The following is a 56,714-nucleotide window of genomic DNA, read 5'->3' as shown; positions in this document are numbered from 1 at the left end:
TGATCGCCATGTTGACCGCCTGCCGCACCTTCACATTGTCGAAGGGCGCCATGGTGGTATTCATGGTGATATAGCCGGTGTGCAACTGGCCGCCCTCGACGACACGGGCCTTCTGCTCGGGATCGGCCATCACCTCCTGGAATTTCGCTGGCGGAATGCCGTCGCCGGGAACGTCGATCTCGCCTTTCTGCAGCCGCAGCAGCGCCACTATCGGCTCCTGGCCGATCTCAAAGGTGATCTTGTCGAGATGCGGCAGGCCCTTGTGCCAGTAATCCGGGTTGCGCTCGAAAACTACGCGCTGGCCGAGCCTCCATTCGGCGAGCTTGAAGGCGCCGGTGCCGACCGGATGTTTGCCGAAGTCCGCGCCGTATTTTTCGACCTCTTCCTTCGGCACGACATGCGAGAAGTTGATCGCCATGACATGCAGGAAGGTGGCGTCGGCCGGGTCAGCTCGAACTTGATCGTGTAGGGATCGACGACGGTTATGCCCGCCAGGCTTTCCGCCTTGCCGGCAGCGACGTCGTCATAGCCTTTGATCGAGCCGAAGAAGCCGGCACCCGGGCTCTGTGTCTTTGGATTGGTGACCCGGTCGAGCGAATATTTCACATCGTCGGCGGTCATCTCGCGGCCATTGTGGAACTTCACTCCGTGGCGCAGCTTGAAGGTGAAGGTCTTGCCGTCGGGCGCAATCTCGTAGCTCTCGGCAAGGTCGGGCCGCAGGTTGGTGGTGCCCGGCTCGTAGTCCATCAGCCCGTCGAACAGGCTCTTGATCATCGACCAGTTCTGCCAGTCATAGCCGATGGCCGGATCGAGCGTGGCGACGTCGTCCTTATAGGTGATGGTGATCGCGCCGCCCTGCTTGGCATTCGGATCGACGGCGCCTTCGGCGCGTACGCTTGTCATGCCAAGCACCAGCGCAAGCGCCGATGCCGCCACGGTCGATATCAGATATTTTCCCATGTCATGTTCCCTTTCTCTGGTTTTCTTTGTTTTCATCTGAGCTTGATGCGTGGATCGATGAACGGTGCGACCGTGTCGGCCAGGAGATTGCCGAGCACGATGGCAAAGGCCGAAACCAGGGTGACCCCCATGATGATCGGAATATCGATGCGCTGAATGGCCTGCCAGGCTAGCTGGCCGATGCCTGGCCAGCCGAACACGCTTTCGACAACCACGATGCCGCCCATGAAGATGCCGATGTCGATGCCGATCATGGCGATGACCGGCAGGATGGCGTTGGGCAGCGCGTGACGGAAGATAATGGCGCTGCGTGCAAGACCCTTGGCACGCGCGGTACGCACGTAATCCTGGCGCAGCACGTCGATCATCGACGTGCGCATCATGCGGGCGTACCAGCCGGCGCCGAGAATTCCCATGGTCAGCGATGGCAGCACCAGATGACGCCAGGTGCCATAACCGCCGATCGGGAACCAGCCGAGCCGCACCGCGAACACGTAAAGCAGCAGCAGGCCGACGACGAATTGCGGCGCCGAGACGCCGACGAAGGAGGCGACCATCAGCGACTGGTCGGTTGCGGTGCCACGCTTGACGGCGGCGATGAGGCCCATCGTCAGCCCGATCACGACTTCGCAAGCAATGGCGCCGACCATCAGCAGCAGGCTTGCCGGCAGCCGCGAGACGATCAGCTCCGTGACCTCCGAGCGCTGAATGTAGGAGCGACCCAGATCGCCGCTGAGCAGGCTGGTCAGGTAGTGCCAGTACTGGACGACAAAGGGCTGGTCGAGGCCGAGCTGCCGGCGGATGTTCTCGACTGTCTCGGGCGTGGCGCTGCGGCCGGCGATCTGGCGGACAGGATCGGCGGGCAGCAGATAGAGCAACGCAAAGGTGATCAGAGAGACGCCGAGCAAGATGAGCACGGACTGGACAACGCGACGGCCGAGATAGGCGATCATGCCCGCCCCCTTTGCGTCGGATCGAGAATGTCGCGCAACGCATCGCCGACCAGGTTAAAGGCTAGCGCCAGCGCCAGGATCGCCGCACCCGGAAAGAAAACCAGCCAGGGCGCTGCCTGGAAATAGGTTTGGTTTTCGAAGATGATGTTGCCCCAGGAAGCAGTCGGCGGTTGCACGCCGATACCGAGATAGCTGAGCGTCGCTTCCAGAAGCACAGTGGTCGAGATGCCGAGCGTGCCCCAGACGATGATCGTCGGCAAAAGGTGCGGCAGGATATGACGAAACAGGATGCGTGGGGCGCTTGCGCCGATAGTGCGCTCGGCATCGATGAACTCGCGCTCGGCGAGCGAACTTGTCTCGGTGTAGATGACGCGGGCGGTCTGCACCCAGTTCACCAATGCGATCACCATGGCGACGATCCACAGGCTCGGCTGGAGCACCGCCGCCAGGCAGATGGCGAGCAGCAGCGCCGGGAAGGCCATCATCAAATCGGTGAAGCGCATAAGCGCGCTGCCGATCCAGCCGCGGAAATAGCCGGCGGTGATGCCGACCAGCGTGCCGATTAGAAGCGCCACGCCATTGGCGACGATGCCGATGATCAGCGACGTGCGCGCACCGAAGAGGAGACGGGTCAGCAGGTCGCGGCCAAGCAGGTCGGTGCCCAGCCAGAACTGGGCTCCCGGCGGCAGTGGCGCGCCTTCAAGCGTGAGCCCGTCGAACATCTGCTCGTTCGGATCGTAGCCTGTCAGCCACGGTGCAAGAATGGCGCCGGCCAAGACAAGGGCAATAATCCCGAGGCCGAGCAAAGCGAGAGGCCGTTTTAGCAGACGTCGCCAGACGCCGGCGCGAGGCTTGGCTGGCATGCGCCCGGCGGCTGAGAGCTCAGGCGCGATCGGATTGGTCATCGTCGCCTTCTTTTTGTGTCATCGCCACGATCCTGCGCGCGGCGTCCTCGACGCTGATTTGCCAGCTCATCGCCAGCGAGCGGAGCTGCGCATAGGCGCGGCCGTCCTCGGCGCCCTTCGACAAGACCTCCACGGCGCGTACGATGGTCTGGCGCTCCGCGACGCGCTGACGAAGCGAGGCGATCTCGCTGGCCAGAAGCTTGCGCGCCTCGAAACTCTGCCTTGCGATCAAAAGCGCGCTATAGACGCCGGCATTGCCGACCGGTTTCAGCAATTGGGCATCGGCCTTGTGCGACAGTGCCCATTCGACACGCCCCGGCGCCTCGGAGCCGATCAGCGCTATCAGCGGCATCGGTGCCTCGCCCGGCTTCCACGGAAATTGCTCGTCAAAGCCGAGGTCGACGTCGAAGAAAACGAAGTCCGCCGCCAAGGCTTCGGCCGGCAGTTCCGGCCAGAAGCCAATCGCCTCAAGGCCGATGGCCGACAATTGCCTTGTGATCGCCTGCACGGTCGGATGTGGACGATGCAGGACAAAAGCCCTGGCGCCTCCAAGGTTCGGGATACGCGCCATCTTGCTCACGACACCACCCGCAGGCGTGGCCGCCCGAACGTCTCCGTCCGGTCATAGCGGGAAAGGTAGGGATCGGGTGCCACGCCCTTCGTCAGCGTGACCGTTTTGAACGATGTTCCATCGATACGTCCGATCTGCACCGGCAAGGTAGCGTGCTGCGTTTGCGGGTCGATGGCGATGTCGCCCAGCGGTGTTCGAAATGATGTTCCGGCAAAGACCTTGGGAAGGTCCGTCCATTGCGCACCGGGGTTGCGGGTGAGGATCTCGGCGAGCGTGCGCACCGAGGCATAAGCCGCCGCCTCGAAGGATGAGGCAGGCATGACGGAAGACACTGAAGCCGCTCCGCGATCCGCCCCCGAGGTGTCGTGAAAATAGGGCCCAACGGAAAGATGACCATCGCCTGCCCCGTCGAGCGCCGGCAATTCGCATTCCGTGAGATTGCAGGACAGGATCGGGCAACGCTCCGGCCTGAAATGCGGGTCGCTCCGGCCAAGCTCGGCATAGGCGGCGATAAACGCATAGGAAGACGGGCCGATGAGATTGTTCAGAATGAAATCAGGTCTCGTCGCCTGTATCTCCGCGATCAGCCGCGCAACATCGACCTCGCCGAGCGGCAGATAGCGTTCGCCCAGCACCTTGCCGCCAGCGTCCGCAATCAGGTCGCGCGCCACGCGGTTGGTCTCCCAACCCCAGATGTAGTTGGAACCGAGCAGGAAGCCGTCGGCGCCGAAACGAGGCACGACATAGGCAAGCAGCGGTACGAGATGCTGATTGGGGCAGGCGTGCGTGTAGACGACATGCTCGTTGGCTTCGAAGCCCTCGTACGGGCAGGCGTACCACAGCGTGCCGCCTGCCCTTTCCAGGATTGGAATGACCTCCTTGCGGCTCCACGAGGTGACGCAGCCAATGATGTGACGCGCGCCGCTGTTGGCGAGAATGTCCGCGCAGCCGCTTGCATACCGATCGATGTTGCCCTGCGGGTCGCGCTCGACCGGGATAAATTCGAATGGGATAGCGGGATCGGCGTTGACGTCGGCGATGGCGTTCACCGCACCCGCACGGCAGGATTCGGACACCAGCCGGTAGTTGCCGGACCGCGAATAGAGAATGCCGATCTCGATATGCCGTTTCAAGCAAAGCCTCAAAATGACAATGCCCCGCAGCCACCGCCGCAAGGCGAGGCATACGAGGCATTCTTGCCGCCCGGCGGCCAGAGCCGGTATTTGTCCTCACCGTATTACGCCCGCGCCCCCAGTCAAGAGCCGCCACACGAAACTTTGGCCAGCCGAAACGGTTCGACGTGGAGCACGCAACTCATGCCGCTGGTCGTGTAGAGTCCGCCCGGAACCAAAATTGCTGATGTCCAGGTGTGAGGCCGGACAACCTGGTTCGCTACCATTCAAAGCAACGACTTTAATATCGGTTTACCTGAATCTGCTAGCAGCAATGACGCCGGTTTTCGACGGTCAAGCAAAGGGTCCACCTTGCCGCAGCAATTCAGCACTCCGTTCAGTCACCGGGGCGATCGCAACTGGTCGAGGTTGCACGGCTTCATGGGCGTCGAGTTGGAACTCGCGTCCGATGTTCTCGTGCCTCGCGTCGCCTTGGCCCGGAAGCTCGGTGGACGGGACTTTGGTGGCGGGAGCCGGGTTTGAGCGTCATTCGCGCCTTGCAAGGCGCCGACCTCCCGGCAGTCGCGAACATGTTTCAGCGCGTGCTGTTGAAGGAAAGGACCGAAGCGCCGGCCTCTCTCGTGGAATACATGAAACGGTTTTATCTGGATGCGCCCGGTTGCGGAGACGACCTCCGGTCGCTTGTCCACGTCAACAACGCCGGTCGCGTCTCCGGATTTGTTGGTGTCCACGTGCTGCCGATGACGTTCAACGGCCGACAACTACGCGCCGCCATCTGTAGCTCGCTCATGGTCGAAGACCATGAGCACGATCCGCTGGCCGGCGCCCGCTTGCTGAAAGCTTACCTGGATGGTCCGCAGGACATCTCCTTCAGCGAGACGGCCAACGATATCTCCGTGAAATTGTGGACGCGGCTGCGCGGCGTGGTCCTGCCGCAATACAGCCTTGACTGGGTCCGCGTGATGCGCCCCGCGGCCTTCATGCTCAGCCTTTCCGCCAATCGCATGGCGCTTGCCCGAATGCTCAATCCGTTGGCGCGTGCAGTCGACCGATTTTATTGCAGGAGGATGACGTCCAGCGAACGACGCTGGTCGGGTGTGGCGGTGGATGGGGCAGGCCACGGAGCATTTCGTACATCCGAAATCGACGGCCACGCATTCGCCAAGCTCATCGAGCCGTTTACCGCTCAATTCGCCCTGCGGCCGGACTGGACGGAAGACCAACTCGACCACATCCTGACCGATGCGGCACAAAAGCCGGATCTGGGCGAGCTTGTCTACGTTTGTGTGACGTCGCCAGTCGGCACCAATGTCGGCGCTTTCGCCTATTACGCACGGAAGTATGAAATCGGTCGCGTGCTGCAGATCCTCGCCCTCCCCGGCCAGGCGGGCTCCGTGATAGATTGCCTGATCGATCATGCCGCCGCGCGCGGCGTCAGCGGCCTGCGCGGACGCATTCAACCTGCACTTCTGGAGGCGATGCTTGGACGACGCATCGCTTTCCTGACCGTTGCCTCAACGGTGGTGCATTCACGCGATCCAGAGCTTTTGGACGCCATGAAGAACTCGCACGTCTTCCTGAATGGGCTTGCGGGCGAGCAGTGGAGCCGGCTGATCGGCAGCCGTTTCAGCTAAAACGGGACGCGTTCAAATCGGACCGTGCCACACCGCCCTACCTGTTTGTCAGGTGCCGATTTCCTCGACGTCATCAACGAGTTGCGGACGCTGGTGCAGATAACGCGTCGCCTTGCGTTTGGCGATGATATCGGCCCAGACGCGTTCCACTTGTGTGGCGGCCAACCCCGCCGCCTGCCCCACCACCTCAGCCGCCACGCCGTTGTTGAGACCGTAAAGGCAAAGATCCATACGGTCATAAGGAAGCGAGAAGTAGAACTCCTCCTGGGTCTGCGCCAGCGAGTAGGTATCGGTTGTCGGAGGCCGGTTCAGGATTTCCTCCGGAACGCCGAGATGGGCCGCCAGCGCATAGACCTGCGTTTTGTAGAGGTGGGCAATCGGCTTGACGTCCGCGGCGCCGTCACCGTTCTTCACGAAGAAACCCTGATCGTATTCCAGCCGGTTCGGCGTTCCAAGAACGGCGAAGTTCAAGCGATCGGCATGATAGTATTCAATCTGCTTGCGGGTGCGCTGTTTCATATTGGTAGCGGCGACGACGCCGAGATAGACAGGCAGCGGCATTCTCAGTTTCGTCTGCTTGCCTTCCGGATCCTGCACCACCAGGGATGAGATATTGTAATCCCCGCCCTCAAGGACGTTCGCGATCACGATCTTCGAGGCCCAGCCTTCGCCGTATTCCGGGACCAATTCGCGGATGAAGGCGTCGCGACGCTTGTAGCACCCCATTGCGCGCAGGATCGGCCCGATATCCTCCGTCACAGCCTCGACACCAAAAGTTTCGGCGACGAGGCGGCCGAGCCGCAGACTTTCAGGATCGGAATCGCTTTCCGGCATGAACAGGCAAAGCACATTCTTGGGGCCGACGGCTCGTGCCGCCAACGCGACCGAGACGCTCGAATCGATCCCGCCCGAAAGACCGAGCACAAGGCCCCGCTTGCGAAGCCCGCGCAACTGCTGGCGCAAGGCCGTTACGATACGGTCCGTTTCGGTGGCCAGGTCGATCGCCAGAGCCTGCGCCAGAAAGGTCCGCGCATCCTCGGTCGGGCGAACATTCATTGCGCGGCCTCCATTGTTTCTGCCGCAAGCCGACGGCTGACCTTGCCGGTATCGGTCTTCGGCAGCTCGCGGCGGAACTCGATGACCTTGGGGACCATGAAGTCCTCAAGGTGGCGTGCGCAGTGACGTATGATATCCTTTTCGCTCAGCGCCGGGTCGGACCGTACGATAACTGCGCCGATCGCATGCCCGAGCACGGGATCCGGCACACCGACAACCACCGCTTCCGCGATGCCCGGATGAGCATGAAGCACGGCTTCCACTTCCTTGGGCGCCACCTTCTCTCCCCGCGACTTTATGATGTCGTCCTTGCGGCCGACGAAATAAAGAAAGCCTTCTTCATCGGCCCTGAATAGATCGCCGGTGTAGAGAACCTTCTCCCAAGGGTTCGGACCCGGGCGCAGGGCTCGTGCCGTCGCAGTTTCGTTTCGCCAATAACCCTGCATGACGTGCGGCCCGCGAATGACCAACTCACCTGCTACGCCCGACGGCACCCGTTGCCCGTGGTCGTCGACGACAAAGGCTTCGGTGTTCGGAATGGCTATTCCGACCGAACCCGGCCGGCGGTCGAGCTCCTCGGGCGGCAGATAGGTGCAGCGCTTGCATTCCGTCAGGCCATACATCGAATAGAGCCTGACACCGGGGAAAAGGAACCGAAGGCGTTCTATGTGAGGCGGCGGCAAGGCAGCCGCCGTGTTGGAAATATAGCGAAGGCTGGGCAGGAAGCCCGGCGCCAGGTCCCTCATCTGCAGGATCATCGCTGCCATCGTGGGCACGAGCGGAAGCCCGGTGACGCCTTCCTGGCGGATGCGTTCAAATATCGCTTGGGGAAAAGCGAAGGACTTCTCGAGCACGAGCGTGGCGCCGAGCCTGACAGCCATCAGCAGCTGATAGAGGCCGTAGTCGAAGGCGAGGGGCAGAACATTCAAGATGATGTCGTCTGGCGAGTTGCGCAGATAAGTGGTGATGGAGTTGGCCGCCGCGTCGCAATTGCGGTGCGTCATCATCACGCCCTTGGGCCGGCCGGTCGAGCCCGAGGTGTAGATCAACATCGCAAGATCGACGTCAATGCCGCGATGGTCAATCTCCCTGGCTTGGAACGTCAAGCAATCCGCCAGCGATGTGGCACCTGCCGGGCATTGATTATCGGCAGCAACGGTGGAAGCCACGAAGATGCCGGTCTTGCCGGAGGACGTCTTGCCGGAGGATCCAGACGCCTCGGCGACCACGGGCATCAGTTTTGCTTGCGTGAGGATCGCGGCCGCATCGCAATCGGCGATGATGTAGGCCAGCTTTTCGGCCTTGGTGGATGCGTTGATCGGACTGAACGTCGCGCCTGCTTTAAGAACCGCGAAAATCGAAACCGCAGCCTCCCAGCAATTGTCCATGAAGATCAGCACCCGGTCGTCGCGCCTGACGCCATTCATGAAAAGGGCGGCGGCCAGGCGGCTCGAGAGATCGTCCAGCTCTTCGTAGCACAGCCTTTTGTGCTCGGTGATCAATGCCGTTTTGGCTGGATGGGCAGCGGCCTTCGCCGTCAGAAAATGTTCGATCCGCACGGACGCTCCTCGCCGATGGCGCCTACGCTGCCAACGCTTCTGCTTTTGCCTCGATGAAGGCTGAGATGCGGTCAATCGAATCCAGATTGGCCGGTACGATGTCGGCATCGACCATCGCGATGCCGAAATCATCCTCTATGAATGCCACGAGCTCCAACACGGCCGTCGAGTCGATGATGCCGTTCTCGATCAGTGATGCGGTGTCTGCAAGCTCGTAGGACGTGTCGCCGAACAGGAAGTTGTCGACGATAAAGGTTTTGACCTTGTCCTTGATTGTTACCATGATGTTTCCTTCCCTCGATTTCTCAGGCCGCTCGTGCTGCACCGACCTTTTGGCCGGTGAAAATCTTCTGCCACAGTTGCGTCGATAAGATGCCGACGAAGGCCGCATTGTCGCGGAATCCGGACGCTGGCTGCAAGCGGCATTTCTCGTGCAGGTTCGCCACCGCCTTGGCGTTGAATAGTCCTCCGGCGGCGATGCTCGCCTCGCTGAGCGAGTCGCGCACGTAGTCCAGTTCTCCGGCTCCAACGAAGGAGCGGGCTTCCGGCGCTCGGTAAGGCTGTTTGGTGCGCTCCCGGATGGCCGTCGGAAGCAGGTGCTTGGCAACTTTGCGCAGTATGTGTTTTTCCACCAATCCCTTCAGCTTCATTTCCGGCGGAAGTCTCGCCGCAAACTCCACCAAGCGATGGTCAAGGAAGGGGAAACGCCCTTCGATACCGTGCGCCATGGCCATGCGATCGCCCTGGCTGGAGAGGATGTAGCCCGGCAGGAGAAAGCGGGTTTCGAGATATTGCGCCTGATGCAGCGGATGCCACCGGGAAAACGCCTCAGGCAACCGGCTGGCCAGGTCCTCGGCCGCGTCATACCCCCTCAATGTCGCGCGCAGGTCACCGGAAAAGAACATCTTCGCCGCTGATGTGGTCTTGAAACGCGGCCGATGGGAGAACAGCGGATCGTCCAGGGCAGCGCTGCCGGTGCCGAAAAACGCGGCCAGGTACTCTACGGACTGCTGTTGCAGACCCGGCAGATAGGGATAAAGCTTGCGGAAAAGCTGTGGCCTTATGCGCGATGCTGGCTGTCGTGCGCAGAAACGGCGAACCCGCGCTTCCTTGAAGACATCATAGCCGGCAAAGACCTCGTCGGCGCCTTCGCCTGTCAGCACTACTTTCAAACCGGCCTGGCGAACGAGGCCGGACAATTGATAAAGGGGCGCCGGGGCGGTGCGGATGATCGGCCGCTCGGTAAAGCGGATGACTTCGGGAAACACACCGGCGATATCGCCGGCACGGCAGGCTATGGTTCGATGGCGCGTGCCAAGTGCTGACGCCATTTCGGTCTGGAAGGCGCTTTCGTCATGCTCAGCACTGTCGAACGTCACGGAAAATGTCTGCAGCTTAAGAGGAGTCATGCCGGCCGCGAGTGCCGAAACGAGGGATGAATCGAGCCCGCCCGAAAGGTAAGAACCGACCGGCACGTCGGCGCGCATGCGAAGCCTCACCGCGTCGGTCAAAAGGGCCTGCAGTTCTTCGGCCGCGTCATCCTCATTGGTGATCTTCGATGGCGCATCTCGATGAGGATAGTCCAGATGCCAGTATGGTTTGACCGTCACTTGCCCCTGTGTCGCGATCATCACGCTTGCCGGCTCCAGCTCGTGGATATTGCGGAAAGCCGTGCGTGGAGCGATCGGCGCCCACAGCGTAAAGATCTGGTCGAGTGCAATCGGATCGATTTCGGCCGAGATGCCGGGTACCTTCAGCAGGGCTTTTATCTCCGACGCAAAGTAGAGCACTCCGTCGCTGCTGGTGTAGAACAGCGGCCTAACACCCATGCGGTCTCTTGCAAGCACCATCCGCCGCCGCCGGTTATCCCAAATCGCGAAGGCGAAATCACCCTTCAGGAGAGACAGGCAGTCTTCGCCCATCTCGTCATACAGCTGCAGGAGAACTTCTGTATCGCTCGACGTGCGGAAGCGTCGGCCCTTGGCCAGCAGCCCTTCGCGCAATTCCACGTAGTTGAAGATCTCGCCGTTGAACGCAATCGTCAAATTGCCGGTTTCGTCGGACATCGGCTGCTGGCCATCACCAATTCCAATCACCGACAGCCGCGCATGCCCAAGTCCTGCCTCGGGCGCTACGAATTTCCCTTGTTCATCCGGCCCGCGATGGGCGATCGCGGACGTCATGCGCGCAAGCAAAGCTTCCGCATCCCGGACTGAACCGAAATAGCCCCCGAATCCGCACATCTACACAGCTCATACTGAACAGCAAGCCACGAAACATAGCGGTCATAAGCGCCTCAAAGGTTAATCGGATACTTTTCAGCGAGCATGTGGTTAACAGGGTGTTAGGACAAAATGATGCTTTTGCGGACCGACTTGTGCCCCACTCCAGATGTCACGCTTGATGGCGAGCTACTGTTGCACGAGCACCATGGGCCAGGTTCTTCAAAGCTTCGCGCCGGATCAGTTGCGGATTTAGGCCGAATGCCAGTGACATCGGTTCGCATCGAGATGGAAGACGTCACGGCGAGCGGTGCAAATTACTGTTTCGAGTACGGCCGGTACCAATCGACAAACTTCTTCAGCCCGTCCTCTATCGAAACGCTAGGCCTGAAGCCGAAATCCCGCTCCAGCGCGGTCATGTCGGCGTAAGTCTTCTCGACGTCGCTCGTCTGCATCGGCTCGTTGTGGCGGATTGCCTTGACCTCGAGCAGCCTTTCCAGAATGTCGATGAAGTCGCCCAGGCGCACCGGCCGGTTGTTGCCGACATTGTAAAGCCTGTTCGGCGGAACGTCAGCCGCCGGCGGCTTGTCGAGCACGGCGACAACCGCCTTCACAACATCGTCTATGTAGGTGAAATCGCGCCACATTTCGCCATTGTTGAAGACCCGGATCGGCTTGCCCTCGAGCATCGCCCGGGTGAACATCCAATAGGCCATGTCGGGACGGCCCCAGGGGCCGTAGACCGTGAAAAACCGCAGGCCGGTCTGCGGTATGCCGAACAGATGGGCGTAGGTGTGGCTCATCAACTCATCGGTTTTCTTGGTGGCAGCGTAAAGCGAAACGGGCTTGTCGACCTGGTCGGCTTCGCTGAACGGCACGCTGCGGTTGCCGCCATACACCGAGCTCGACGAGGCATAGACCAGATGCTCGAATGCCGGTTCTGTGCGACAGAATTCGAGCACTTCAAGGTGGCCCGACATTGGAGCGGATATAGAGCCGCGGATTGTCGAGTGAGTGGCGCACGCCCGCCTGCGCGGCGAGATGGACGATCCTGACGATGCCTTGCCCGGCCAAAGCGGCCGCAAGCGCGCCCTGTTCGGCAATATCGATCTGGTGGAACGAAAAATCCTTATGGGGCAGAAGCCCGGCAAGCCGCCCCTTTTTGAGCGCCAGGTCGTAATAGTCGTTCATGTTGTCGACGCCGACGACCGCTTCTCCCCGGTCGAGCAGATGGTGGCAAACGTGACTGCCAATGAACCCCGCGGCTCCGGTGACAAGTACAGGCAACAAGCTTCTCCACGCGCATAGCCGGACCGGTATCTGGAGCGGCAGATCCGGCCATTTCGTCGTGCTATAGTCGAAAGCCGAGGTGGAGACCACCATTAACCTGATGCGTCAGCTTGCCTCGCGCATGGCTTCGGCCGCCTGCAGGTCGACCGACACCAGCTGGCTGACGCCTTGCTCGGCCATGGTCACCCCGAACAGCCGGTCCATGCGCGCCATGGTGATCGGGTTGTGGGTGATGATGACGAAGCGTGTCTCGGTGGTTGCGGCCATTTCGTCCATCAAATTGCAGAAACGCTCGACGTTGTGATCGTCGAGCGGCGCGTCGACTTCGTCGAGCACGCAGATCGGCGCCGGGTTGGTCAGGAACACGGCGAAAATCAGCGACATCGCCGTCAACGCCTGCTCGCCGCCGGACAGCAGCGTCATCGTCTGCGGCTTCTTGCCGGGCGGTCGCGCCAGGATCTCGAGCCCGGCTTCGAGCGGATCGTCGGACTCGATCAGTTGCAGCTCGGCGGTGCCGCCGCCGAACAGATGCGAAAACAGCCGTTGAAAATGGCCGTTGACCACCTCGAAGGCGGCGAGCAGCCGCTCGCGGCCTTCGCGGTTCAGGCTGTGGATCGCCTGCCGCAGCTTGCGGATCGCCTCGATGATGTCGTCGCGCTCGGAAACGATGGTCTCCAGCCGGTCCGACAGTTCCTTCTGCTCTTCCTCGGCGCGCAAATTGACGGCGCCCAGCCGTTCGCGTTCGACCTTCAGCCGGTCGAGCTGACGCTCGATCTCGGCCATTTCGGGCATCGGGCTGTCGGGTTCGAGGCCGGTGTGGCGGATCACAAGATGCGGCGGCGTGTTCAGCGTTTCCTGGATGCGCGCTTCGACTTCCAGCCGCCGCTCGTCGGCGGCGGTCAGCCGCTCTTCGGCGCGAACACGCGTTTCGCGAGCTTCGGCGAGCGACTGGATGGCAGCGGTCGCAGCCTTGTCCATCTCGGACTGCCGGTTCTCCGCTTCCTGCAAGCGGTCGCCCGCAGCTTTTCGCAGGCTTTCGGCCTCGGCGAGCTGCGACAGCAAGGCGCGCCGCTTGGCGTCGATCTCGTCGGGTGCGTCGGCCAGTTGCTCGCGCTCGGCCTCCGCCTCGGCCTTACGTTCGCCGAGTGCCGCAATCTGCGTCGAGGCGTTTTCGGCGCGCTCTACCCAGTTGCGCCGTTCAGAGCCGATGGCATCGAGCCGGCGCGCACGTGCCTCGGCTTCCCGCCTCAGGCCCTCGTGAACGGCACGCGCATCGGCAAGGGCGGCGCGATCGCGGGCGACGTTGGCGGCCGACTGCTCGAGCTGCAACTGCAGATCGCCGAGATCGGGCGCGTCTTGCAGCAGCATTTCCGCCTCGATGAATGCCGCCGCCGTTTCCTCATGGCTGTCGACAATGCGTGCGCGCGCCTCGTCAAGTGCGGCACGCCGGCTCGACAGTTCGCCGCCGGCTTTTTCGGCCTCGGCCAGCGTGTTGCGGGCAGCGTCGAGCCCGTGCTGGGCGTCGCGCCCGGCCTGTCGGGCATTGCGTTCGGCCTCGCTCGCCTGGGCAAGCGCCTGTTCGGCCTGCGCAAGGGCCTGTTCAGCTTCGCGCAGGGTGCGCGTCGCTTGGACTGCTTCGGCATCGAGTTCGGCCAGCCGGTTTTTTTGCGCCAGCCGCTGCGCGGCGGCGGTCGGCGCATCGGCGCTCGCGGTGAAGCCGTCCCAACGCCACAGCGCGCCTTCGCGGCTGACCAGCCGTTGACCGGGAGCAAGCAGCGTCTGCAGCCTTCTTCCGGCGGCGGCCTCGACAATGCCGATCTGGGCCAGCCGGCGGGCCAGCTGCGCCGGCGCGCGCACAACGCTGGCGAGGCTCCTTATGCCTTCGGGCAATGCGGCGTCGGCGGGCTGGATTTCGCTCTGGCCCCAATGCACCGGCGCACTGCGGTCGAGCGGCACGTCGAGATCTTCGCCAAGCGCGGCACCCAGCGCCGTTTCGTAGCCGCGCTCGACGCTGATCTGCTCCAGCACCGAGGGAAATAGATCGCCGCTGGCGGCGTTGAGGATCTTGGCCAACGTGCGGGCCTCGGTTTCGATCCGCGCCAGCTCGGCCTTTGCGTCCTGAACCGGTGGGCGGGCAGCACTTTCGCCCGCGCGTGTCTCGGCGACCGCCTGTTCGGCGGTAATGGCGGCTGCCTCGGCCTCTTCGAGCAGCGCCAGCGCCTGATCGACCAGCAGCCGCTTCTCGGCGGGATCGGGCAGGCCGGCGACCCTGGAGACGATCTCCGACAATTCGCGGTCGACATCGGCAAGCTGGCGGGCAAAGCGGTCGCGGCGCTCAGCGGTGTCGCGCAGCGTCCGTTCGATCTGGTTGCGCGAGGCGGCGGCCTCCGCCCGTTCGGCGGTCAGCGCGGCGAGCCTGGCCTCGCTCAAGGCAAGCGTCGATGCCGCCTGCTCGAAGGCCGCGCGGGTGCTGGCCTCGCGCTCGGCGGCGCCGGCGTTTTCGGCGTTGAGCGCGGCTTCTTCGGCGGCGAGACGTTCGAGGATATCCGCATTGTCGCGGACCATGCGCTCCTCGCGGGCAAGGTCGCCATCAAGCTGTTGCAGTCGGCGGTCGAGCTCAGCCTGGCGGGCGCGGATGCGGCCTGCCTCTTCCTCGATCTGCGCCTTGGCGATCGACAGACGTTGGAAGGCTGCGGCGGCGGCGGCTTCCGCATCGCGCAGGTCCGGCAGCCGGTGGGCGTTGATACCTTGTTCCCTGGCGGCAGCCATCTGGGCGGCGGCACGGTCGCCGACCAGCGCGGTGGCAATCGCCAGCGCCGAACGCGCTTCGCCTTCCTGCGTCTTGGCCAGCGTCCAGCGCAGATGCAGCAGCGTCGCTTCGGCCTTGCGGATGTCGGCCGACAGGTTCTTGAAGCGCGAGGCCTGGCGGGCCTGGCGTTTCAGGCTTTCGATCTGGCTTTCCAGCTCGCCGACGACGTCGTCCAGCCGTTCGAGGTTCTGTTCGGCTGCCTTCAGCCGCAGCTCGGCTTCATGGCGCCGTGTGTGCAAGCCGGAAATGCCGGCGGCCTCTTCCAGCAGTGCGCGGCGCGCCTGCGGCTTTGCCTGGATCAGCTCGCCGATGCGGCCCTGGCCGACCATCGAGGGCGAGCGGGCGCCGGTCGACTGATCGGCGAACAGCAGCTGAACGTCCTTGGCGCGAGCCTCCTTGCCGTTGATGCGGTAGAGCGAGCCCGCCTCACGCTCGATGCGACGCGAGACCTGCAACTCATCGGCGTCGTTGAAGGCGGACGGCGCGGTGCGGTCGCTATTGTCGAGGAACAGCGTGACTTCGGCGGTGTTGCGGGCCGGACGCGTTCCCGAGCCGGAAAAGATGACGTCGTCCATGCCGGACGCACGCATGTTCTTGTAGGAGCTTTCGCCCATAACCCAGCGCAGCGCCTCGACCAGGTTCGACTTGCCGCAGCCATTCGGCCCGACGATGCCGGTCAGGCCGCGTTCGATGACGAACTCGCCGGGTTCTACGAAGGATTTGAAGCCGAGCAGGCGAAGGCGCGAGAACTTCATTCGCGCCTGCCCATCGCCAAGTTTCGCAAAACTGTTCCGCGGTTTTGCGAGGAGAACCCGCGGCAAGACAAAGAAGTGCGCACGCCGAAGCGACGCCGCTTCGGCGCTGCCGAAACGTCAGAGCAGAGGGTCGATGATGGCCGACATTTCCGCAATCGACATCGCCCCTTTGTAGGTCTTTCCGTTGATGAAAAAGGTCGGTGTGGAATCGACCTTGAATTCGTCGGCGCCGCGCTTCTGGACGGATCTCACATCGTCCAGAAGTTTCTGGTCCGTCAAGCAGGCCTCGAAGGACTCCTGTGTAAAACCGGCAAGCTTGGCGATTTGCAGCAGTGCGTCCTTGGTATTGTTCACACCAACCCAGTTTGCCTGCTGCCTGAACAGCACGTCGACCATCGGGAAATAATTGTCCTTTGAGCAGCGCGCCAGCATGAAACCGGCCTCGGCGCTGGGATCGAACGGAAATTCGCGCAGGATATAGCGGGCCTTGCCGGTATCGATATATTTCGTCTTCAGCTCCGGGAATGTGGTTTCGGCGAAATGCGCGCAGTGCGGGCAGGTCATCGAAGCATATTCGACGATGGTGACCTTTGCGTCGTCCTTGCCGAGTTGCATGTCGGGCAGCGCGCCGGGCTTCAACAAGGCTGCCATATCCACCGTGCCCTGAGCTTCAGGCGCTTTGGCGGCGGCCGGAGCGGCCGGCTTCGGAGGTTCCGCCGGAGCCGCAGGCTTCACATCCTGCGCCTCGGCTTTCTCGCCCGAGTCGCTGCAGGCGGCAAGCAGCGCCGCTGCTGGTATTGCGGCCAGCGAAGTCAAAAGGTTTCTGCGGGACAAGGAACGGATCATACGAATCACCTGGCAATAGTTGGATTTTGCAATGCAAAGGCTACAAAAAGCGAGAGTTGGCGCGAATTAAGGCATTACCGCGCCTATTCCAATCGCCAAATCCGGGCATGCCATCACGATAGCGCGAGATCACGGCTTCTTTTGCCCGAGAATGGTGGCGCCAAGCCGCTCCAACGAGGCGCGCAGCCCGCCGTCCTCGATCAAACCGACGGTGCCGGACAGCTTCGCTTTCTCGGCCGCAGTCAATGGCCGCAAACTGGGTTTCGGCTTGTCCTTGCCCGCCATTACAGGCTTCTGCACGATCCTGATCCGGCCGATCGCATTGAAACCGAGGAAGGCATTGACCCGGTTGATGATCTCGCCGGTCTCGTGCTGCAGATGCAGTGCCGCGACACCCTCGCAGGCAATCACCAGCACCGCCGGTTCGAACGGATCGTCCTCGTGCATGCGGCGCGGCCACTGGATCTTTTCCGGGCGCGAGCGGCCCGCAAGCCGCGGCCCGGCAATTTCTTCCCATGACTGGACCAGCCCGATCGACATGCCGGCCCGCTTGCGCAGCACCGGGTCGAGGATCTCGGTTGCGAGATCGCTCACCGGAACGGGATTGCCGAAGGGCCTTTTCCCTGCCATGTGCGTTCTCCAGTCACCAGCTTCAGCACCAATGGATTAGGGCCGACCCTCGATCAATGGCACTGCACGACCAGACCCGCAAGGCCGTATCCGGAGACAATGGCGAGATCGCATCCCGGCTGCTTGGCTGGTACGACGCGCATCACCGCGACCTGCCCTGGCGCGTTCCGCCGCGCGCGCTGGCGGGCGGGGCGCGGCCCGATCCCTATCTGGTCTGGCTTTCCGAGGTCATGCTGCAGCAAACCACGGTCGAGGCGGTAAAATCCTATTTTCGGGCTTTCGTGCAGAAATGGCCAACTGTCCAGGCACTGGCGGCGGCACCGACCGAAGACGTCATGAAGGCCTGGGCCGGGCTCGGCTATTATTCCCGCGCCCGTAACCTCAAAGCCTGTGCCGATCTCGTGGCGCGGCAAGGCGGTCGCTTTCCGGACAGCGAGTCCGGCTTGAGGGAACTGCCCGGCATCGGCGCCTATACGGCGGCGGCGATCGCAGCGATCGCTTTCGACCGACCAGCCGCGGTCGTCGACGGCAATGTCGAACGGGTGGTCTCACGGCTGTTTTCGATCGCCACGCCGCTGGGCGAAGCCAAGGGCGAGATACGCGGCCAGGTCGAACGCATGGTTCCCCGGACAAGGCCCGGCGACTTCGCGCAGGCGATGATGGACCTGGGCGCGACGATCTGCACGCCGCGCCGGCCCCGCTGCATGCTCTGCCCTGTTCGCGAGGATTGCAGCGCCACAATCTCGGGCGACCCCGAACGCTTTCCGGTCCGCCTACCGAAGGGCGAGAAACCATTGCGGCGCGGCGCCGCCTTCGTCGCGGTCAGGGCTGACGGCGCCATTCTTTTGCGAAAGCGTTCGGAAAAGGGCCTGCTCGGCGGCATGACCGAGGTGCCGACGACCGGCTGGACGGCGCGCATCGACGGCGCCACCACGGAAGCGGCAGCCCCGTTCCCCGGCAATTGGCGGCAGGCCGGACGAATCGGCCATGTCTTTACCCATTTTGCGCTTGAACTCGACGTGTTCAAGGCGGAGACCGACAGTGCCGCCCCGGCCGGGCATTTCTGGTCGCTGGTCCATGAAATTTCCGGGGAAGCGCTGCCGACTGTCATGAAAAAGGTAATCGAAGCGGCGATACCGGGCGCGACGAAGAAGCAGCACCCGCATTGAACGAGAGAAGAATGACTGAAATCCGCCACATCGTTTTCGACATCGGCAAAGTGCTGATCCACTATGATCCGGACCTGCCCTTCAGCCGCTTGATCCCCGATCCCGACGAACGGAAATGGTTCTTCGACAATGTCTGCACGCATGATTGGAACATCGAACAGGACCGCGGCCGCAGCTGGGAAGAGGCCGAAGCACTGGCGATCGCGCAATATCCCGAGCACGCCGAAAACATCCGTAATTTCCGCCGGCACTGGCACGAGATGGTGCCTCATGCCTATGAGGACAGCGTTGCCATCATGATCGGCCTGATCGAGAGCGGCCACGACGTGACGATGCTGACCAATTTCGCCGCGGATACGCTTGCCGAGGCCCGCGAGCGCTTCGATTTCCTCAATCGGCCGCGCGGCGTGACCGTGTCCGGCGACATCCGCCAGATCAAGCCGGATCGCGCCATCTATGATCACCACGTCGCCGCATTCGGCCTCGAACCGTCAGCCACGCTGTTCATCGACGACAGCCAGAAGAACGTCGACGGCGCCAAGGCGGCCGGCTGGCAGTCGGTGCTGTTCACCGATGCACAGACGCTCAGGGCGGACCTTGAGCGTCTTGGGATCAAAGTGTGACTTGAATCGCTTCCAGAGGTTGGTTGAGCCTTCGCATTTACCGATCTGTGGCAACTCGGAAGCCGTCAGGCCCCTGCCCGTTCGATGCCCAGGCGTGCAATGCGGCGAAGCTCGTCGATCGGGGTCAGGCCGCCGCTGCGCTCATAATGCCAGAAGGTCCAGCCGTTGCAGGCGTCCAGCCCCTGCACTTGTGCGCCGATCTTGTGGATCGACCCGGCGCTGTCGCCGATTGCCAGCGTGCCGTCGGCACGCACCTTTGCCGCCCAGCGCTTCTTGGCATCGTAGAGCGTGGCGCCGGGCGCCACCAGGCCATTGTCGAGAAGCGTGACGAAGGCGACGCGCGGCTCAGCCCGCTTGCCGGTTAGTACCGTCAAATTGGCGCCTTCCAGCGGCCGGACCGCATCGATACGTTCCATGGCGGCATCGATATAGGCCTGCTCACGCTCGATGCCGACGAAGTGACGGCCAAGCCGCTTGGCCACCGCACCGGTGGTACCTGAACCGAAGAAGGGGTCGAGCACGATGTCGCCCGGCCTGGTCGATGCCGTCACGACGCGGGCAAGCAACGCTTCCGGCTTCTGCGTCGGATGCAGTTTGTCACCATTGTCGTTCTTCAGGCGCTCGCCGCCGGTGCAGATCGGAAATAGCCAGTCTGAACGCATCTGAATATCATCATTAGACGCCTTCAGCGCCTCGTAGTTGAATGTGTAACCCTTACCCTTTTGGTCGCGCGATGCCCAGATCATCGTCTCATGCGCGTTCTGGAAACGGCGGCCACGGAAATTGGGCATTGGATTGGTCTTGCGCCAGACGACGTCGTTGAGGATCCAGAAGCCCAGGTCCTGCATCTTGGCGCCGACCCTGAAAATATTGTGGTAGGAGCCGATGACCCAGATCGTGCCGTTGGGCTTCAACACGCGGCGTGCCGCCAGCAGCCAGGCGCGGGTGAAGGCGTCGTAGGCCTCAAAACTGTCGAACTGGTCCCAATGGTCGTCGACGGCATCGACCTTGGATTGGTCGGGCCGGTGCAGATCGCCATCGAGCTGCAGATTGTAGGGCGGATCGGCGAAGATCACGTCGATCGACTTTTCCGGCAGCCGTTCGAGCGCGGCGACGCAGTCGCCCTTCAGGATCGTATCCAGCCACTCGGATTGCTGGGGAGCATCGGAAAGCTCGTCGAGAAGACGCACGGCAGACATTGTGACACCCAAGGCACGCGTTACTGTTTACTGTCCGTTATGGTTACCGATCAGCGTAAATATTCAGTGAAGCAGACTGCCGAATTTGCGAAGCCCGGCCTGTTGGTGTATGCCGCGCCGCCTGAGCCGTTCGGACCAAAGGGCCCTCGGCATTCCCTTCATCCCGCTTTCCGGACCACCATGCCCCAGCCAGATCTTGTCATCTTCGATTGCGACGGCGTGCTCGTCGATTCCGAAATCATCGCCGCGCGTATCGATGCCGAGCTTTTGACCTCGGCCGGCTACGAGATATCGGCCGAGGAGATTTCCGAGGTCTATGCCGGGCTGACTTTCAAGGACATCATGATGCGGGTCGAGGAAAAGTCCCGGATCCCGTTCCAGGCCTCCCTGATCGACAAGGAGGAACAGCTCGTCGATCGCCGGCTGCGCAGCGACGTGCGTGCTATCGACGGGGCGCACGAGGCTGTCGCCGCGGTAGCAGTGGCGCGCTGCGTCTGTTCGAATTCGCGTTCGGAGCGGATCGAATTCATGCTGGAGAAGGTGCAGCTTTTGCCGTTCTTTGCCGACCGTATCTTTTCCTCGCTGGAAACACCGACCGGGAAAACCAAGCCGGCGCCGGACGTGTTTCGGTTCGCCGCGGAAAAGCTCAAGGCGAACCCCGCGAACACCTTCGTCATCGAGGATTCCGTGCATGGCGTCACCGGCGCTAAGACGGCGGGAATGCGCGTCATCGGCTTCACCGGCGCGGCGCACAGCTATCCCGGCCACGCCGATGCGCTGACCGAGGCCGGTGCGGAAACGGTCATCCGCCGCTGGGCGGAACTGAAAAGCGTGATCGCCGCGCTGTCGGAATGGTCGGCGGACGCCTGAGAGGCCGCCTCCAACCGCCGTGGCGCGAATGCACAGGCTCAGTTGGTCGCGGCGGCTTTCTTCTTCTTCGGCTTGTCTGTCGCTACTTTCGGAGCGCCCTCGTCATACCCGGCATATGCCTGGTAGTCCCGCGCCGTCGGCTCCGGAACGACGACGTTGGAATCGGTGTAGACGAACTGCGTGGCACTCGAAGGATCGGTGACCTGGACTTGATAGGAGTGAAGCTGCGAATAGAGAACTTCGGTGCCGTGCATCACCGCGATGCGGATCGGCATGGTGATGGTCCCGGGGGTGAACATCGGGCCAGGCACGACCTTGCCGGCGACGGCTATCTTCATCGACAAGGAGCCGTTGGCGCGGCTGCAGTCGCGGGTCACATCGGTGATCGAAGCCTGATAGATGATCTTGGCGGAATCGTCCGGCTGATCGACGCCTGCCGCGTCCGCTGCCGGCTGGGCGGCTTCCTCGGCGGCAACATCGGTTTTTTTCTTCGGCTTCGGACCGCTCTTGGCGTAGGTATTGAAGAAGGCGGTGCCGTCACGCAACGTCACTTTCGGGCAATAGGCCTGCAGCTGGCTGGAAAGCACCTTGGGATCGGGTGGCGGTGGCGGCGTCGTATCCTTCTTGCCGAAGCCGAGAATGCCATTGTCGCTCGATTGGCAGCCTGCGGCGGCAAGCATAAAGCCGGTGAGCGCCAGACCCGCGACAAAACGACCGTTGAATGAATGAAACGCCATGAACTGCACTTCCCTCTCGCAAAGCCGGTGACGTATATCAACCGCGCGGCAAAAATGCGACTGAGCCTGCGCAGAAATCCACCACCTCGCGGCGGGCGAAAATTCCCGGCAACAATGGAAACGTGACGATGCAATATGTGAGTACCCGCGGGGAAGCGCCCGCGCTTGGATTTTCCGACGCGGTGCTGGCCGGGCTGGCGCGCGACGGCGGGCTCTATCTGCCGAGCGCCTGGCCGCATTTTTCCGCAGCCGAGATCCGCGCCATGCGCGGTCTTGCCTATCCCGATCTTGCCATCCGCGTGCTGTCGCCGTTCCTCGGTGGCGAGATCGCGGCGCCGGTGTTCGAACGGCTGGTGCGCGAAGCCTATGCGACCTTCCGCCATGAGGCCGTCTGCCCGCTGGTGCAGACCGGGCCCAACAGCTTCGTGCTGGAGCTCTTCCACGGCCCGACGCTCGCGTTCAAGGACGTGGCGATGCAGCTTCTTGCACGGCTGATGGACCATGTGCTGGCCGAGCGTGACCAGCGCGCCACCATTGTCGGCGCCACCTCCGGCGACACCGGGGGGGCCGCCATCGATGCCTTTGCGGGGCGCAACCGCACCGACATCTTCGTGCTTTTCCCGCACGGCCGCGTCTCGCCCGTACAGCAGCGGCAGATGACGACCTCGATCGCGGCAAACGTCCATGCCTTGGCGATCGAAGGCAATTTCGACGACTGCCAGGGCCTGGTGAAGGACATGTTCAACGACCACGGTTTTCGCGACCGGGTATCGCTGTCCGGCGTCAACTCGATCAACTGGGCCCGCATCATGGCCCAGATCGTCTATTATTTCTCCTCCGCGCTGTCGCTCGGCGCGCCCGACAGGCCGGTTTCCTTCACCGTGCCGACCGGCAATTTCGGCGACATCTTCGCCGGCTATGCCGCCAAGAAGATGGGGCTGCCGATCGAACGGCTGATCATCGCCACCAACGACAACGATATTCTGGCGCGCACGCTGGCGACCGGCGAATACCGCATGAAGGGGGTCTTTTCGACCACGTCGCCCTCGATGGACATCCAGGTGTCTTCGAACTTCGAACGCTTGCTGTTCGAGGCAGCCGGCCGCGATGCCTCGACCGTGCGGCGCTACATGGACGGGCTCAAGCAGTCCGGCGCCTTCACCGTCGAGGCCGGCGAAATCGCCAGGATCCGCTCCGAATTCGACGCCGGCCGCGCCACCATGGACGAGGTCGCCGCCACCATCCGCACCACACTTGCGGCGAGCGGCTATCTGCTCGACCCGCATACGGCCGCAGCCGTGCATGTGGCCGCCGGCAAGGCTGCGGGTGAGGTGCCGATGGTGGTGCTGGGCACTGCGCACCCGGCAAAGTTTCCCGCCGCCGTCGAAGCCGCCAGCGGCGTGTCGCCTGCCCTGCCTGCATGGCTAGGCGGGTTGATGAGCGCCGAGGAAAAATACACGGTACTTCCATCCGACCTGAAAATGGTGGAAGATTATCTCGGCCGCCACACGCGGGCGGCGCGTTAGGGAGTAATTGCCATATGGGTGTTGAGGTAAGCCGTCTGTCGAACGGCCTGACAGTCGCCACCGAAACCCTTCCAAGCCTCGAATCTGTTGCCCTTGGCGCCTGGGTCAAGTCGGGCGCACGCAACGAGCGTGACGAAGAGCACGGAATGGCGCACTTGCTCGAGCACATGGCTTTCAAGGGCACCAGGCGGCGAAGCGCCTTCGAGATCGCCTCGGAGATCGAGGACGTCGGCGGCGAGATCAATGCCGCCACCAGCGTCGAGACGACCTCCTATTATGCAAGGGTTCTGAGCGACGACGTGCCGCTGGCGGTCGATATCCTTTCCGACATCCTGCAGGAATCCGAATTCGATCCGCAGGAGCTGGAGCGAGAGCAGCATGTGATTCTGCAGGAGATCGGCGCCGCGCACGATACGCCCGACGATGTCGTTTTCGATCACTTTACCGAGACCGCCTTTCGCCACCAGACTATCGGTCGCTCGATTCTCGGCACGCCGGAAACCGTCAAATCCTTCACTTCGAAGCAGTTGCACGACTTCATCGAACGGCAGTACGGCGCCGAGAACATGGTGATGGTGGCGGCCGGCGATATCAAGCACGATGATTTCGTGCGCGAGGTCGAAAAACGTCTCGGCGGCTTCCGCGGCAAGGCCGACGGCACCATTCCGCAATATGCGCAATATGTCGGCGGCGATTTTCGCGAAGACCGCGACCTGATGGACGCGCAGATCGTGCTGGGTTTCGAGGGCCGCGCCTATCACGTCCGCGATTTCTATGCCTCTCAGGTCCTGTCGATGATCCTTGGCGGCGGCATGTCGTCGCGACTTTTCCAGGAAGTCCGTGAAAAACGCGGCCTGTGCTATTCGGTCTATGCCTTCCATTGGGGTTTTTCCGACACCGGCGTCTTCGGGGTCCATGCGGCGACCGGACAAAGCGATATTGCCGAGCTGGTGCCTGTGATTATCGATGAGTTGCAAAAGGCCGGTGAAAACATCCTGCAGGAGGAGCTCGACCGGGCGCGTGCCCAATACCGCGCCGGGCTGATCATGTCGGCCGAGAGCCCGGCCAGCCGCGCCTCGCAGATCGCCAGGCAGTTACTTCTGTTCGGCAGGCCGATCGCCAAGGAAGAGCTGATGGAGCGGCTGTCGGCGTTGACTGTCGAGCGGCTGACGGATCTGTCGTCTCGGCTTTTTTCGACCAAGCCGACGCTTACAGCCGTCGGGCCGGTGGGTACGCTCGCGCCCTATGAAGCGATCCTCGATTCGCTTTCGGGCACGCAGATCACTGCCCGCAAGCTCGCCGTCTAAGCCTATTCGAGCGTCGTGTTCGCGCTCCCTTTCTTTCGCCGCGACCTGCCGGCGCTGAAGGGCGACCTTGTCACGCTGCGCGTACCGCTGACCAACGACTATCGCGAGTGGTCGGTGCTGCGCGGCGAAAGCCGCGCCTTTCTTGAGCCGTGGGAACCGCGATGGACCCCTGACGAGCTCGACCGCACGGCGTGGCGGCATCGTATCGGCCGCTACCGCGAGGACTACGCGCAGGGGACGGCGATCGCTTTCTTCATCTTCGAGAAAAGCAGCGGCAAGCTGGCCGGCGGTATCACCCTCGGCAATATCCGCCACGGGGTCGCCCAAAGCGGCCATATCGGCTACTGGATCGGCGAGCGCTTCAGCGGACGCGGCCTGATGACCGATTCCGTCAAGGTGGTGACGCGTTTCGCCTTCGAAACGCTGCGGTTGCACCGGATCGAAGCTGCCTGTATCCCCGATAACGCCCGGTCGATCCGCGTGCTTGAAAAAGCCGGATTCCGGCGCGAAGGACTGCTACGATCCTATCTGAGGATCAACGGCATCTGGCAGGACCATTACCTATACGCCCGAATCGCGGACGATCCGCCGGGCGTTGGAACAAAGGACTGATTTTTGACGAATTTTCTGCGCAACGGGTCGCTGCTTGCCTTTATGCTGGCGGCAATCGTCACGCTCTGCGCGGCATCCTCGGCGTTTGCGGTCGAACCGATCAAGATTGCCCGCGACGACGTGGCGCTCGACCTTTCGGGCGCCGTCGAAATCTACCGCAACCAGGGCGAGAATTTCCAGGTCTCGACGGCACCCGGCCCAGACGGCATCGTACGGCGCATCGAGGTCGAGGCCAATGACGCGCGCTCGACCGGCGACTGGGCGGTGTTCGCGCTCGCTAACACCACCGACCAGCAGCTCGACAGGCTGATTGTCGCACCGCATTTCCGGCTGGTGAATTCCGGCCTGTTCTGGCCGGACCTCGGCTCGACCCGTATCGCCGCGATCACGCCCAGCGAAGGCTTTGCGCTCGACCGCCAGACCAGCCCCGACGCCGACGTGTTCCGGGTGACGCTCAACCCCGGAACGGTGATTACCTTCATCGCCGAACTCGCCTCGCCCAAGCTGCCGCAGGTCTATCTGTGGGACCCTGAATCCTACAAGGACTCGGTCAATTCCTACACGCTGTTTCGTGGCATCGTCATCGGCATCGCCGGCCTGCTGGCGCTGTTCCTGACCATTCTTTTCGTCGTCAAGGGGACCTCGATGTTCCCGGCAACGGCGGCCCTGGCCTGGGCGGTGCTTGCCTATATCTGCGTCGATTTCGGCTTTCTCAACAAGATTATAGAAATCTCGCCGGGCAATGAGCAGATGTGGCGCGCCGGAACGGAGGTGGCGCTTGCGGCGACCTTCGTGGTGTTCCTGTTTGCCTATCTCAACCTCAACCGGTGGCACGGCCATTTCAGCTACGGCGCACTGGTCTGGATTCTCGGGCTGGTGCTGATCGCCGGCGTCGCCATCATCGATCCGGCGGTTGCCGCCGGCATTGCCAGGCTGTCCTTCGCCGCCACCGCGCTGACCGGGCTCGGCCTGATCATCTTCCTCGGCATCCGCGGTTACGACCGCGCCATCATGCTGGTGCCCAGTTGGGTGATGGTTCTGCTATGGCTATGCGGATCGTGGATGGCGATCACAGGCATGCTCGACAACGATATCGCCCAGCCGGCGCTGGGCGGTGGGCTGATCCTCATCATCCTGCTAATCGGCTTCACCGTGATGCAGCACGCTTTTGCCGGCGGCGCCCTGCATCAGGGCCTGTTCTCCGATCTCGAGCGCCAGGCGCTGGCGGTTGCCGGATCGGGCGATACTGTGTGGGACTGGGACGTGCTGCGCGACCGCGTCGTCACTCGTCCCGACGTAAGCATCCAGCTCGGCCTTGCGCCCAACAGCCTCGGCGGCCCAGCCCGCAACTGGCTGCCGGTGCTGCATGCCGACGACCGCGACACGTTTCGTACGACGCTCGACGTCGTGCTCGAGCACCGGCGCGGCCGGGTGTCGCAAAACTTCCGCCTGCGCGGCGCCGACGGGCATTATCACTGGTTTGCGCTGCGCGCCCGGCCGGTGATCGGCTCGGACGGCGAGGTCATCCGCTGCGTCGGCACCATGGTCGACGTGACGGAGCAGAAGAAGTCCGAGGAACGGCTGCTGCATGACGCCGTACATGACAATCTGACCGGCCTGCCTAACCGCGAGCTGTTCATGAACCGGCTGGAGGCGATCATTTCGATCGCCCGCACCGAAGAGAAGGTGCGCCCGACCGTCTTCGTCATCGACATCGACCGCTTCAAGCAGGTCAATGACGGGCTCGGCATCTCGGCCGGCGACACCATCCTTTTGACCATCGCGCGGCGGCTGCACCGGCTGCTCAAGCCGAAGGATTCGCTGTCGCGCTTTGCCGGCGACCAGTTCGCGCTGATGCTTTTGTCGGAGCAGGATCCGGCTCGCATCGCGGCCATTGCCGATGCCATCAAGCACGCCATCAACAACCCGATCACCTTCGCCAAGCGCGAGATCGTGCTGACCGCCTCGATCGGGCTGATCACCTGGACCTCAACCCAGACTTCGGCCGAGGACATGGTCAAGGATGCTGAGCTCGCCATGCATCAAGCCAAGCGCTTCGGCGGCGACAGGATCGAGCCTTTCCGGCCTGCCTTCCGCACGGTCGGCACCGACCGGCTGCAGTTCGAGTCCGACCTGCGGCGCGCCATCGAGCGACGCGAATTCACGCTTGCCTATCAGCCGATCGTACGGCTGGAGGACGGCAGCGTTGCCGGCTTTGAAGCCTTGCTGCGCTGGGACCATCCGCGACGCGGCATGATCCCGCCGGCGGATTTCATCCCGGTCGCCGAAAACTGCGGCCTGATCGTGCAGCTTGGGCTATTCGCCATGCAGCAGGCTGCCGAAGACCTGGCGGGATGGCAAAAGCAGATCGGCGATGCGCCGCTGTCGGTCTCGGTCAATCTGTCCAGCCGTCAGCTCATCCGCCGCGACCTGGTCAGCGACGTCCGCTCGGTGATCGCGCGGGCCAATCTGAAACCGCGCTGCTTCCGGCTCGAACTCACGGAATCGCTGGTGATGGACAATCCCGAGCAGACCGCTCATGTGCTGACCAAGCTAAAGCAGCTTGGCATCGGCCTGTCGCTGGACGATTTCGGCACCGGCTATTCATCGCTGGCCTATCTGACGCGCTTTCCGTTCGACACCATCAAGATCGACAAGAGCTTCGTCGACGACGCGACGCCGAAACGCGCGGTGCTGCTCAAATCCATGGTCAACATGGCGCATGAACTCGGCCTGTCGGTTGTCGCCGAAGGCATTTCGGACGAGAGCGATGCGCTGGAGTTGCGGCAGATGGGCTGCGAATACGTGCAGAGCTTCATGTTCGGCGCGCCGATGCCGGGCGACCAGGTGCTGAAGACGCTGAAGGAACAGTACCCGCTCACTCAAGCGTGACAAGTTTCGGGACGTGATGAGGCTCAGGCGTGACCGGCAGCCAGGCTGAGATGCGCGAGATCGATGCCGATCGAGGCAAGGATCCGGTCGTATTTGCGGTCGATGTCGGCGTCGAACAGAAGCTCGGCACTTGCCGGGCAAGTCAGCCAGCCATTCTCGACGATCTCGTTTTCAAGCTGGCCCGCACCCCAGCCGGCATAACCGAGCGCCATCAGCGCCCGCCGGGGTCCGCGGCCGGAGGAGATGGCGCGCAATATGTCGACGGTCGCGGTCAGGCAGACGTCGTCGGACACGGCGAGCGAGGATTCCACCCGGTAGTCGCCCGAATGCAGGACGAAGCCGCGGCTGCGATCCACCGGTCCGCCATTGCGCACGACGAAGTCGCGCGCCGGCGGTGGCAGGCGGATCGCCTCCATCTCATTCATGATGCCAAGTTGTACGAGCAGGTCCGGAAACAGCATCTGCTGCGTCTGGTTGATGATCAGCCCCATCGCGCCTTCGTCGCTGTGCGCGCAAATGTAGATGACAGAGCGCGTGAAGCGGTCGTCCTTCATGCCGGGCATGGCAATCAGGAACTGGTCGTCGAGAAAGCCGGGTCCTGCGGCCGTCCTTTTATGGCGCAACAAATCCATGGCCACAGCGTAACGCGTTTCCGAAGCGTCGAAAAGATGGGCGGCGCCCGATTTGATCAGGCTCGTAAATCGAAGGTCACGCAAATATGATGCCGGCCGCGTCATGAAATCATTGTGCGGCCATCAACGGACGATCAAATCACCGTCATGCAAAGCTTGAAAATCCTGCTGCTTAGTGTGGCCATTGGATCGGCGACCGGCCTCCCAGCCTCAGCCTCCTCGTCGGCCTGGTACAACAGCGAAGGCGGCAGGGTGCGACTGGTAACGAGCGGCAAAGCCGACGAGGCCGGACGTCTCCAGGGCGTCCTCGACATTGCGCTGAAGCCCGGCTGGAAAACCTATTGGCGCGATCCGGGCGATGCAGGCGTGCCGCCACAGATCGACGTCTCGGCCAGCACCAACATTGCCGACGCGACGCTTTCGTTTCCGCCGCCGCAGCGCCATGACGACGGCTATGGCAAATGGGCCGGCTACGACCACCCGGTTTCGTTGCCGGTGACGTTCACGCTTGCCGCGCCCGGCCAGCCGGCCGTCATCGATGCGGATATCTTCCTCGGCATTTGCGAAACCATCTGCATCCCGGTGCAGACGAGGCTGACCGTCGATCCCGGCGCCGATCCGGACAACGCCGAGGACGCGGCACTGGTCAAGGCAGGCCTTGCCACCCTGCCCGCCACGGCAACGCCCGATTTCGGCATAAACGTACTGCCGGGCGACCACGAAACGCTGATTGTCGAAGCGAGCTTTCCGGGCAGTCCCGAGGCCGCCGACTTCTTCGTTGCCGGCGAACGCGACTACATGTTCGGTGCCCCCGCGCGCAGCGAAAAGGATGGCAAGCTGATCTTTACTGTGCCGATCCTCGACAGGCCGTCGACAACGCCAACCGACGGCGGCCTGCACTACACACTGACAAGTGCCGCTGGCGCGGTCGAAGGCCTGCTGCCTTTTCCGTGATGCCAACGTCTGGACGGTTGCCGGGCGCGCCTTAGTTCGCTATCGCAAGGACACTCCCTTTCCATTCTCAAGCGAGGACCATCATGACGATCTCCGTTGGCGACAAACTGCCCGATGCGACCTTCAAGACAATGACCGCCGACGGTGCAAAGCCGATCACGACGGGCGAGATATTCTCAGGAAAGACGGTCGTGCTGTTTGGGGTTCCAGGCGCTTTCACGCCAACCTGCAGCAACAATCATCTGCCCGGCTACCTGGACAATTACGACGCCATCCTGGCGCGCGGCGTCGACACTATCGCCGTCGTCTCGGTCAACGATGTTCACGTCATGGGGGCTTGGGCCCGCTTCAGCGGCGGTGAAGGCAAAATCCTTTATCTTGCCGATGGCAATGGCGATTTCGCCAAATCGGTCGGCCTCGACGCCGACCTCTCCAGCGGCGGCATGGGGCTGCGCTCGAAGCGTTTTTCGATGATCGTCGACGACGGCAAGGTCACCGCGCTCAATGTCGAGACAAAGCCCGGCGTCGACGAATCCGGTGCGGCTCACATTCTCGGACAGCTTTCCGTCTTGGCGACAGCATAGGCCAGGGACGGCGGCGGGCGCCTTCGAGCGCTCAGCGTCCAAAGGACGCTGACTTTTTGCATTGGCGCATGATCCCTCCGAAAGCCGACCCGGTTTTCGGGGCCATGCGTCGGCGCTTCGGAACTGCTTGCTTTTGGGGACCTCGATTATGTCTGACATCGTCTGGCGCAGCGTCGCGATCGGCATCGGCGCAACCGCGCTTATGGATGTCTGGGCGATTTTCCTGAACAAGGCGTTTGCTCAACCGCGGCCGAACTGGGGGCTGGTCGGCCGCTGGGTCTGGCATCTCAGGGAAGGCAAGGTCTTCCATGACGACATTGGCGAGGCCTCGCCCTACGCGCATGAATCAGTACTTGGCTGGGCCTTTCATTATGCTGTCGGCATCGTCTACGGCATCATACTGGTCGTGCTGGCCGGAACGGCCTGGCTCACCGCGCCGACCTTCCTGCCGGCCTTTATCCTCAGCATGGTCACCGTCGGCGCCGGGTGGTTTCTGCTGGCGCCCGGCATGGGCGCCGGCTGGGCCGCTTCGAAGCGGCCCAATCCGATGCAGGTCCGCGCCCTGAATCTTGTGTCGCATACGGTGTTTGCAATCGGACTGTTCGGCACCGCCCTTCTAATCCGCTGACACGCCAGTTCAACCGGATCAATAACTCTGGGTCGAGCGCCGAACCTTCTTGGCCGCCGATTGCTTGGACTGGGTGCCTTCCTTCGGCGTTACGGACGCGAGCGCGGGTTTCGCCGACTTCGTCTTGAATGGCGCCATGCCGAGCCGCGCCAATTCGTCGGCACGCTCGTTCTCGGGATGGCCGGCATGGCCCTTGACCCAATGCCAGGTGACCTGATGGCGGTTACGCGCTGCGTCGAGCTGCTGCCACAGCTCGGCATTCTTCACCGGCTGCCTGGCGGCCGTCTTCCAGCCGTTGCGCTTCCAGCCGTCGATCCAGCTGAAAATACCGTCCTTGACATAGTTGCTGTCGGTATAAAGGTCGACGACGCAAGGTTCCTTGAGCGCATTGAGAGCCGAGATGGCGGCCAACAGCTCCATGCGGTTGTTGGTGGTCAGAGCCTCGCCACCGTGGAGTTCCTTGATGGCGCCGTTGAAGCGCAGGATTGCGCCCCAGCCGCCAGGCCCGGGATTGCCCGAACAGGCACCATCGGTGAAGATTTCAACGCGCTTGGTCATGTCAGTCCATATTCGGAAGGAGAGTTGATCGCCCGGTGGAAGCGCATCCGGCGAATATACTCGGTCGGGTCGCGTTTCATCACCAGCCCGCCGTCCGGAACCGTCAGCCAGTCGTAGAGCCGGGTCAGCATGAAGCGCAGCGCCGAGCCGCGCGCCAGCATCGGCAGCGCAGCTTTCTCGTCACCGCTCAACGGCCGCACGCCTTGGTAGCCGGCAAGCAGCGCCGTGCCCTTGGTCAGATTGAAGGAAAAATCCTTCTCGAAGCACCAGGCGTTCAGGCACGTGGCAACGTCATAAGCGTAGAGGTCGTTGCAGGCGAAATAGAAGTCGATCAGCCCGGACAGTTTCTCGCCGAGGAAGAACACATTGTCCGGGAAAAGATCGGCATGGATGATGCCCTGCGGCAGACCGTTCGGCCAGTTTCGCTCGAAATCGGCGAAATCGGCATCGACCTCGGCCGCCAGTCCCGGCTCGACCTCGTCGGCGCGGGCGCGGGCGGCATTCCACAGCTTGCGCCAGCCATCGATGGCAAGGGCGTTGGGGCGGGTCATCGGAAAATCCGCGCCGGCGAGATGCAGTGCCGCCAGCGCCTTGCCGACCTCGCCGCAATGCGCAGCCGTCGGCCGCCGCAGCGACAGGCCTTCGAGAAAGGTGATAATGACCGCCGGCCGGCCGGCAAGTGTTCCGATCACACCGCCATCATGTGCGGTGACCGGGAGCGGGCACGAAATGCCCTTTCTGGCGAGGTGGGCCATGAGGCCGAGAAAGAACGGCAGGTCAGCCTTGTCGACGCGCTTCTCGTAAAGCGTCAGGATGTAGGAGCCGCTGCTGGTGTGCAGTAAAAAATTCGAGTTTTCGGTGCCTTCGGCGATGCCCTTGTAGGACAAGAGATCGCCGACCGGATAGTTGCTGAGGAACGCGCCGAGCTCGCCCTCATTGACGTCGGTGTAGACCGCCATCGTGGCTACGCAGCCCCGTTGACGAAGGCCATGTCGGCAGCCGTCAGTTCGACATCGCGCAACACCCGCATCACCGGAAAATCCTCCGTCTCCGTCGCCGTCACGGCCAGCTCGATGGTCACGTCGAAGCGCTGCCTGAACGCATCGACGATCTCGTCGACGATGATCTCCGGCGCCGAAGCGCCCGCCGACAGGCCGAGCGTCGAGATGCCGACAATGTCATTCCACGGAATTTCGGAGGCGCGCTGCACGAGAAGCGACATCGAGGCGCCGGCGCGCTCGGCCACTTCGACCAGGCGCCGCGAGTTGGAGGAGTTAGGTGCGCCGACAACCAGGAAGAGATCGGCGCCGGCCGCTGTCTCCTTGACCGCTTCCTGGCGATTGGTGGTGGCATAACAGATCGATTCCGCCGCCGGCGCGTGCAGCTCGGGAAAACGTTGCTGCAGCGCGCGGATGATACCGGCGGTGTCCTCGACTGACAGCGTCGTCTGGGTCACGAAGCCGAGCGCTTGCGGGTCTGCAGGCACGAAGCTTGCGGCGTCGGCTTCGGTCTCGATCAGAGTGACCGCGCCGTCCGGCAACTGGCCCATTGTGCCGATCACCTCCGGATGCCCGGCATGGCCGATCAAAAGCACGTGGCGGCCCAGCCGCTGATGGCGCATTGCCTGCTTGTGGACTTTCGAGACCAGCGGGCAAGTCGCGTCGAGATAGAATAGGTTGCGGGACCGGGCGTCGGCCGGCACCGATTTCGGCACGCCATGCGCCGAAAAGACGACCGGGCTCTGGCGATGCTCGGGCGGGATCTCGGAGAGCTCCTCGATGAACACCGCGCCGAGGCTTTGCAGCCCTTCGACGACGTAGCGGTTGTGCACGATCTCGTGGCGGACATAAACCGGCGCGCCGTATTTCTTCAGCGCCAGCACGACGATCTGGATCGCACGGTCAACGCCCGCACAGAAACCGCGCGGCTGGCAGAGCCGGATGGTCAGCGGTGGCTTTGTGTGAAGCATGATTGCATCTTACGCTGATTGTAGGCCGGTTGATCGGACTATGACTTCTGAGCTCAAGGCGCGAAATGAGGTGTGCGGCCCTGCCCTGTCAAGGGTAGTGGCGGCGATCATTGGTCTTTCGCCGGGCGGCGGAGCCAGGAGATCAGGACGCCGGCAAGGGCGGCGGCAAGGCCGTACCAGGTTATCGCATATTGCAGATGGCTGTTCGGCAGGTCGATGACGGTGACACCGCCAACCGGCAGCCCGCCGGGGTTGGCCGTGGCGTTCGCATCGATGAAGATCGGCACCAGCGCCGCTCCTGCTGGCAAGCCGGCGCTCGAGGCCATCGCGTCACGATCTTTCCAGTAGAAGATGTTCTTCTGCGGATCATTGTCGGGAAGCATCATCGAGGGCTTGGCCGGCAGTGGGTTGCGGGCGAGCCCCGTCACCGTCACTTCGCCCGTTACCTGCCCCTGCGGCCGCTTGGCTGGGTCCTTGAAATCGTAAGGCACGAAGCCGCGGTTGATCAGTACGAAACGGCCATCGTCGAGCTGCAGCAGCGTGAAGACATCGAAACCGGACTGGCCTTCCCAGGTGGCGAGGAAATGCCGCTCGCCTTGATGCAGGAAAGTGCCGGTCACCGTTGCCGGCGTGTAGTCCACGTCGCTAGTGGCAGCAAACCGCTTTTCGACCTCGGCCAATGGCACAGGCGCCGAATGCGTCCGCTGGTCTATCGTCTGGAGAAGGCCCTCTTTCCAGTGCAGGCGCTGAACCTGCCAGGTGCCGAGCGCCAGCAGTATCAAAAACACGACGATACCCAGGCCGAGCGCCAATGCGCGCTTCGGCCGCGACCGGCCGGCCACCAAACCTGATGCCTCGCTCATTCGCCGCGGTCCAGCCGGCCCTCGGCCGCCTTGTTGCGGTATTGCAGCGTCAGCAGGACGCCCTTGATCAACCGGAGCGCCGCCAGGCAAAGCACCAGCGTCAGCGGAATCCACAGCAGCAGATGCAGCCAGAGCGGCGGATTGAGCGTCACCTCCATCCACAGCGCCAGACCGACGACGATGAAGCCGATGATCAGGATAACGAACACCGCCGGCCCGTCGCCGGCATCGGCGAAGGAATAATCGAGGCCGCAATTGGTGCAGCGATTGCCGACCGTGAGGAACCCAGAGAACAGTCTGCCCTCGCCGCAGCGGGGGCAGCGGCCATGCAGGCCGGCCGAGATCGGATCGATTGGTGGCCAGATCGCCTTGTCGTCGCTCATGAGGTCATCCTAGGAGCATTTGCCACAAAAGATAAGGCGGCCACGTCGCCGCAGCCGCCTTGTCGATTTCCTCAGCTCGATCTCAGTGTGGTTCGATCATCGCGCCGTTCGATGCCCAGACGTAGATCGAGGCAAACAGGAACAGCCACACCACGTCGACGAAGTGCCAGTACCAGGCGGCGGCCTCGAAGCCGAAATGCTGCTTGGGCGTGAAGTCGCCCTTCATGGCGCGGATCAGGCAGACCAGCAGGAAGATCGTGCCGATGATGACGTGGAAACCATGGAAGCCGGTCGCCATGAAGAAGGTGGCGCCGTAGATTGAATCCCTGAAGCCGAACGGCGCGTGCATGTACTCGTAGGCCTGCACCATGGTGAACAGCATGCCGAGGCCGACGGTCAGCACCAAGCCATTGATCAGACCTTTGCGGTCGCCGTGGATGAGCGAGTGGTGCGCCCAGGTCACCGTGGTGCCCGACAGAAGCAGGATGACGGTGTTGTAAAGCGGCAGATGGAAGGGGTCGAGAACTTCGAGGCCCTTGGGTGGCCAGACGCCGCCGGTGAAGGCGGTACGGGCGTATTGATGGACCTCGCCCGGAAACAGGCTGGCGTCGAAGAAGGCCCAGAACCAGGCGACGAAGAACATCACCTCGGAGGCGATGAACATGATCATGCCGTAGCGCAGATGCAGCGACACGACACGGGTGTGGTGTCCCTCATGCGCTTCCTTGATCGTATCCGACCACCAGGCGAACATCGTGTAGATGACGATCAGCAGGCCGATGAAGAACAGCCATGGGTTGGCGATGTTGAAACCGAAGATCGGGAAATCGCCGCCCTTGAGATATTGCATGTAACAGACACCGCCGAGCGCGGTCACCAGCGCCCCGACGGAGCCCAGGAAAGGCCACGGGCTCGGGTCGACGAGGTGGTAGTCATGTTGTGGTTTTGCGTGTGCGTCTGCCATATCAACCCCCGAGGCTTGCTTCGGTATCTGAAATCTTGTTGCGGCGGCCGTCGGCCGGCACCGATGATGCGACCGGCTTGGTCTTGTCGACCGGGAACATCGTGTAGGACAGGGTAATCGTCTTCAAATCCTTCAGTTCCGGCGCGTTGACGATGTCGGGATCGACATAGAACACGACCGGCATGTCCAGTGTCTCGCCCGGCTTCAGCGTCGTGTCGGTGAAGCAGAAACACTCGACCTTGTTGAAGTAAGGTCCGGCCAGTTCCGGCTGCACGTTGAAGGTGGCACGTCCGGTGATGGGCCGGCTGAATTTGTTGGTCGCGCTGAAATGCGCCTCGGCGGTCTCGCCGATCTTGATGGTGATCGAGCGGGCGACCGGCTGGAATTGCCAGGGAACGCCGACGGTGTTGGCATCGAAGCGGATGGTGATGTCGCGGTCGAGCACCCGATCGGCATATTGCTGGGTCGCCCGTTTGACGGTGCCGCCGTAGCCTGTCGCCTGGCAGAACATCGCATAAAGCGGCACCGCGGCGTAGGCCATGCCGATCATGCCACCGAAGAACGCGATGCAGACGCCGGCGACGACGCGGTTCGTATTTTTCTTCGTAGGATCGGTGACTGTTTGCCTGGTCATCGTCAGCTCACATCGAGCCGGGGAAACTGTGACCAAATTTCACGATGGTCGCGACGTAGAATATGACGACCAGCGCCGCCAGCGCGAAACCGATTGCGGCCGAGCGATTGCGGCGGGCCTTCTGCTGACGTTCGGTCAGCGTGACCAGTTCAAGCTTTTTTTCGGCCATGCTCACGCCCCACCGATGGTCAGCGCGCGCGCGACGACGCAATCGCCAAGGTAGGCGGCAAAGATGGCGAAGAGATAGAGCAGCGAATAGCCAAACAAGGCCTTGGCCGGCTTCATCGCCCGGTCGTCATCGGCCATTTGCAGCACCTTCCACGCATACCAGACGAAGCCGCCGCCGAGCAGCAATGCAACGACGCCATAGGCCGGCGTGGTGAAGCCGAGAACCCAGGGCAGCACGCCAACCGGCGCGAGGACCAGCGCATAGCCAAAGATCTGGCGCCTGGTCGAGGCCTGGCCGGCGACATTCGGCATCATCGGAATGCCTGCCTTCGCATAGTCCTCCGACTTGAAGAGCGCGAGCGCCCAGAAATGCGGCGGCGTCCACAGGAAAATGATCAGGAACAGCACCAAGCTTTCGAGGCTGACCGATCCGGTTACCGCCACCCAGCCGATGACCGGCGGAACGGCACCGGCAGCACCGCCGATGACGATGTTCTGCGGCGTCCAGCGCTTCAGCCACATCGTATAGATGACGGCATAGAAAAAGATGGTGAAGGCCAGCAGCGATGCGGCCAACCAGTTGACCAGCACGCCGAGCGTCATCACCGATAAAACCGACAGCACCAACCCGAAACTCAATGCCTCGCCTGGCCGGATGCGGCCGGCCGGCACGGGACGGCCGGCGGTGCGCGTCATCACCGCATCGATGTCTGCGTCGTACCACATGTTGAGCGCACCGGACGCGCCAGCACCAATGGCAATAGCCAGGATCGCGATCACCGCCAGCAGCGGATTGATGGTCACCGGGGCGGCGACCATGCCGACAAACGCGGTGAACACCACCAGCGACATGACGCGCGGCTTCAGCAGGGCGAAGAAATCGCCCGCCGTCGCTTCCGACATGCGGAAGCCCGGCTCGTCAATCAGTCTGTCTTCGGCAAGGGCCATGCGTACTTAAAGTCCATCATTCCGTTGGCCAAAACCGCCTGTCGGCCGGCGGTTCCGTATTAAGGAGGCAACCGCCTACTTGATCTTCGGCAACTGTTCCCACTGGTGGAACGGCGGCGGCGAAGGCAGCTGCCATTCCAGCGTGGTCGCACCCTCGCCCCAAGGATTGGCGCCGGCGACCCGCTTCTTCTGGAACGCCTCGAAGACGCCGAACAGGAAGATGACGACGCCGACAGCCGAGATGTACGAGCCGTAGGACGACACCATATTCCAGCCGGCGAAGGCATCGGGATAGTCGATATAGCGACGCGGCATACCGGAAAGGCCGAGGAAGTGCTGCGGGAAAAAGACCAGGTTGACGCCGACGAAAGTGACCCAGAAGTGGGTGTTCGCGATCACGGGTGAGTACATGTAGCCGGTCATTTTCGGGAACCAGTAGTACCAGCCGGCGAAGATCGCGAAGACCGCGCCCAGCGACAGCACGTAGTGGAAGTGCGCGACCACGAAGTAGGTGTCGTGCAGCGGGCGGTCGAGGCCGGCATTGGCCAGCTGCACGCCGGTGACGCCGCCAACAGTGAACAGGAAGATGAAGCCGATCGCCCACAGCATCGGGGTCTTGAGCGAAATCGACCCGCCCCACATAGTGGCGATCCACGAGAAGATCTTCACGCCCGTCGGCACCGCGATGACCATGGTGGCAAAGACGAAATAGCGCTGGGTGTCGAGCGACAGGCCCGTCGTGTACATGTGGTGGGCCCAGACGATGAAGCCCACCGCGCCGATGGCAACCATCGCATAGGCCATGCCGAGATAGCCGAACACCGGCTTCCTCGAAAAGGTCGAGATGATGTGGCTAATGATCCCGAAACCCGGCAGGATCAGAATGTAGACCTCCGGATGGCCGAAGAACCAGAACAGGTGCTGGAACAGGATCGGATCGCCGCCGCCGTCCGGGGCGAAGAACGTGGTGCCGAAATTGCGGTCGGTCAAAAGCATGGTGATGCCGCCGGCCAACACCGGAAGCGACAGAAGCAGCAGGAAGGCGGTGATCAACACCGACCAAGCGAACAGCGGCATCTTGTGCATGGTCATGCCGGGCGCGCGCATGTTGAAGATGGTGGTGATGAAGTTGATGGCGCCAAGAATCGAGGAGGCGCCGGCGATGTGGATTGAAAGGATCGCCAGGTCCATGGCCGGTCCGGGCTGGCCCGATGTCGACAGCGGCGGATAAAGCGTCCAGCCGCCGCCGACGCCGTAGGCGCCGGGCGCGCTCGGGACGAAGGCCGAGAAAATCAGCAGGATGAAAGCCGGCGGCAGCAGCCAGAACGACACGTTGTTCATGCGCGGGAACGCCATATCCGGCGCGCCGATCATGATCGGCACCATCCAGTTGGCAAAGCCGCCGATCAGCGCCGGCATTACCATGAAGAAGATCATGATCAGCGCATGCGCGGTGGTGAAAGCATTGTACATGCTCTTGCCGCCGTCGATGGCGGCGTCACCGTTCATGCCGTAGACCATCTGCGCCAAGCCAGTGAATATCTGGATGCCCGGCTCCTGCAATTCCATGCGCATGACGACCGACAAGGCGCCACCGATGCAGCCCGCCATGATCGCGAAGATCAGATAAAGCGTACCGATGTCCTTGTGGTTGGTCGAATACACCCACCGGACCCAGCCATGATACGGCTTGTGGTCGTGGTCGTCGTGAGCTGCAGCGTCTGCCATGGTCGGCTCCGTTCCCTGAATCTTTTCTGGTCGCGGCATCAGTTGCCGGCGGCCGCTACCTTGTTCGTGCCATCGACCTCGGCCATCAGCGCCTTGTTGGCGCCGGGAAGGTCGGTCTTGGCTGCCGCCAGCCAGGTCTTGTATCGCGCATCGGAGACGACGCGAATGGCGATCGGCATGAAGGCGTGGTCCTTGCCGCAGAGTTCCGAGCACTGGCCGTAATAGAGGCCTTCCTTGTCGGCCTTGAACCACACCTCGTTGATGCGGCCCGGCACCGCGTCGGTCTTGATGCCGAAGGAAGGCATGGCAAAGGCGTGAATGACGTCGGTCGCCGTCACCAGTACGCGGGTCATGGTGTTGACCGGCACCACCATCTCATTGTCGACGGCGAGCAGGCGCGGATAAGCGGCGCGATCTTCCTTGCCGGCAGCAGCCCTGTCGGCATCCTGAAGGATCGCGGAATTGAAGGAAAGCGTGTTGTCGACCTGATATTCGTAATCCCAGTTCCACTGATTGCCCGTCGCCTTGACGGTCAGCTTGGCTTCTTCCGGCGGCGTGTATTGCGCGGTCAGCAGCTGGAACGAGGGAATGGCGAGACAGAGCAGGATGACGACGGGACCGACAGTCCAGATGACCTCGATCAGCGTGTTGTGGCTGGTGCGCGACGGGGTCGGGTTGACGCTCGCCCGGAACCGCAAAATGCAGTAGGCGATCAGGAAAAGCACCAAGGCGGTGATCACAATGATGAACGCGAACGAGTAGTTCCCGAACCACTCGATCTGCCTCATAATGTCGGTCGCCGGAGGCTGAAAACTGGTTTCCCAAGGTTGGGGCTGGGCTGCATGAGCGGATGCAGCGGCAAACAACGTGGCGGCGGCACTAGCTACGATTTTGGCGGTTGCCAGGAATTTTCTCATCGCCCTCGTCATCTCCCAGTTCCTCGCGATCGGACCGCAAGAATGTCGAACAATGCCGGGACGGGAATCCCGGACAATTCAAGGCTGGTTCAAACCATACTCTATTTGCCTCCGCAAGAAAGGAGCGCCGGAACCCGTGCGGCATTTTTGCGCGCAAGCGTGGCGCTGGCATCCTGCGGTGACGGCTCGCCGCGAATCACCGAAGCGGCGTCCGGGTAGAATGAGCCGCGCGGCGCGCGGAACAGTCGCAATTAGGGCGAAATTCGCACTGAAAAGCGCATTGTCGCCTATGTCGGGGCAGATCGCCGGGGTCTCGTCCTTTACTTGGGTTTAGTGCGGCTTAAAGTGCCGTGATTCGCAATGGAGCCGTCATGAACCCTTGGCTTTCGAGAACCTTGGCGAAGGTCATCCTTGTTGCCGCCGCAATAGCCTTGTCCGGCGGCGGCCTGGCCAATGCCGCGCAGCCAAGCGGCACGGTGAAGTCGACGCATGGGGCGTGGTCGATCATCTGCGATACGCCGGCCGGTGCTACGTCCGAACAATGCGTGATGATGCAGAACGTCGTCGCCGAGGACCGCCCGGAAATGGGTCTTTCCGTCGTCGTGCTGCGCACAGCCGACAACAAGGCCGAAATCCTTCGTGTGCTGGCGCCGCTCGGTGTGCTGTTGCCCAACGGCCTCGGCCTCAATGTCGACGGCAAGGATATCGGCCGCGCCTACTTCGTGCGCTGCTTCCAGGACGGCTGCTATGCCGAGGTCATCCTGGAAAAGCCGCTGCTCGACACGCTGAAGACCGGTACGTCCGCCACCTTCATCGTCTTCCAGACACCGGAAGAGGGCATCGGCATTCCCGTCGACCTCAAGGGTTTCGCCGACGGCTTCGCCGCCCTGCCCTGAACGCGGTGTTGTAGCACGATCCAGTGATGTTGACCGGCCGCGGTCACGGCAAAATCTCATTTCAGATTGTCTGTGGGGGCCTTCGCGCCTACATCGTGGGAAACAATCCTCCTGCGAATGGATCTGCCATGAACAGCCTGATCGGCCAATTCGACATTTCCGACGATCGCATCAAGCAGATCGTTGCCGAGACTATTAACGGCGCCGACGACGGTGAACTGTTTCTCGAATACAGCGAGAGCGAATCGCTGATGTTCGACAATGGCAAGCTGAAGACCGCGAATTTCAACACCGACCAGGGTTTCGGCCTGCGTGCCGTCGCCGGCGAAGCCAGCGGCTACGCCCATTCCAGCGATCTCTCCGAAGCCTCGCTGCTGCGCGCAGCCGACGCCGTTTCGACGGTGAAAAGCGGCTATTCCGGCACGCTTGCAGCAGCGCCTGCCCGCACCAACCGCCATCTCTACGGCGACGGAAACCCTATCCCCTCGCCTTCCTTCGAGACCAAGGCCAAGCTGCTCCAGGAAATCGATGCATGGCTGCGGTCCGAGGATCCGCGCGTCAGGCAGGTGACGGCGTCGCTCGCCGCCTCCTGGCAGCATATCGAGATCGTGCGCGCCGACGGCCAGATGGTGCGCGACATCCGTCCGCTGGTCAGGATCAACGTGTCGGTGGTGGTCGGCGACGGCGACCGCCAGGAGAGCGGCTCCTACGGCATGGGAGGCCGCAAGGATTTTGGCGAATTCCTGGTCGAGGACAGCTGGCGGCACGCTGCCAAGGAGGCATTGCGGCAAGCGCTGGTCAATCTCGAAGCGGTTCCAGCGCCTGCCGGCACTTTCGACATCGTGCTGTCGAGCGGCTGGCCGGGCGTCATGTTGCACGAGGCGGTCGGCCACGGCCTGGAAGGCGATTTCAACCGCAAGAAGACGTCGGCCTTTGCCGGCCTGCTTGGCCAGCAGGTGGCGGCGAAAGGCGTCACCGTCGTTGATGACGGCAGCATGCCCGAGCGGCGAGGTTCGCTGACTGTCGACGATGAGGGCACGCCTTCGGCCCATAACGTTCTGATCAACGATGGCAAGCTGGTCGGCTACATGCAGGACCGCCAGAACGCCCGGCTAATGGGCATGAAAGCCACCGGCAACGGGCGACGCCAAGGTTACGCGCACGAGCCTATGCCGCGCATGACCAACACCTACATGACAGCAGGCGACATGGAGCCGGACGAGATCATCGCCTCCGTCAAGAACGGCATCTATGCCGTGTCGTTCGGTGGCGGCCAGGTCGACATCACTTCGGGCAAGTTCGTGTTCGGCTGCACCGAAGCCTACATGATCGAGAACGGCAAAGTGACGCAACCGATCAAGGGCGCCATGCTGATCGGCAACGGGCCGGATGCCATGCATCGCGTTTCGATGATCGGCAACGACATGAAGCTCGACACCGGCATCGGCATGTGCGGCAAGGCCGGACAGGGTGTGCCGGTCGGTGTCGGCCAGCCGCATCTCAGGATGAACCAGATGACGGTCGGCGGCACCAGGGTTTGATGGCGGCTGTCACCTGGTTTATGTCTTGCGTTCGCTAAAAGGATGCGCCGCGATGCCTACCATGAAAGGGCTCACGACCACAGTCTCGGCAGACGGAAGCATCGTGCTGCCCAGCGCGATCCGAGAGCAGAAGCAATGGGCCACCGGCACATGTCTGCTGGTCGAAGATACTCCGGAGGGCGTGCTGCTGAAACCAGCGCGGGTCTTCGCCGAGACACGGCCCGAGGACGTGTTTGGATCCCTGCCCCACAAAGGCAGGCCGAAGACGTTGGAAGAGATGGAGGCGGGTGTGCTCGCCGCAGCTCGAACTGCCCTAAAACCATGAAGCCGGTGTTTTCGGCAGGCGATGGTCGGGATCGATGATTTCGAGACCCGGAGCATCGTTTTCGTTCCACAGCGCGACGCATGTGCCGCCGGGCGACATGAAGGACGGGTAGATCACGCCGTGCAGCCCGTCGGCAAGCAAGCGGTTTCTCAGCTGGTGCGTCTCGGGCACAAAACCTCTATCCACGATGTCACGCCATTCGCATCGGTGAATGTCCGCCGTTACACCGAGCTTCGACAGCGTATCGGCGCCTGTCAGGTCGGCCAGCCGGGCGCCTGACAGTTTCAATTGTGCAATCAGCGCCGGGTGCTGGACAAAACCCTGATTGTACTCAGCCCAAGCCGTGGACAGTTCCCGGGCGGCGTAGATCGCCGGCGTGCCAATCGGATTCCAGCGGCCGCCGAAGCGGGCCGCGCCCTCACCGGAAAGCGGCAGATGGGCCCAGCGCGGCACAAAAGCGCACCATAGGATCAGCCTGGGTTCAGGCATAGATGCCGGAGCGGACTGCCTCCAGATAGGCAAGCACCTTGTCCGTCTTGCCTTCGCGAACGAGATCCTAGGCGGTCTTTCCGGCCCAACCGGGGATCGGCTGATGCTTGAACCAGATGGCCGCACGATGTTCATCACCGGCCATCTCGCCGGCCATCACCAGGATACGGACGATGGGACTCAATGCGGCGTCGACCTTGCGCGCGCAGGACTTGGCGGCAAGCGTGTTGCGCGCGAGACCCGTAGCCCCGCCAGTTCTGTCATATTGATCCCCAGCAGTTCAGCGACCCGCCTTGGCGAGAGAAACGGCGCCCGCTCCTCGCCGAAGCGCGATGCCGAAATCTCAAAGGCTTTGGTGCTCATTGCAATTTCCTAGCACATTTTGAACAACGCACGTTCAAATGCGCTTTGTTGGTGCGCATTTTCGCGCCCCATAAATGCTGCTATCGCCTTCGTCTCGGCTTCTCCAACAGCGCCACGGCCTCGACATGCGGCGACCACAGGAACTGGTCGATCGGCGTAACGCCTTTCAGGGCGTAGCCGCCATCGAGGAGGATGCGAAGATCCCGCGCCAGCGTTACCGGATTGCAGGACACTGCGGCGACGAGCGGCACGTCGGAGCGCGCGATCTGCTTCGACTGGTCCTCGGCGCCGGCGCGAGGCGGGTCGAAGACAACGCCGTCAAAGGCATTCAACTCCTTGAATGTGAGCGGCCGCCGGAACAGGTCGCGACGTTCGCCGGTCACCCGCTTCAGGCCGCTGGCGAAACGGAAGGCCCGGTCAAGCGCCGAGAGTGCTGCCGCATCGCCTTCCACCGCATGAACCTCCGATTTTGCGGCCAGGCGCAGCGCGAAGCTGCCGCAGCCGGCGAAGAGATCGGCGACCTTTTTGGCACGAGCGAGATGCTGGCCGACAATGTTGGCCATCGCTTGTTCGGCAGCCTCGGTCGCCTGCAGGAAAGCGCCCGGAGGCACTGCGACGGCGACGCCACCAAACAGGATGACCGGTTTCTTTGGTTCGATAATGATCTCGCCGTCGACCGACAGCCTGGCTAGCCCCTCGGCGATGACGAAGTTGGAGGCGACGCGGCGCTGGTTCTCGCCGAGCTTGCCGGAATCGTGAACCGCGACATCGAGGCCGGAACCGGTCACCGTCACCGCCATGTGGAACGATTTGGTCGTGGTGCAGATCAGCCCAGCAAGCATCCTCAAACGGTCGAGCGCAGCGACGATCTGCGGCAGCGAGATCGGGCATTCCTCGATCGAGATGATCTCGGATGACAGCGCGCGGACGAAGCCGAACTGCATTCCCGCCTCGCTCCGCCGGGCGGTGAAGACGACGCGGCGGCGCGTGTGCGGCGCGCACGGCACCAGCGCGCCGACATCGCAAGCGATGCCCTTGCTCTTCAGTGCGTGTACGACTTTTTCATGCTTCCACCGGTGATAGGCTTCAGTCTCGAGATGCTGGACGGCGCAGCCGCCGCACGCGCCGAAATGCCGGCACGGCGGATCGACCCGCAGCGGCGAAGCCTCAAGCACCGACATCAAGGTGGCGCGATCTTTCTCCCGCGCGGCGGTGACGACCTCTCCCGGCAGCGCGAATGGAATGAAAACCTCGCCGGTTTCCGTCTCGGCGATGCCGTCGCCCTGCGAGCCCAATCTTGCGATCGTGAAACGGGTGCTCATCGCTTCTGGGTCTCGACGTCCTTGATGCCGCCGAGCAGGAACTCGCGGTTGCCGTCGCCGCCCTCTATCGGCGACAGATGCAGCCCAAGCGAGCGCCAGCCGGGAATGGTGTCGAGCCAGTCCTGCATCAGGCCGGCAATACGCGCCGCATCATAGGGGTCATTCAGCAGGCCGCCCTTGCCGATTGCCTCGCGGCCGGCCTCGAATTGCGGCTTGACCAGAAACACGGCTTTTGCGCCGTTCCTGGCCAAAGCAAGCGCCGGTGGCAGCGCCAGTTTCAGCGAGATGAAGCTGACATCCGAGACGATGAAATCCGGCACACGGCCGCCGAGATCGGCGGCCGACAGTTCGCGCGCATTCAGGCCTTCAATTACCGTCACGCGCGGATCGCCGGCAATGTCGGAGTGCATCTGGCCGTGCCCGACATCGATCGCCGTGACATGCGCCACGCCGCGTTCGAGCAGCACTTGCGTGAAGCCGCCGGTCGAGGCACCGACATCGAGGGCTTCGCTACCGGTGGGGTCGAGGCCGAAATGGTCGAGACCAGCCTTCAGCTTCAGTGCGGCGCGCGAGACGTAACCTTGCGCCGGATCGTCAACGACGATGTTGCACTCAGGCAGAACGGCCTGGCCCGGCTTGCGGGCGACGATGCCATCGACCGTCACGGTGCCGCGCTCGACCGCGTCACGGGCACGCGAGCGGCTGGCAAACAGGCCGCGCTGGACGAGCAATTCGTCGAGCCGCTGGCGTATGCTGGCTGGCGGAAGGGAAGTCATCGGCCTTCATGGCGAATGCCAACGATGATGGCAAGGATATTGGCGATGAGACAAGGCATAGTTGGAAAAGCGGGTGAACTCATCAGCCGCTGCGCTGTTTGTCGAACCTCGCGCCAGGCCCGACGCAATGCTAAGAAAGCGATGCCGTTTTGCCGTCGAAACGCGGAGGAGGAACATGCTGACGGGAACCTGCCACTGCGGCGCAGCCCACTGGACCCTGGAGGGCGATCCAGGTTCGATCACTGCCTGCAATTGCACACTTTGCCGTCGCTACGGCACGCTCTGGGCTTACGACTATGTCGACGAACGCATCCGCCTTGCCGGGCCCGTAAGCGCCTATCGGCGCGCCGGAAAGGCTCATCCTTCGCTTGAGATTCTCTTCTGTCCAACGTGCGCTTGCGTCCTGGCCTGGCGCGGTTTGCATCCCGATGCGGCTGGGCGCTACCGCATCGCCGTCAATGTGAGGCTTGCGCCGCCCGAGGCCGTCGCCGATCTCCCGATCGACCATTTCGATGGTCTCGATACATTCGAGGATTTGCCGAGAGATGGTCGCTGTGTGCGGGATATGTGGTTCTAGTCTAGTTTCTAGAGCCTTATCGGGATCATCCTTTAGAAGATGGTCCGCGAAGCCCGCCGTTCGACGGCCGGCGTCAGACCTTCGTTGCTGTCGCCGGACACCTGCGGGCGCGGCCGGTCAACGGAAATGGGCGCCTTCGGCAAGGTATCGCGCACGACGAATTGCGGCGCCTGTTTGTCGGTAAAGCCGCCACGGATTTCGCCGATCTTGCCGGCGACGACGCCCATCACCGCGTTTTCGAGATTGCGGTCGTAGCGCGTTTCGGCCGCGGTCGACTCGGCGAAGATGGCCGTTAGCGCGATGCCGCCCCAAAAGCGATCTCATTGGTCTTCTTTCCCCTGCCTGGTTGCCTGCTAGCAGGGCGGCGTTGAAAAATGGCCAAAGGACACGGTAAGCAAATCGCCAAACGGAAGCGTAAACAGCATGTTACGACTGTTCACCGGCAATTTGATTCAAGCAGTTGAGAATTTGATTCAGACTAGCATCTTGCAGCCAAGTTGATCGCTTTGGCGTCGCGGGAAATGCGTCTAAAAGCTAGGCGCGCTGGGCCTGCGCGGTATGCCCCAGTGCCACGAACACGGTGCGCACGATGCCGGCGCTGTCCAGCCCGGCATCGGCATACATCTTTTCCGGCTTGGCATGGTCGACGAAAGCGTCGGGCAGCACCAGCGGGCGCACCTTCAGGCCGCTCTCCAGCAGCCCTTCGTGAGCCAAGAACTGCAGCACATGGCTGGCGAAGCCGCCGACAGCGCCCTCTTCCACCGTCACCAGTATCTCGTGCGAACGGGCCAGCCGCCGGATCAGATCCTCGTCGAGCGGCTTGGCAAAACGGGCATCGGCCACCGTGGTCGAAAGCCCGGCCGCGCCAAGCTCCTCGGCCGCGGCCAGGCAATCCTGCAGCCTGGTGCCGAAGGAAAGCAGCGCAACCTTGGTGCCCTCCCTGACGATCCGGCCCTTGCCGATCTCCAACACCGAGCCGCGTTGCGGCATCTCGACACCAACGCCATTGCCGCGCGGATAGCGGAAGGCGATCGGGCCGTCATCGTAGCTTGCAGCGGTGCGTACCATGTGGCGCAGTTCGGCCTCATCGGCCGCGGCCATGACGACGAAACCGGGCAGCGTCGCCAGGAAGGTAGTGTCGAAGGCGCCGCAATGCGTGGCGCCATCGGCGCCGACGAAGCCGGCGCGATCGATCGGAAAGCGCACCGGCAATTTCTGGATCGCCACGTCGTGAACGACCTGGTCGTAGGCGCGCTGCAGGAAGGTCGAGTAGATCGCCGCGAAAGGCTTGAAGCCTTCCGTGGCAAGGCCGGCGGCGAAGGTCACCGCATGCTGCTCGGCAATGCCGACATCGAAGGTCCTCGCCGGAAACGCTTCGCCGAACAGGTCAAGCCCGGTGCCGTTCGGCATGGCGGCGGTGATGGCGACGATGCGGTCGTCCTCTCGGGCCTCCTGGATCAGGCTTTCGGCAAACACCTTGGTGTAGCTCGGCGCATTGGCGGGCGCCTTGGCCTGGGCGCCGGTGATGACGTCGAATTTGTTGACGCCGTGATATTTGTCGGCGGCCGCCTCGGCCGGGGCATAGCCCTTGCCCTTCTGGGTCACGACATGGATCAGCACCGGGCCGTCGGCATTGTCGCGGACGTTCTTCAGCACCGGGATCAGGTGCTCGAGGTTGTGACCGTCGATCGGGCCGATGTGGTAGAAACCCATTTCCTCGAACAGCGTGCCGCCAGTGACGTAGCCGCGTGCGTGCTCGACCGCGCGCTTGATGGCGCGATCGGCGCGCTCGCCGAGATAGGACGTCAGCTTCTTGCCGAAATCGCGCAAGCCCAGATAGGTCTTGCCCGACGCCAGACGGGCCAGATAGGCGCTCATCGCGCCGGTCGGCGGAGCGATCGACATATCGTTGTCGTTCAAGATGACGATCAGCCGGGCATCGAGTGCGCCGGCATTGTTCATCGCCTCATAGGCCATGCCGGCCGACATGGCGCCGTCGCCGATGACGGCAATGACATTGTTGCGGCCATCGGACAGATCGCGCGCCATCGCCATGCCGAGGCCGGCTGAAATCGAGGTCGAGGAGTGGGCTGCGCCGAACGGATCGTATTCGCTCTCGACGCGACGGGTGAAACCGGACAGCCCGCCCTCCTGCCGCAGCGTGCGGATGCGGTCGCGGCGGCCGGTCAGGATCTTGTGCGGATAGGCCTGGTGGCCGACGTCCCAGATCAGCCGGTCGTCCGGCGTGTTGAAGACGTAGTGCAGCGCGACGGTCAGTTCGACGACGCCAAGGCCGGCGCCGAGATGCCCGCCGGTATGGGAAACGACGTCGATCAGCTCGGCGCGAAGCTCGGACGCCAGCTGCGGCAGGTCGCCTTCGGCAAGCGTGCGTAAATCGGCTGGGACGCGGACCTTGTCGAGAAGCGGCGTATCGGGCTTTGCGTTCACTGTTTGCGAGCCTGGTCAGATTTTCTGTTCATCGTGAAATATGCCGCTGGCCGGCGAATGTAAATGTGGCGGTAACGCGCATCAGCTTTCGGGCAGCGGGATGAACTCTTGCTCGTCTCCGGGAACGATATCGAAGCGGCCCGTCTTCCATTCTTCTTTCGCCTGCTCGATGCGTTCCTTTGAGGACGATACGAAATTCCACCAGATATAACGTTTCGAACCGAGCGAAGCGCCGCCAAACAGCATGAAATGGGCGCCGCCCTCCGATGAGACAACGATCTCATCGCCGGGCCGGAAAACCAGCAGCCGCTCGGCCGGAAAGCTGTCACCGGATATCGAAACCGCGCCTTCCAGCGTATAGATGGCGCGCTCCTCGGCTTCGGCTGGGATTTTCACGCTGGCACCCGGCGCCAGCCTGAGATCGACATAAAGCGTGTCCGAAGCGGTGGCGACCGGGGAGCGCAGCCCGGAAAACGCACCGATGACGATACGCCCGCTGACACCCTCTGCATCGATCTCGGGCAGGCGCGGGGCCGCGGTGTTTTCGAAGACCGGCGCGACCTCTTCCTTGCCGTCCGGCAGCGCCAACCATGTCTGCAGGCCGGAAACCGACATTGGCGCGCCGCGCAATTCTTCCGGCGTGCGCTCCGAATGGACGATGCCGCGGCCGGCGGTCATCAAATTCACGTCGCCGGGCTGGATCACCATCTCGGTGCCGAGCGAATCGCGGTGCCTGATCTTGCCGTCGAACAGGTAGGTCACCGTCGACAGGCCGATATGCGGATGCGGGCGCACGTCGAGCGCCTGGCCGGCCCGCAGAACGGCCGGACCCATGCGGTCGAAGAAGATGAAGGGTCCGACCAGCCGGCGCCTGGCCGTCGGCAAGGCGCGGCGAACCTGAAATCCGCCAATATCCTTGGCGTTCGGAATGACCATCAACTCGATCTGATCGCTGGCGAAGGCATCGCCCAACTGCGGGTCGTTTCCGGGAAAGAAGCTCACGCGGTCCCCTCAGGCGAAGCGAAGTGCAGATTTGGCCTTCGCCTTGGCCGCCACCTCTTCGCGATTGCGCGGATGCTGCGTCGTCTCAAGGCTATCGAGCAATTCGCGCGCCGATGCGGCAATGGCCTCGACGGCATGGTCGAACGCATGCTGGTTCTGTTTCGACGGCCGCGTCGCTCCGCTCAGCTTGCGGACAAACTGAAGTGCGGCATCGCGAACCTCGTCATTGGTTGCCGGCGGATCGAAATTGAACAGGGTTTTGATGTTTCTGCACATCGTTCGCAATCTCCTCTCGTCCTGGAGCCGTTTCAAACGGGATGAGTTTTATCCTCAATCATGATGTCCAAAGCCGGAAAGCACAATTGTTGTTCGAGGCCGCGCCTCAATCCGCATCCAGCGGCTCTGTCCCCACCGGCTTGCCGTCGCGCGACAGCCTGATTTTCTCGACCTTGTCCTCGGCCGCTTTCAGCAGCCGGTCGCAATGCGCCTTCAGCGCCTCGCCGCGCTCATAAATGCGGATCGACTGGTCGAGCGGCACGTCGCCGCGCTCCAGATCGTCGACGATCCTCTCCAGCGCCTCGAGCGCCTGCTCGAAGCTCATCGCCTTGACGTCCTCGTTGGTCTCACCAGGCATCATCTATCCCTTCATCAGCCGCCCGACATGGGCGGCGACTGAAAATGCCAATCCCTGCAGATCGTAGCCGCCCTCGAGCAGACTGACGAGCCGGTTGCCGCTATGGCGTCCGGCGCGTTCGAGCAACTGGCCGGTTGCCCAGTCGAAATCATCCTCGGTCAGGTTGATCTCGGCCAGCGGATCGCGGTGGTGGGCGTCGAAACCGGCGGAGATGATGATGAGGTCGGGCGCAAAATTGTCGAGCGCCGGCAGGATGCGTGACAGAAAGGCGTCGCGGAACGCATCGCTGCCGCTCTGCGGCGCCAGCGGCGCGTTGACGATGTTGCCGGCGCCGGTTTCGCTCACGGCCCCGGTTCCGGGGTAAAGCGGCATCTGGTGTGTCGAGCAATAGAGCACCGACGGATCGTCCCAGAAGATGTCCTGGGTGCCGTTGCCGTGATGCACATCCCAGTCGACGACGGCGACGCGGTCGACGCCATGGTTCTTCTGGGCGTAGCGTGCCGCGATTGCCGCGGTGTTGAACAGGCAAAAACCCATGGAGGTGGTCTTTTCGGCATGATGGCCGGGCGGCCGCGCGGCGACGAAGACGTTGTCGGCACGGCCGGTGAAGACGTCGTCGACAGCGGCGTTGGCAGCCCCGATCGCAGTCACGGCAGCCTGCCAGCTCTTTGGGCTGGCGGTGGTATCGGCGTCGATACGGGCGATGCCGGTGTCCGGTATCGCTGCGCGGACCCGGTCGACGAATTCGGGCGGATGCGCGTAGAGGATGGTTGCCTCGTCGCCTTCCGGCGCCTGGACGCGATCGAGCGTCACGAAAGCCTCATCGTCAAGCACACGCTCAATGGCGCGCAGACGGTCCGGCCGCTCCGGGTGACCGGGCGGTGTTATGTGCTCGAGGAAAATCGGATGGGTGTAAAGTCTCGTAGCCATGCCCCGATATAGGCGCGCCTCACCGCTTTGGCCATGTTTTCGCGCACTGGTGACGCGATGTTCAACAGGGTTTACGCGGCCGGCCTCGGCTGGATCCAGCGCGAGCCGTCTGACATTGGCGAAAAGAATGACCTCAGGCCGGTGATCGGGCAACTTCGGGCTGCATTGCCGACGGTCGATCAGGCTGATGCAGCCTGCCGGTGCGATTGAGCAGCCCTTCCAGAAGAACCTTGAACGCCTTCACTGCCTTCTTCGATGTCGCTTCGGGATCGTTCGAATTTGCGATCCACTGCGCCGCATGCAGCGAGGCGCCGCTGACCAGCCTTGCCGCGGCTTCGGAATCGACGGCGAGAATGGTTCCGTCGTCGCTCAGCCTTTGCAGGCTCTCCGTCATCGAACGGATGCATGCGCTCTGGCTTGGCCATTGCGATGGATCGCCGAGCACCGCCGGCCCGTCGCGAAGCACGATACGCTGGATCTCCGGCTCCAGCGCCATCTCGATATAGGCGGTGCATTCGTCGACAAAGCCCTGCCAGAGATTGTCCGGCTTGGCCGAAACGACCTTCAGCCGGGCCGACATTTCGGCGTCGATCTCGGCGATGACCGCCTGGAGAAGGCCCTTCTTGTCGCCGAAGTGATGATAGAGCGCACCGCGCGTCAGCCCGGCCGATGCCGTGAAATCATCCATCGACGCTTCGGCATAGCCGAGCGTGCCGAAGGCCTGGCGCGCCGCCCCGATCAGCTTGGCGCGGGTTTCGGCAATCATCTCCTTGCGTGGTCTGTGCATGGTCTGGCCCTATTAACATACGTCTCGTATGCCAATTGACATACGAGACGTATGATCTATTTAAACTCATACGCTACGTATGTAATCGTCGGACTATCCGTTGTCGAGGAGCCAGACCATGCAAAATCCCTATTCCCAGATCTTTCGCGCTCCTGGCGCCAAAGGCTTCGCCGCAGCCGGCTTCGTTGCCCGGCTGCCGATGGCCATGGCTCCTATCGGGATCGTCGCCATGCTGTCACAGACCGATGGCGAGTACTGGCTGGCCGGCGCCGTCTCCGCGACATATGCGCTGGCCAACGCTTTCGTCGCCCCACAGGTATCGCGGCTGGTGGATCGCCTCGGCCAGACGCGGATTGTGGTGCCGACTACCGTGATTTCCACGCTCGCTTTCGCGATCCTGATTGCGGCGGCCAATCAGCATTGGCCGATATGGACGCTATTCGTCTCGGCGCTGCTCGCCGCCGTCATGCCCAGCATCCCGGCAATGGTGCGCGCACGCTGGACGGAGATTTTTCGCAACCGCCCCGAACTGAACACGGCGTTCGCCTTCGAGTCGGCGGCGGACGAACTGGTCTACATCGCCGGCGCATCGCTGTCGGTCGGACTGAGTGTCGCGCTTTTCCCGGAGGCGGGAGTGCTCGCGAGCACATTGTTCCTCGCCTTCGGTTCGACGGCCTTCATCCTGCAGCGCTCGACCGAACCGCGAGCCCGACCGGTGGAACACGGTTCGGGCGGCTCGGCAATCCGCCTGCGGCCGGTCCAGATCCTCACCTTGGCCCTGATCTTCATCGGCGCGACCTTCGCCACCACCGAGGTGAGCACGGTGGCGATCACCAAGGAGCTTGGCCAGCCGGGCGCCGCCAGCTTCGTCATCGGCGTCTACGCGCTCGGATCGTTCGTCGTCGGCATCATCATCGGCGCCCTGAACCTGAAAATGCCGCTGCAAATTCAGCTTGCCATCGCAATCGCTATCATTGCGCTTACCACGCTGCCGCTGCTCGTCGCCGACACCGTGCCGCTGCTGGCACTGGCCGTCTTCGTCAGCGGCGTGGCGATCTCGCCGACCTTCATCACGGCATTCGGCCTGATCGAACGGCGCGTGCCCGAGGCGGTGCTGACCGAAGGCGTGACCTGGGTGATGACCGGCATCGGCATCGGCATGGCGCTCGGCTCGTTCGCCGCCGGCTGGATGGTGGACGCTTTCGGCGCGCAGAACGGGTTCTGGGTATCGGTGGCATCGGGCACAATCGCGCTGGTCATCGTGCTCGCCGGCCAGCGCAGCCTTGCCGCGCCGAACTGCGACATGGCTGCATGCGACGCAGCCGCGGTCGCTGCGGAATAGTTTCCGGTGCGTCCGGCCCCGAGCAGGGCCGGACGCATACCAGCATCGTGAGAACGGCCTACAGAATCTCGGTCTTGGCGATATGGATGCCGAAGCCTTCGAGGCCGACATAATGGCGCTCGCGCGAGGCGATCAGATTGATCGAGGAAATGCCGAGGTCCTTGAGAATTTGCGCGCCGAGGCCGATCTCGCGCCATTCGTTCTCGCGCCGGCGCGCCTCTTCATGATCCTCGCGGTCGCCGGCAGCCGGCCGCTTGCGCTCCTGATGGGCGACACCAACAGAGCCTTCGCGCAGATAGACAATGACGCCGCGCTTGCGCTCGCCCATCGCTTTCATGATGGCGTCCAGGCGGTGGCTGGTGCCGAAGACGTCGCTGACCACGTCTTCGGAATGAAGGCGTACCGGCACCTCGACGCCGTCGCGGATATCGCCGAAGACGACCGCCACGTGATGCATGGAATCCCAGGGCAGCGTGTAGGTGAAGACCTGCGCCTTGCCGCCGGGCGTCTCGATGTCGGAACAGGCGACGCGTTCGACCAGCGTTTCCTTGCGTTGCCGGTAGGCGATGAGGTCAGCAACCGAGATCTGCTTCAACCCGTGCTTTTCGGCGAAGGCCTGCACCTGCGGCCCGCGCATGACAGTGCCGTCATCATTGACCAGCTCGGAAATGACGCCGACCGGCGGCAGGCCGGCGAGCTTGCAGAGGTCGACCGCGGCTTCGGTATGGCCCGAACGCATCAGCACGCCGCCTTCGCGCGCGATCAGCGGAAAGATGTGACCGGGGCGCACGAAATCGGACGCGCCGACATTGCCATTGGCGAGATTGCGCACCGTCAGCGTGCGGTCGTCCGCCGAAATGCCGGTCGTGGTGCCGTGCTTGAAGTCGACGCTGACGGTGAAGGCAGTGGTGTGCGCAGAATCATTGTCGGCCACCATCGGCGACAGGTTGAGCCGCTTGGCTTCCTCGCGCGGCATCGGCGTGCAGACGATGCCTGACGTGTTGCGCACGATGAACGCCATCTTTTCCGGCGTGCAATGGACGGCGGCGACGATCAGGTCACCCTCGTTCTCGCGCCCGTCATCGTCCATGACGACGACGATCTCGCCGCGCTCGAAGGCGCGCAGGGCTTCAACGATCTTCTTCTGGTCGTAAGGCATAAGCGCTCGTTTCACTCGCAGGGGAGTAGGGGAATAGGGCAGTACGGCAGTAGGGGAAAGGAAAAAAATTGGCTGCTTGGCGTGCACCAACATACTGCCCTACTGCCCTACTCCCCTACTCCCTTCCCGTCTGTCCCCGATGCCGCAGATAATGATCCGCAATGGCGCAGGCAACCATCGCCTCGCCGATCGGCACGGCGCGGATGCCGACGCATGGATCGTGCCGGCCCTTGGTCATGATCTCGACATCGTTGCCGTCCTTGTCGATCGACTTTCGCGGCGTCAGGATCGACGAGGTCGGCTTCACGGCGAAGCGCGCGACGATCGCCTGGCCGGTCGAGATGCCGCCGAGGATGCCGCCGGCATTGTTGGACAGGAAGACCGGCTTGCCGTCATTGCCCATGCGCATCTCATCGGCATTCTCCTCGCCGGTGATGCGGGCGGCCTCGAAACCGTTGCCGATCTCGACGCCCTTGACGGCGTTGATCGACATCAGGCCGGCGGCGATGTCCTGGTCGAGCTTGGCATAGATCGGCGCGCCAAGCCCCGCCGGCACGCCGTCGGCGACGATCTCGATGACCGCACCGACCGAGGAGCCCGCCTTGCGGATGCCGTCCAGATATTTGGTGAAAACGGCGACCGACGCCGGATCGGGAGTGAAGAACGGGTTTTCGGCGTCGCCGACAAAATTCCAGTTCCAGTTGGCGCGATCGATCGATTTTTCGCCCATCGACACCAGCGCGCCGCGCACCACCATGCCTGGCACAACCTTGCGGGCAAGCGCCCCGGCCGCCACCCGCGCCGCAGTCTCACGCGCCGAGGAGCGACCGCCGCCGCGGTAATCGCGCAGGCCGTATTTGACCTCGTAAGTGTAATCGGCATGGCCCGGCCGGAACTGGCGGGCGATGTCGCCATAGTCCTTGGAGCGCTGGTCGACATTCTCGATCAGCATCGACACCGGCGTGCCGGTGGTGATCATCGTCTCGCCGTCCTCATCGAGAATGAAGCCGGACAGGACCTTGACCTCATCCGGTTCGCGACGCTGCGTCACAAAACGTGACTGGCCGGGGCGGCGCTTGTCCAGCTCGGCCTGGATCTCGTCGCGAGTGAAGCGGATGCCTGGCGGACAGCCGTCGACGACGCAGCCCAGCGCCGGCCCGTGGCTTTCGCCCCAGGTGGTGACGCGGAAAAGATGGCCGAACGTATTGTGCGACATGGAACCAGCCCTGCCGGCGGCGGAGCCGGCCTAGCGCATGACCTCGAAAATCGGAGCGATTTTCGGAAACGATCATGCACAAAATCAAAAGTGCTACAGCGTCCTTTGCGCGTCCAGGAGGACGCGCGGCGCTGTCGCCTGCCTTCTATTGGCGTTTTCCACAGTGGTCAAACTGTGATCCGGCGGATTTAGTTTTGACACATTCGATTGGTTTCTGCTCAGTTCCGTTCCGTTGGACGAGCCGCTGTACCGGCAATGATTAAAGAGGACGATGATGCGTATCCTGATTGGCGCTGTTGCCGCCACGCTGTTGATTTCCACCGCCGCCTTCGCCGGCCAGACCGAAGGCCTGATCAAGAAGGTCGACAAGGATGCGCTGACGCTGACGCTGGACGACGGCAAGTCCTACAAGCTGAACGCCGAAACCGATCTCGATGCGCTGAAGCCGGGCATGGACATCGTCCTCGCCTATGACGTGACGAATGGCGAGAACGTCGTCACCGACATGGAACTGCCGGACACCGGATCGACCGAATAGAGTCTTTCCGGCCGATCCATCCCGAAGCCGGCGGGTGGAAACGAGCACACAGCGCCCTGAACGGCATGGGAATGCTTGTCACTGAACGGCTGAAATGGGCCGGAAGTTGACGGTCTGCTTTTGGTACTGGCTTGTCAGAAGCAGCCATTACGCTGCCGACCCAATGTGGGTCGTATAGAGT

General features: G+C 62.7%; 54 protein-coding genes and 3 pseudogenes (1 of these 57 running past the window's edge). 17 read left to right on the top strand and 40 right to left on the bottom strand.

All coding sequences use genetic code 11. The annotated features are described in order from the left end of the window. From NKH70_RS20620 to NKH70_RS20600, 5 genes and pseudogenes are all read right to left on the bottom strand, one after another. A pseudogene (locus NKH70_RS20620) lies at positions 1-960 on the bottom strand (ABC transporter substrate-binding protein) (it extends 683 nt beyond the left edge of the window). Positions 961-992: 32 nt separating this feature from the next. Beyond that, complete coding sequence (locus tag NKH70_RS20615) at positions 993-1,913, bottom strand: ABC transporter permease (protein ID WP_352716479.1); 921 nt, start codon at positions 1,911-1,913, stop codon at positions 993-995. After that, complete coding sequence (locus tag NKH70_RS20610; protein ID WP_352716749.1) at positions 1,910-2,776, bottom strand: ABC transporter permease; 867 nt, start codon at positions 2,774-2,776, stop codon at positions 1,910-1,912. The genes NKH70_RS20615 and NKH70_RS20610 overlap by 4 nt, the downstream gene beginning before the upstream one ends. Positions 2,777-2,795: 19 nt before the next feature. Further along, positions 2,796-3,398, bottom strand: a complete 603-nt coding sequence (locus tag NKH70_RS20605; RefSeq protein ID WP_352716477.1) for an ANTAR domain-containing response regulator — start codon at positions 3,396-3,398, stop codon at positions 2,796-2,798. Further along, complete coding sequence (locus tag NKH70_RS20600; protein ID WP_352912445.1) at positions 3,395-4,522, bottom strand: transporter substrate-binding protein; 1,128 nt, start codon at positions 4,520-4,522, stop codon at positions 3,395-3,397. The genes NKH70_RS20605 and NKH70_RS20600 overlap by 4 nt, the downstream gene beginning before the upstream one ends. 518 nt (positions 4,523-5,040) lie before the next feature. On the opposite strand from NKH70_RS20600, the gene NKH70_RS20595 reads away from it, so the two are divergent. Next, positions 5,041-6,156, top strand: coding sequence for a hypothetical protein (locus NKH70_RS20595; protein WP_352716473.1), 1,116 nt, complete (start codon positions 5,041-5,043; stop codon positions 6,154-6,156). A 48-nt stretch (positions 6,157-6,204) separates the two neighbouring features. Here the strand turns inward: NKH70_RS20595 and nadE are convergent, their stop codons facing one another. The 8 genes and pseudogenes from nadE to NKH70_RS20555 form a co-directional block, all read right to left on the bottom strand. Next, positions 6,205-7,212, bottom strand: a complete 1,008-nt coding sequence (nadE, locus tag NKH70_RS20590; RefSeq protein WP_352463914.1) for an NAD(+) synthase — start codon at positions 7,210-7,212, stop codon at positions 6,205-6,207. Continuing rightward, on the bottom strand, positions 7,209-8,771 hold the full coding sequence (locus NKH70_RS20585; protein WP_352716471.1) for a class I adenylate-forming enzyme family protein: 1,563 nt from the start codon (positions 8,769-8,771) through the stop codon (positions 7,209-7,211). The genes nadE and NKH70_RS20585 overlap by 4 nt, the downstream gene beginning before the upstream one ends. A 22-nt stretch (positions 8,772-8,793) precedes the next feature. Beyond that, positions 8,794-9,057, bottom strand: a complete 264-nt coding sequence (locus NKH70_RS20580) for an acyl carrier protein (protein ID WP_352716748.1) — start codon at positions 9,055-9,057, stop codon at positions 8,794-8,796. Between the two features lie 19 nt (positions 9,058-9,076). Next, the gene (asnB, locus tag NKH70_RS20575; protein ID WP_352716469.1) at positions 9,077-11,014 is read right to left on the bottom strand and encodes an asparagine synthase (glutamine-hydrolyzing); all 1,938 of its coding nucleotides are present in this window, start codon (positions 11,012-11,014) and stop codon (positions 9,077-9,079) included. 296 nt (positions 11,015-11,310) lie between these two features. Continuing rightward, positions 11,311-12,280: pseudogene (locus tag NKH70_RS20570) on the bottom strand (NAD-dependent epimerase/dehydratase family protein). A gap of 108 nt (positions 12,281-12,388) precedes the next feature. Next, the gene (gene smc, locus NKH70_RS20565; protein ID WP_352716466.1) at positions 12,389-15,847 is read right to left on the bottom strand and encodes a chromosome segregation protein SMC; all 3,459 of its coding nucleotides are present in this window, start codon (positions 15,845-15,847) and stop codon (positions 12,389-12,391) included. A gap of 117 nt (positions 15,848-15,964) precedes the next feature. Next, entirely contained in the window at positions 15,965-16,693 is a 729-nt protein-coding gene (locus tag NKH70_RS20560; protein WP_352716464.1) for a DsbA family protein, read from the bottom strand. 129 nt (positions 16,694-16,822) lie between these two features. After that, the gene (locus tag NKH70_RS20555; RefSeq protein ID WP_023674157.1) at positions 16,823-17,323 is read right to left on the bottom strand and encodes a DUF721 domain-containing protein; all 501 of its coding nucleotides are present in this window, start codon (positions 17,321-17,323) and stop codon (positions 16,823-16,825) included. Positions 17,324-17,379: 56 nt separating this feature from the next. Between NKH70_RS20555 and mutY the strand changes: the two genes are divergently transcribed. Then, entirely contained in the window at positions 17,380-18,492 is a 1,113-nt protein-coding gene (gene mutY / locus NKH70_RS20550) for an A/G-specific adenine glycosylase (RefSeq protein ID WP_352716462.1), read from the top strand. 11 nt (positions 18,493-18,503) lie between these two features. Beyond that, positions 18,504-19,115 carry an HAD family hydrolase gene (locus tag NKH70_RS20545; protein ID WP_352716460.1) on the top strand — a complete coding sequence of 204 codons (612 nt, stop codon included), beginning with the start codon at positions 18,504-18,506 and terminating at the stop codon, positions 19,113-19,115. 65 nt (positions 19,116-19,180) lie between these two features. On the opposite strand, the gene NKH70_RS20540 is transcribed toward NKH70_RS20545, so the two are convergent. Next, complete coding sequence (locus tag NKH70_RS20540; protein WP_352716458.1) at positions 19,181-20,314, bottom strand: site-specific DNA-methyltransferase; 1,134 nt, start codon at positions 20,312-20,314, stop codon at positions 19,181-19,183. 180 nt (positions 20,315-20,494) lie between these two features. Here NKH70_RS20540 and NKH70_RS20535 point away from each other — a divergent pair, with 180 nt between their 5' ends. Further along, entirely contained in the window at positions 20,495-21,184 is a 690-nt protein-coding gene (locus NKH70_RS20535) for an HAD family hydrolase (protein ID WP_352716457.1), read from the top strand. A 38-nt stretch (positions 21,185-21,222) separates the two neighbouring features. On the opposite strand, the gene NKH70_RS20530 is transcribed toward NKH70_RS20535, so the two are convergent. Continuing rightward, positions 21,223-21,921, bottom strand: a complete 699-nt coding sequence (locus NKH70_RS20530) for a hypothetical protein (RefSeq protein ID WP_352716455.1) — start codon at positions 21,919-21,921, stop codon at positions 21,223-21,225. Between the two features lie 128 nt (positions 21,922-22,049). Here NKH70_RS20530 and thrC point away from each other — a divergent pair, with 128 nt between their 5' ends. Genes thrC through NKH70_RS20510 form a run of 4 tightly spaced genes read left to right on the top strand, consistent with a single transcriptional unit; the run spans position 22,050 to position 28,258 of the window. Next, entirely contained in the window at positions 22,050-23,447 is a 1,398-nt protein-coding gene (gene thrC, locus NKH70_RS20525; protein WP_352716453.1) for a threonine synthase, read from the top strand. Positions 23,448-23,461: 14 nt separating this feature from the next. After that, a complete protein-coding gene (locus NKH70_RS20520; protein ID WP_352716451.1) occupies positions 23,462-24,754 on the top strand; it encodes a M16 family metallopeptidase in 1,293 nt (430 codons plus the stop codon). A gap of 15 nt (positions 24,755-24,769) precedes the next feature. Further along, positions 24,770-25,366: a GNAT family N-acetyltransferase gene (locus NKH70_RS20515; RefSeq protein WP_352716449.1), complete on the top strand. Its 597-nt coding sequence runs from the start codon at positions 24,770-24,772 to the stop codon at positions 25,364-25,366. A gap of 3 nt (positions 25,367-25,369) precedes the next feature. Then, a complete protein-coding gene (locus NKH70_RS20510; protein ID WP_292657502.1) occupies positions 25,370-28,258 on the top strand; it encodes an EAL domain-containing protein in 2,889 nt (962 codons plus the stop codon). A gap of 23 nt (positions 28,259-28,281) precedes the next feature. Here the strand turns inward: NKH70_RS20510 and NKH70_RS20505 are convergent, their stop codons facing one another. Further along, positions 28,282-28,890 carry a YqgE/AlgH family protein gene (locus NKH70_RS20505; protein WP_292657500.1) on the bottom strand — a complete coding sequence of 203 codons (609 nt, stop codon included), beginning with the start codon at positions 28,888-28,890 and terminating at the stop codon, positions 28,282-28,284. Positions 28,891-29,037: 147 nt separating this feature from the next. On the opposite strand from NKH70_RS20505, the gene NKH70_RS20500 reads away from it, so the two are divergent. From NKH70_RS20500 to NKH70_RS20490, 3 genes are all read left to right on the top strand, one after another. Continuing rightward, positions 29,038-29,844, top strand: a complete 807-nt coding sequence (locus tag NKH70_RS20500; protein ID WP_352716447.1) for a protein-disulfide reductase DsbD domain-containing protein — start codon at positions 29,038-29,040, stop codon at positions 29,842-29,844. 83 nt (positions 29,845-29,927) lie between these two features. Then, positions 29,928-30,428: a peroxiredoxin gene (locus tag NKH70_RS20495; protein WP_292657494.1), complete on the top strand. Its 501-nt coding sequence runs from the start codon at positions 29,928-29,930 to the stop codon at positions 30,426-30,428. Between the two features lie 148 nt (positions 30,429-30,576). Beyond that, positions 30,577-31,056: a DUF2938 domain-containing protein gene (locus tag NKH70_RS20490; RefSeq protein ID WP_352716445.1), complete on the top strand. Its 480-nt coding sequence runs from the start codon at positions 30,577-30,579 to the stop codon at positions 31,054-31,056. A gap of 18 nt (positions 31,057-31,074) precedes the next feature. Here the strand turns inward: NKH70_RS20490 and rnhA are convergent, their stop codons facing one another. From rnhA to coxB, 11 genes are all read right to left on the bottom strand, one after another. Next, positions 31,075-31,614, bottom strand: a complete 540-nt coding sequence (gene rnhA / locus NKH70_RS20485; protein WP_352716443.1) for a ribonuclease HI — start codon at positions 31,612-31,614, stop codon at positions 31,075-31,077. Continuing rightward, complete coding sequence (locus NKH70_RS20480) at positions 31,611-32,573, bottom strand: homoserine kinase (protein ID WP_292657487.1); 963 nt, start codon at positions 32,571-32,573, stop codon at positions 31,611-31,613. The genes rnhA and NKH70_RS20480 overlap by 4 nt, the downstream gene beginning before the upstream one ends. A gap of 5 nt (positions 32,574-32,578) precedes the next feature. Beyond that, on the bottom strand, positions 32,579-33,583 hold the full coding sequence (ispH, locus tag NKH70_RS20475) for a 4-hydroxy-3-methylbut-2-enyl diphosphate reductase (RefSeq protein ID WP_292657484.1): 1,005 nt from the start codon (positions 33,581-33,583) through the stop codon (positions 32,579-32,581). Positions 33,584-33,690: 107 nt separating this feature from the next. Further along, complete coding sequence (locus tag NKH70_RS20470) at positions 33,691-34,446, bottom strand: SURF1 family protein (RefSeq protein WP_353025892.1); 756 nt, start codon at positions 34,444-34,446, stop codon at positions 33,691-33,693. Beyond that, complete coding sequence (locus NKH70_RS20465; RefSeq protein WP_352463894.1) at positions 34,443-34,829, bottom strand: DUF983 domain-containing protein; 387 nt, start codon at positions 34,827-34,829, stop codon at positions 34,443-34,445. The genes NKH70_RS20470 and NKH70_RS20465 overlap by 4 nt, the downstream gene beginning before the upstream one ends. An 82-nt stretch (positions 34,830-34,911) precedes the next feature. Continuing rightward, entirely contained in the window at positions 34,912-35,793 is an 882-nt protein-coding gene (locus tag NKH70_RS20460) for a cytochrome c oxidase subunit 3 (RefSeq protein WP_292657474.1), read from the bottom strand. 1 nt (position 35,794) lies between these two features. After that, on the bottom strand, positions 35,795-36,427 hold the full coding sequence (locus tag NKH70_RS20455) for a cytochrome c oxidase assembly protein (protein ID WP_352489616.1): 633 nt from the start codon (positions 36,425-36,427) through the stop codon (positions 35,795-35,797). Positions 36,428-36,434: 7 nt separating this feature from the next. Beyond that, positions 36,435-36,596, bottom strand: a complete 162-nt coding sequence (locus NKH70_RS20450; protein WP_198023516.1) for a cytochrome c oxidase system small membrane protein — start codon at positions 36,594-36,596, stop codon at positions 36,435-36,437. A 2-nt stretch (positions 36,597-36,598) separates the two neighbouring features. Then, the gene (locus NKH70_RS20445) at positions 36,599-37,543 is read right to left on the bottom strand and encodes a heme o synthase (RefSeq protein ID WP_352716439.1); all 945 of its coding nucleotides are present in this window, start codon (positions 37,541-37,543) and stop codon (positions 36,599-36,601) included. Between the two features lie 75 nt (positions 37,544-37,618). Then, the gene (ctaD, locus tag NKH70_RS20440; RefSeq protein WP_292657466.1) at positions 37,619-39,271 is read right to left on the bottom strand and encodes a cytochrome c oxidase subunit I; all 1,653 of its coding nucleotides are present in this window, start codon (positions 39,269-39,271) and stop codon (positions 37,619-37,621) included. A gap of 38 nt (positions 39,272-39,309) precedes the next feature. Beyond that, positions 39,310-40,188, bottom strand: coding sequence for a cytochrome c oxidase subunit II (gene coxB, locus NKH70_RS20435; protein WP_352716437.1), 879 nt, complete (start codon positions 40,186-40,188; stop codon positions 39,310-39,312). A gap of 371 nt (positions 40,189-40,559) precedes the next feature. Here coxB and NKH70_RS20430 point away from each other — a divergent pair, with 371 nt between their 5' ends. The 3 genes from NKH70_RS20430 to NKH70_RS20420 all read left to right on the top strand — a co-directional run bounded on the left by NKH70_RS20430 (position 40,560) and on the right by NKH70_RS20420 (position 42,950). Then, complete coding sequence (locus NKH70_RS20430) at positions 40,560-41,084, top strand: invasion associated locus B family protein (protein ID WP_352716436.1); 525 nt, start codon at positions 40,560-40,562, stop codon at positions 41,082-41,084. A gap of 128 nt (positions 41,085-41,212) precedes the next feature. Next, on the top strand, positions 41,213-42,625 hold the full coding sequence (gene tldD, locus NKH70_RS20425) for a metalloprotease TldD (RefSeq protein ID WP_352912448.1): 1,413 nt from the start codon (positions 41,213-41,215) through the stop codon (positions 42,623-42,625). A gap of 52 nt (positions 42,626-42,677) precedes the next feature. Continuing rightward, positions 42,678-42,950 (top strand): AbrB/MazE/SpoVT family DNA-binding domain-containing protein, encoded by a 273-nt coding sequence (locus NKH70_RS20420; RefSeq protein ID WP_352716433.1) that lies wholly within the window; start codon positions 42,678-42,680, stop codon positions 42,948-42,950. Here NKH70_RS20420 and NKH70_RS20415 read toward each other — a convergent pair. The 4 genes and pseudogenes from NKH70_RS20415 to NKH70_RS20400 all read right to left on the bottom strand — a co-directional run bounded on the left by NKH70_RS20415 (position 42,939) and on the right by NKH70_RS20400 (position 45,900). After that, positions 42,939-43,466 (bottom strand): RES family NAD+ phosphorylase, encoded by a 528-nt coding sequence (locus NKH70_RS20415; protein WP_502908386.1) that lies wholly within the window; start codon positions 43,464-43,466, stop codon positions 42,939-42,941. The two genes, NKH70_RS20420 and NKH70_RS20415, sit on opposite strands and share 12 nt — an antisense overlap. Beyond that, positions 43,432-43,802 (bottom strand): annotated as a pseudogene (locus tag NKH70_RS20410) (antitoxin Xre/MbcA/ParS toxin-binding domain-containing protein). The gene NKH70_RS20415 and the pseudogene NKH70_RS20410 overlap by 35 nt, the downstream one beginning before the upstream one ends. A gap of 80 nt (positions 43,803-43,882) precedes the next feature. Further along, on the bottom strand, positions 43,883-45,124 hold the full coding sequence (locus NKH70_RS20405; RefSeq protein ID WP_352716430.1) for a class I SAM-dependent RNA methyltransferase: 1,242 nt from the start codon (positions 45,122-45,124) through the stop codon (positions 43,883-43,885). Continuing rightward, positions 45,121-45,900, bottom strand: a complete 780-nt coding sequence (locus NKH70_RS20400; protein WP_352716428.1) for a TlyA family RNA methyltransferase — start codon at positions 45,898-45,900, stop codon at positions 45,121-45,123. Before NKH70_RS20400 ends, NKH70_RS20405 begins: the two co-directional genes overlap by 4 nt. A gap of 175 nt (positions 45,901-46,075) precedes the next feature. Between NKH70_RS20400 and NKH70_RS20395 the strand changes: the two genes are divergently transcribed. Next, a complete protein-coding gene (locus NKH70_RS20395; RefSeq protein ID WP_352716427.1) occupies positions 46,076-46,477 on the top strand; it encodes a GFA family protein in 402 nt (133 codons plus the stop codon). Between the two features lie 32 nt (positions 46,478-46,509). Here the strand turns inward: NKH70_RS20395 and NKH70_RS20390 are convergent, their stop codons facing one another. The 7 genes from NKH70_RS20390 to NKH70_RS20360 all read right to left on the bottom strand — a co-directional run bounded on the left by NKH70_RS20390 (position 46,510) and on the right by NKH70_RS20360 (position 52,278). Continuing rightward, positions 46,510-46,704 carry a hypothetical protein gene (locus NKH70_RS20390; protein WP_352716425.1) on the bottom strand — a complete coding sequence of 65 codons (195 nt, stop codon included), beginning with the start codon at positions 46,702-46,704 and terminating at the stop codon, positions 46,510-46,512. Between the two features lie 307 nt (positions 46,705-47,011). Beyond that, positions 47,012-48,925 carry a 1-deoxy-D-xylulose-5-phosphate synthase gene (dxs, locus tag NKH70_RS20385; RefSeq protein ID WP_352516531.1) on the bottom strand — a complete coding sequence of 638 codons (1,914 nt, stop codon included), beginning with the start codon at positions 48,923-48,925 and terminating at the stop codon, positions 47,012-47,014. An 81-nt stretch (positions 48,926-49,006) separates the two neighbouring features. After that, entirely contained in the window at positions 49,007-49,927 is a 921-nt protein-coding gene (locus NKH70_RS20380; protein WP_352716424.1) for a pirin family protein, read from the bottom strand. A gap of 9 nt (positions 49,928-49,936) precedes the next feature. Next, positions 49,937-50,203 (bottom strand): DUF2277 domain-containing protein, encoded by a 267-nt coding sequence (locus tag NKH70_RS20375; protein WP_352716423.1) that lies wholly within the window; start codon positions 50,201-50,203, stop codon positions 49,937-49,939. Between the two features lie 106 nt (positions 50,204-50,309). Beyond that, the gene (locus NKH70_RS20370; RefSeq protein WP_352912451.1) at positions 50,310-50,561 is read right to left on the bottom strand and encodes an exodeoxyribonuclease VII small subunit; all 252 of its coding nucleotides are present in this window, start codon (positions 50,559-50,561) and stop codon (positions 50,310-50,312) included. A 3-nt stretch (positions 50,562-50,564) separates the two neighbouring features. Next, positions 50,565-51,491, bottom strand: a complete 927-nt coding sequence (locus NKH70_RS20365; protein WP_352716421.1) for a histone deacetylase family protein — start codon at positions 51,489-51,491, stop codon at positions 50,565-50,567. A 133-nt stretch (positions 51,492-51,624) separates the two neighbouring features. Then, positions 51,625-52,278, bottom strand: a complete 654-nt coding sequence (locus NKH70_RS20360) for a TetR/AcrR family transcriptional regulator (protein ID WP_352716419.1) — start codon at positions 52,276-52,278, stop codon at positions 51,625-51,627. A 118-nt stretch (positions 52,279-52,396) separates the two neighbouring features. Here NKH70_RS20360 and NKH70_RS20355 point away from each other — a divergent pair, with 118 nt between their 5' ends. Then, positions 52,397-53,620 carry an MFS transporter gene (locus tag NKH70_RS20355; protein WP_352716417.1) on the top strand — a complete coding sequence of 408 codons (1,224 nt, stop codon included), beginning with the start codon at positions 52,397-52,399 and terminating at the stop codon, positions 53,618-53,620. A gap of 58 nt (positions 53,621-53,678) precedes the next feature. On the opposite strand, the gene ribB is transcribed toward NKH70_RS20355, so the two are convergent. Both ribB and aroC read right to left on the bottom strand, forming a co-directional pair. Next, positions 53,679-54,779, bottom strand: a complete 1,101-nt coding sequence (ribB, locus tag NKH70_RS20350; RefSeq protein WP_023716904.1) for a 3,4-dihydroxy-2-butanone-4-phosphate synthase — start codon at positions 54,777-54,779, stop codon at positions 53,679-53,681. Between the two features lie 115 nt (positions 54,780-54,894). Continuing rightward, positions 54,895-55,995: a chorismate synthase gene (gene aroC, locus NKH70_RS20345; protein ID WP_352716415.1), complete on the bottom strand. Its 1,101-nt coding sequence runs from the start codon at positions 55,993-55,995 to the stop codon at positions 54,895-54,897. Positions 55,996-56,269: 274 nt separating this feature from the next. Here aroC and NKH70_RS20340 point away from each other — a divergent pair, with 274 nt between their 5' ends. After that, positions 56,270-56,533 (top strand): DUF1344 domain-containing protein, encoded by a 264-nt coding sequence (locus tag NKH70_RS20340; protein WP_023716902.1) that lies wholly within the window; start codon positions 56,270-56,272, stop codon positions 56,531-56,533. The last annotated feature ends 181 nt before the right edge of the window (positions 56,534-56,714 follow it).

It is taken from the genome of Mesorhizobium sp. M0991, assembly GCF_040318915.1.
Taxonomy (GTDB): domain Bacteria; phylum Pseudomonadota; class Alphaproteobacteria; order Rhizobiales; family Rhizobiaceae; genus Mesorhizobium.
Note: the sequence above shows the minus strand (reverse complement) of the source record. Positions and strands in the feature narration are given on the sequence as shown.

Bases quoted from the DNA above. Each gene is read 5' to 3' on its own strand.
- NKH70_RS20340 (WP_023716902.1), top strand. From the start codon at position 56,270: ATGCGTATCCTGATTGGCGCTGTTGCCGCCACGCTGTTGATTTCCACC.
- ribB (WP_023716904.1), bottom strand. From the start codon at position 54,779: ATGCCTTACGACCAGAAGAAGATCGTTGAAGCCCTGCGCGCCTTCGAG.
- NKH70_RS20450 (WP_198023516.1), bottom strand. From the start codon at position 36,596: ATGGCCGAAAAAAAGCTTGAACTGGTCACGCTGACCGAACGTCAGCAG.
- NKH70_RS20505 (WP_292657500.1), bottom strand. From the start codon at position 28,890: ATGGATTTGTTGCGCCATAAAAGGACGGCCGCAGGACCCGGCTTTCTC.
- NKH70_RS20555 (WP_023674157.1), bottom strand. From the start codon at position 17,323: ATGGCAGGGAAAAGGCCCTTCGGCAATCCCGTTCCGGTGAGCGATCTC.
- NKH70_RS20360 (WP_352716419.1), bottom strand. From the start codon at position 52,278: ATGCACAGACCACGCAAGGAGATGATTGCCGAAACCCGCGCCAAGCTG.
- NKH70_RS20400 (WP_352716428.1), bottom strand. From the start codon at position 45,900: ATGACTTCCCTTCCGCCAGCCAGCATACGCCAGCGGCTCGACGAATTG.
- NKH70_RS20610 (WP_352716749.1), bottom strand. From the start codon at position 2,776: ATGCCAGCCAAGCCTCGCGCCGGCGTCTGGCGACGTCTGCTAAAACGG.
- NKH70_RS20365 (WP_352716421.1), bottom strand. From the start codon at position 51,491: ATGGCTACGAGACTTTACACCCATCCGATTTTCCTCGAGCACATAACA.
- ispH (WP_292657484.1), bottom strand. From the start codon at position 33,583: ATGCTTCACACAAAGCCACCGCTGACCATCCGGCTCTGCCAGCCGCGC.
- NKH70_RS20615 (WP_352716479.1), bottom strand. From the start codon at position 1,913: ATGATCGCCTATCTCGGCCGTCGCGTTGTCCAGTCCGTGCTCATCTTG.
- NKH70_RS20520 (WP_352716451.1), top strand. From the start codon at position 23,462: ATGGGTGTTGAGGTAAGCCGTCTGTCGAACGGCCTGACAGTCGCCACC.
- aroC (WP_352716415.1), bottom strand. From the start codon at position 55,995: ATGTCGCACAATACGTTCGGCCATCTTTTCCGCGTCACCACCTGGGGC.
- NKH70_RS20530 (WP_352716455.1), bottom strand. From the start codon at position 21,921: ATGGCGTTTCATTCATTCAACGGTCGTTTTGTCGCGGGTCTGGCGCTC.
- NKH70_RS20480 (WP_292657487.1), bottom strand. From the start codon at position 32,573: ATGGCGGTCTACACCGACGTCAATGAGGGCGAGCTCGGCGCGTTCCTC.
- NKH70_RS20370 (WP_352912451.1), bottom strand. From the start codon at position 50,561: ATGCCTGGTGAGACCAACGAGGACGTCAAGGCGATGAGCTTCGAGCAG.
- NKH70_RS20490 (WP_352716445.1), top strand. From the start codon at position 30,577: ATGTCTGACATCGTCTGGCGCAGCGTCGCGATCGGCATCGGCGCAACC.
- nadE (WP_352463914.1), bottom strand. From the start codon at position 7,212: ATGAATGTTCGCCCGACCGAGGATGCGCGGACCTTTCTGGCGCAGGCT.
- coxB (WP_352716437.1), bottom strand. From the start codon at position 40,188: ATGAGAAAATTCCTGGCAACCGCCAAAATCGTAGCTAGTGCCGCCGCC.
- NKH70_RS20395 (WP_352716427.1), top strand. From the start codon at position 46,076: ATGCTGACGGGAACCTGCCACTGCGGCGCAGCCCACTGGACCCTGGAG.
- NKH70_RS20495 (WP_292657494.1), top strand. From the start codon at position 29,928: ATGACGATCTCCGTTGGCGACAAACTGCCCGATGCGACCTTCAAGACA.
- rnhA (WP_352716443.1), bottom strand. From the start codon at position 31,614: ATGACCAAGCGCGTTGAAATCTTCACCGATGGTGCCTGTTCGGGCAAT.
- smc (WP_352716466.1), bottom strand. From the start codon at position 15,847: ATGAAGTTCTCGCGCCTTCGCCTGCTCGGCTTCAAATCCTTCGTAGAA.
- NKH70_RS20545 (WP_352716460.1), top strand. From the start codon at position 18,504: ATGACTGAAATCCGCCACATCGTTTTCGACATCGGCAAAGTGCTGATC.
- asnB (WP_352716469.1), bottom strand. From the start codon at position 11,014: ATGTGCGGATTCGGGGGCTATTTCGGTTCAGTCCGGGATGCGGAAGCT.
- NKH70_RS20375 (WP_352716423.1), bottom strand. From the start codon at position 50,203: ATGTGCAGAAACATCAAAACCCTGTTCAATTTCGATCCGCCGGCAACC.
- NKH70_RS20420 (WP_352716433.1), top strand. From the start codon at position 42,678: ATGCCTACCATGAAAGGGCTCACGACCACAGTCTCGGCAGACGGAAGC.
- NKH70_RS20455 (WP_352489616.1), bottom strand. From the start codon at position 36,427: ATGACCAGGCAAACAGTCACCGATCCTACGAAGAAAAATACGAACCGC.
- NKH70_RS20390 (WP_352716425.1), bottom strand. From the start codon at position 46,704: ATGGGCGTCGTCGCCGGCAAGATCGGCGAAATCCGTGGCGGCTTTACC.
- NKH70_RS20535 (WP_352716457.1), top strand. From the start codon at position 20,495: ATGCCCCAGCCAGATCTTGTCATCTTCGATTGCGACGGCGTGCTCGTC.
- NKH70_RS20500 (WP_352716447.1), top strand. From the start codon at position 29,038: ATGCAAAGCTTGAAAATCCTGCTGCTTAGTGTGGCCATTGGATCGGCG.
- NKH70_RS20445 (WP_352716439.1), bottom strand. From the start codon at position 37,543: ATGGCCCTTGCCGAAGACAGACTGATTGACGAGCCGGGCTTCCGCATG.
- mutY (WP_352716462.1), top strand. From the start codon at position 17,380: ATGGCACTGCACGACCAGACCCGCAAGGCCGTATCCGGAGACAATGGC.
- NKH70_RS20540 (WP_352716458.1), bottom strand. From the start codon at position 20,314: ATGTCTGCCGTGCGTCTTCTCGACGAGCTTTCCGATGCTCCCCAGCAA.
- ctaD (WP_292657466.1), bottom strand. From the start codon at position 39,271: ATGGCAGACGCTGCAGCTCACGACGACCACGACCACAAGCCGTATCAT.
- thrC (WP_352716453.1), top strand. From the start codon at position 22,050: ATGCAATATGTGAGTACCCGCGGGGAAGCGCCCGCGCTTGGATTTTCC.
- NKH70_RS20560 (WP_352716464.1), bottom strand. From the start codon at position 16,693: ATGATCCGTTCCTTGTCCCGCAGAAACCTTTTGACTTCGCTGGCCGCA.
- NKH70_RS20430 (WP_352716436.1), top strand. From the start codon at position 40,560: ATGAACCCTTGGCTTTCGAGAACCTTGGCGAAGGTCATCCTTGTTGCC.
- NKH70_RS20470 (WP_353025892.1), bottom strand. From the start codon at position 34,446: ATGAGCGAGGCATCAGGTTTGGTGGCCGGCCGGTCGCGGCCGAAGCGC.
- NKH70_RS20465 (WP_352463894.1), bottom strand. From the start codon at position 34,829: ATGAGCGACGACAAGGCGATCTGGCCACCAATCGATCCGATCTCGGCC.
- tldD (WP_352912448.1), top strand. From the start codon at position 41,213: ATGAACAGCCTGATCGGCCAATTCGACATTTCCGACGATCGCATCAAG.
- NKH70_RS20405 (WP_352716430.1), bottom strand. From the start codon at position 45,124: ATGAGCACCCGTTTCACGATCGCAAGATTGGGCTCGCAGGGCGACGGC.
- NKH70_RS20355 (WP_352716417.1), top strand. From the start codon at position 52,397: ATGCAAAATCCCTATTCCCAGATCTTTCGCGCTCCTGGCGCCAAAGGC.
- NKH70_RS20460 (WP_292657474.1), bottom strand. From the start codon at position 35,793: ATGGCAGACGCACACGCAAAACCACAACATGACTACCACCTCGTCGAC.